Genomic DNA, 57,671 nt, shown 5'->3' with positions numbered 1-57,671 from the left:
GACGGTTTTTGTATCACGTCTTGCATCGGTGGTCTGTGCGTCCTGTCCCTCAATGCAGTTCACCACTTCCAGTAAGCTAATCTTCCAGGGTTCTCGTGCTAGCACATAACCGCCCTTCGCTCCCCGCTGGCTCCGCACCAGCCCCCCACGCCTCAGCGTGGCCAGCAGTTGCTCTAGATAGCGGTCTGGAATGTTTTGCTCTGCGGCAATTTGGCGAATTTGCAGCGGCTCTCCACTGCTGTAGTGATTCGTCAATTCCAGCAGTGCCAGCAGGGCATACTCAGTTTTACAGGAAAGTTCCACGAGCTAATCAAGAATCAGTATTCCCTTCAGTATACCCCGGTTCTCCACCGGGGTTTTGGCTTTTCCAGATTCAATTACGCAAAATAAAAGGCTCCACCAAGGTGGAACCTTTCAGATAGTTATACAAGCGATGTATCAGAGATTACTCTCTGATGAAGCTCAGACTCTAGAATCGGAAGGAAGTCCGCAGCACTGGAATGACGGCATCATCACCAGTGTCAGCGATGTTGCTGACAAAAATCACACCAGGAGTCAGAGAGATGTTGTCAGATACCGGGAAGCGATAGAACACCTCAGCATGGAACGAGGTGCCAGTATTGAAGGGAGAGAAGTTACCCAAGGTAGAATTGCCGAAAGAACCCTGGTAAGGAGGCACGCCAGCAATGATACCCAGCAAGCTACCCTCTACACCCAAATCGCCAACGCCCAAGGTCAGAGCATAGGACCAAGCTTCACCATCCCCTCGGAAAGCTAGAGGGCCAGCAAAGGTGCGAGTATCGACGTACATACCCCAGCCGCCGATGGTGAAGGTATCCGACAGACCAAACTCAAAGCTAATGCCATAGCCGTTATAAACAGAGGGCGAGAAATCACCCAGGCTATTCGGCTCAGAGATGTAGCTGTTGACGTAGGTCAGCGCCACCGTCAGGTCGCCAGGCGAGAAGGTCAACTGACCGAAAGCGGTGTAATCGCCATTGAATAAACCAGCACCATTCGAGGGGTTGTTTCCTTCGCCTGTCAGGTACCCCAGACCCAGTTGGAAGGCATCGCTCAAGTCAAAGGTCAAGCCAAAACCGATGTTCTGAGCGGCACCACCCAGGTCATAAATCGGGTTGTAGCCAAAGTAGGACAGCGAACCCTGCTCACCATCATCAAAAGAACTGACCGAGGTCACGATGTCAGAAATGCCTTGGTTACGGGCACCCAGATAGACAGTCGCAGGGCCAAGTGGGAAGTAGTACTCCAAGCGATTGACGGACACAGCAAAGTTACCGCCACTGTCAAAAGAGAAGTCAGTCTGCTCGGTAAAGTCTTGGCTAACCGGAGAAATCTGAGCAGAAGGAACTGCGTTAAAGTCAACAAAGTTTCCACCTTGAAGACGAGTTCTCAGACGATCTCTGCCCGTAAAGCTAGTGTCAAAGTTCAAACGAACGCGGCTTTGGAATACCGTGTTGTTTGCGTCTTCAATCGAGCTGCTGCCAAAGATGTCCGAGAAGGCAAAAACTGCTCGACCGTTCAAGCGGGTGGTGGTGGAGAACTGGTTGGCTTGCAGTTCTTCGACCGCTGCTTCCAGGGCATCCACGCGACCGCGCAGCACTGCTAGCTCAGCCGCAAACTCACGCTGAAGCGCTTCAATCCGGGCCAGCGCTTCCGGGTCGAGGCTTTCCAGACGACCCACCACTGCATCCAAACAGGAGGCCAGACCCGCAGCGAACTCAAAACGGGTCATTGCCCGACCACCGCGATAGGTGCCATCGGGGTACCCTTCCAAGCAGTCCAGACCACCTTGCGCTTCGGAGTTCGCTAGGTAGGCTAGCGCTTCATAGGCCCAATCTCCAGGGCTGACATCAGAAAACTCGGTCACCGAGGTCACCTGGGCCAGAGAGCCACTGCTGCGACCTTCGTTGCTGTACTGCATCACTTGATCGAGGGTTGCCACGGAAGGCTCAGACTGAACCTGAGCGCTGGCAGGGGCGATCGAAGAGACCAGTGCAGCTCCCAAAACTGCTGGAGTAACCAGCAAAGAGTTCCAAAGAACCTTTGACAGCATTGCTTGTGTCCTCACACCTAAAATAAAGAACTCGCAATCAATAATCGTTATAACATCGACTGCTCAAGACTTCTACCCGAACAACACGGAGAAATCTGCGTAGCCAGTGAGAAATCTTTTACAACGACAATTGCTAACCTTACAGATTGCACTCACTCAAACACCATTCAGTGTAGCAGGTCATCTCCGGTTTGGCTTGGGTAGATGGGTTAAGGAACGATGAAGGTGAACGACTAGAACGAGGGCTGTGGTTCTGAAGGGCTTATGCGAGGAAGATGTTGGGGTTTGGATTTCGGAGTTAGAGGTTGGCGATTTGTGTGGCGAGGTCAAAGTCTTTTTGAGTCAGTCCGCCCGCGTCGTGGGTGGTGAGGGTGACGATGACACGGTTATAGGAAATGGCAATGTCAGGGTGGTGGCCAGCGGCTTCGGCGGGTTCGACCAATTTATTCACGAAGGCGATCGCTTCTACGAAATCTTTGAACCGATAGGTGCGTTGGAGGCGATCGCCCTCCAATGTCCAGTCGGGCACTTGCGCCAGTTGCGTCTGAATCTCAGCGTCGGTTAGTTTTTGGGACATGGTGAACTTCCTCCAGAGGTGCGCTTGTCGGGTTGACTCAACATGTTTAACTAAGTGTCTTAAAAAACTATCCGCCCCTGCTGGGCAGTGCCTTCGGTCGAAACCAAAACACCAGTAGCAAGGGCGGTCTAGCGGGTCTTCAAATTGACCTAGACTGCCGGGAGGAACTCTGAACAAACTCAGACTCTCCCAGAAAACTTGATTCTGATTGAAGCTGGGTCAAGCTACAAGAGAACAGCCCCGGCGCACAGCCAGTACATCTCAACCTGACGACCCATACGTTTACTGCTGTCCTGCATGGGCAACACCTCCTGTTCTTTCAATAGTATTGACTGCATTAGCGCCGCATTTGAAAAGCCAGGCTTTTCCCTGTGGCTTACCTCAGAATATAGCACAGCCAACGGCTGAGCATCTGAGATAGCAGGGACTTCAGAAGATTTTCCTAAAGAAGTACAGGACTTACGCATTTGCGATAAATTCCCTGGATTTTGGACAATTTCTCGCGGGCGCAGCCCGCGAGAAATTGCCCAACTGCGTAAGTCCTAAAGTAGTTGAGCATCAGGTTCAAAAAAACGCCCCCACAAAACTGTGAAGGCGTGAAGAATAGTCATGGAATTGTCAAAAAATCAGCTAAAGATTGAAATCTTCGCTGAAATCCCCTACAGCGCATTACCGCGAGGCAGTACCTCTTCAGGGAACACAAAGTTTTCGTGAGGCTGGTCTTGCGGAGCCATCCAGGCGCGGATGCCCTCGTTCAGCAGAATGTTCTTGGTGTAGAACGTCTCAAACTCCGGGTCTTCCGCCGCGCGAATCTCCTGCGACACAAAGTCATACGCCCGCAGGTTCAGCGCCAAGCCCGCAATCCCAATGCTCGCCATCCACAGACCCGTGACCGGCACAAACAGCATGAAGAAGTGCAGCCAGCGCTTGTTGGAAAACGCAATCCCGAAAATCTGAGACCAGAAGCGGTTGGCGGTCACCATCGAGTAGGTCTCTTCTGCCTGTGTCGGGTTGAAGGCGCGGAAGGTGTTCGCCTTGTCGCCGTCTTCGTACAGGGTGTTCTCCACGGTCGCTCCGTGGATGGCGCACAACAGCGCACCCCCCAGGATGCCGGCCACGCCCATCATGTGGAACGGGTTCAGGGTGAAGTTGTGGAAGCCTTGCACGAATAGGATGAATCGGAAGATGGCGGCAACGCCAAAGCTGGGGGCAAAGAACCAGCCCGATTGTCCTAGCGGGTACAGCAGAAATACGCTGACAAACACGGCGATGGGACCGGAGAATGCCAGGGCGTTGTACGGACGGATGCCCACTAGACGGGCAATCTCAAACTGTCGCAGCATGAAGCCGATCAGTCCGAATGCGCCGTGCAGAGCGACAAAGGTCCACAAGCCGCCTAGTTGACACCAGCGGGTGAAGTTCCACTGGGCTTCGGGGCCCCACAAAAACAACAGGCTGTGTCCCAGGCTGTTGGGCGGGGTGGATACGGCGGCGGTCAAAAAGTTGCAGCCCTCTAGGTAGGAACTGGCGATGCCGTGGGTGTACCAGGAGGTGACGAAGGTGGTGCCGGTCAGCCAGCCTCCCAGCGCCAGGTAGGCGCAGGGGAATAGCAGAATGCCTGACCATCCTACGAAGACAAATCGGTCGCGCTTTAGCCAGTCGTCGAGAACGTCAAACCATCCTCGCTGGGCTTGCGCTCTTCCCATTGCTATGGTCATAGCGCGGATCTCCAATGAATTAAGTACGAGTACTGAAAGGCTCTGCCTATACCTGTGAGCGATCGTGCAACAAAGCTGCACAAATCGACAACGGAGTATGAGCAGAGTTTACGTTTCTTTACTTTCCCCCTCATTATACAGATAGTTTTTGGGAAAGCTATCGGTGAGATCGGATTAGCTTAAGGATTGGTGAGGAGGAGTTGGATTTTGGATTTTGGGGATTTAGGCGTGAGACGGCTTTGTGTCCTTTCCCCTGAAATCAGGTCTGTCTGAGATACTGAAGAGGTAGCGTTTGTTTCTGTGCGTAAAGGTCTGGATTTAGATGTTTATTGTTGACATTGTGCTGAAAAATACGCCGTCGATGCTGTCGATTCAGCGGAAGACCGCAGAAGATGCGGAGGCGGTGTATCAAGAGATTTTGAACGCGGTTCGGTCGGGCAATCCAGTGGCGCTGGAGCTGACCTGTGAGAAGCAGCCGGACAAGAAGTTGGGCGTGCTGGTGAGCGAGATTTCGGCGGTGCAGGTGTCGGAGAAAGCTGGAGCCAGCGGCACGGCTCGTCCGCCGGGATTTTTTGCACTGACGGAGCCGTCCTGACAGTAGGCAGGCGGATTTTCTGAATGCTCTCGGGGGCTGCTCCTGTGATTGAAGGTGGATTAGATGAGTGAGTGGGCGATCGCCATTGAGTCTGTGAGCTTTTCCTGGTCGGCGCAATCGCCAGTGTTGCAGAACTGTTCGCTGCATGTCCCCAAGGGGCAATTTTGGATGCTGTTGGGGACGAACGGCAGCGGCAAGTCTACGCTGCTAAAGCTGATGACAGGGTTACTGGCTCCCCAGTCGGGGCAGGTCAACCTCGTGCAGCCCGTCGGGTTTGTATTTCAGAATCCCGATCATCAACTAGTGATGCCGACCGTGGGGGCAGATGTGGCCTTTGGGCTGGTGGCAGAAAACTTGTCTACGGCTGAAACTCGACAGCGGGTGCAAGAGGCGCTCGCGGCGGTGAACCTGCTGCATTTGCAGCGACGGCCCATTTACGCGCTGAGCGGCGGACAAAAGCAGCGGGTGGCCATTGCAGGGGCGATCGCCCGCCATTGTGAGGTGCTGCTGCTAGATGAACCCACTGCCCTGCTCGACCCCGACAGCCAGCTTGATCTGGTCGATCAAGTCCGGCAACTGGTGAAAACACGCGGCATGACGGCGCTCTGGGTGACGCATCGCCTAGACGAACTGAACTACGCCGACGGAGCCTTTTTTATGGAGGCAGGTCGGATTGTGGAGTCGGGCGATCCGCAGCGGTTAAAGCAGCGCATGATGGCCGGCGCAGTGAGGGGTTAGGAACCCAGAAATTGCAGAAGCTTGGGTTGCTCAGACTTCCTTCATGGTGTTGAAAAAGTCGAAATGGGCGATCGCCTCCACAATGCCCAGCGCGTGGGCCTGCTTGGCGTAGTAAATGCGCTCCCCATCCATCAGGTGCGACAGTTCCTCATGGTGACGATTAGCCACCACGACTGCCAGCGGATTGCCACGCATCATGTCTTCATCGGCTCCAGAACCGCCCGCCACCAGGATATGCTCTAGCGGAATGCCCCAGCGATCGGCAACGTAGCGCAACGCCTGCCCCTTGGAGGCGCGGATGGGCAAGATGTCGAGATACTGCCCAAAGGAGAAGATCACATTCACTGCCAAATCTTCTTGATAGAGCAGGCTCTTGATTTCTTGAATCGCGGGCGCGACCTCCGCATCATAGAAGTAGCTGATTTTAAACTGGCTCTGATGGATGCTGGGCTGCAACTCCAGACCTGGCAGATCGGCTAAAACACGCCGCACCTCCCCAGGTGTCCAGCGGTGGTCGATATGCCGCTTCCACCAGGTATCTTCTGTAAAATCTGGACGATAGTGAATCACCGTGCCGCTGCTGCTGATTAGCACATCGGGTTCGGGAATGTGATACTGGCGCATCACCTTCAGGGCAGACTCTAGTGTCCGCCCGGTGGCCACAGCGAACGCCGTGGATTTGCGATTCTCGCGCAGCACTTCGATAAAGTAGGGAATATCAATCGGGTTGCCCAGCAGGTTTTGATCAAGGCTGGTGACGATCGCCCGATCGTTGTAGACCATAGCACGGCGTGACAGCGGCACTCGCTCCACTACCTGGGTCTTGTCGAGCAGCGGTCGAATCACCTCCAGGTAGCTGGATGCGTGGGCTTCCCAGGAATAGTGTTCGCGCACGCCCCGCAGCCCGTTTTCAACAGCAAGCTGCCGTTTTTCTGGGTGTTCTAGCAGCGTCAGCAACGCGGCAACGATTGTATCACTGTCTAGCGGATCGATCAGGATGCCGTTGTTGCAGTTGCCGATGATGTCGCGCGGGCCGCCGTCTTCCGTTGCCACAATCGGCAAACCGCTGGCCGCTGCCTCGATGAGCGTCAGCCCAAAGGGTTCTGTCAGGGCTGGATTGACAAACACACCGCCAGATAGGGCCGCCAGTCGGTAAATATAGGGCACTTCGTCGGCTTTGTGGCGCTTGGGATAGGCAACGCGACCGTAGAGGTCATAATAATCAAACGCCAGGAATAGCTCTGTCAGCACTTCCTGAGCGCCTGCGTCCATATCTTTAACATTGTTCCGGCTGCCCGCCACGATCAGCAGGTTGGCCAATTCCTGGAGGCGGGGGGAATTGCCATAGGCCTCCACTAGTGCCCCAATGTTTTTTCGGGCATCGGGACGAGACAGCGCCAGGATCAGCGGCTTTTGGGGTTCGCGCAAAAAGCGGCAAATATCCTGGGCGATCGCCGTTTCCCACTCATCCCCCTGGGGCGGGTAGAACAGTGTCAGGTCTGTGCCAGGGGGAATCACGCGCATCCGCTCCGGCTGGTAGCAGTCGTACAGTTCGTACTGTTCTTCCACCTCCTGGCGCGTGCTGGTGATAATTAACTCAGCGCTTGCCAGGGTTAGCTCTTCTGCCTCGATCCGGCGCAGCATGTTGTAGCGCTGGTCAATATCCTGCGACGACAGCCCGTTGGCCAAGAGCCGCGTCCGCTTGACCCGCCCCAGCGAGTGCCCAGTATGCACCAGCGGCACATTTAGGAAGTTTGCTAGGCGACTGCCCACATAGCCCGCATCGGCATAGTGGCTATGGATCAGGTCTGGCACGCGATCGCTCGTGCGAAAAAACGCCAGCATATTGTCCACAAAGCTGTCCAGGTGATCCCACAGTTGCTCCTTGGGGATGTATTCCTCTGGCGGGCCCGCCACAATTCGCACAATCCGGGCCTTGCCGCCCAGCGGCTCAATGTCCTCGCCATAGTCTTGATCCACATCAGGCGAAGCAATCAGCCGGGTAAACAAATCGACCGCTGCCACGCCGGGTTGCTGGGCCAGGGCGCGGGCCAACTCCACCACGTACTTCACCTGGCCGCCTGTGTCAGAATCGCGCCCTAGCTCCATATTCTGACCCCGAATCAAGCCATGCACACTGATCAGCGCAATATACAGACCGTTGTGACTGTGGTTGGGCATATTTTTTTGGGAAGAGGGGGTTAGGGTCTTGGCGGAATGGGGATTGGCTTAATGGGACTGACGTAATAGGGATTAGCGTAATGAGCGGTCTAGCTGATGTGTAACTTACTGCAATCTGAGGATGCTGCGACACTCTCTTTCGGCTAGTATTTCGTCACCTTATCACTCCTAAACCGGTTTGGCGGCAATCGCCCTTACCCTCATCTCCCCCCAATCCGCCAAGGACTTGAGCAACCACGTTAAGATCATCGCAACTCATCGCAACTTGCCATACACTTGCACGATGTCATGCTGGAAACGCCACGACCCAGTTTGATTAAATATCCCGAAACCGACGGCCAGCCTATGACCGAGAGTGATGCAACTCGTGCCTACCTGATTTATTGCATCAGCGCGTTGCGGCTGTTTTTTCAGAGCCGCCCCCAGGTATACGTTTCTGGAAATCTGTTTATCTACTACGAAGAGGGAAAGCCACAAAAGAGTATCTCGCCGGATGTGTTCGTCATTTTTGGCGTAAACAAGCGAGAACGACGCAGCTATAAAACCTGGCAGGAAGGCGGCAAACTGCCGTCTTTTGTGCTAGAGATCACCTCCCTTTCCACTCAGAAACAAGACGAGGAAATCAAGCCTAAACTCTACGCCAGCCTGGAAATTCCAGAATATTTTCAATATGACCCCACCGGCGACTATCTGCCCTCGCAGCTAAAGGGACAGCGCTTGGTCAATGGGCAATATGAGCCGATCGCCCCTGAAACCCTGGCAGATGGAAGCCTGTCGCTGCATAGCCAGAAGCTGGGGTTAGACCTGCGCCTGTTGCCCCCTCAGGCCCCACTCGCGATTGCCCATCTGCTGCCTATTGCCCGTGAACTGCGCCTGTTTGATCCCCAGTCGGGCGCACAACTGCTGACCTATGAGGAAGCGGAGCAGGCTCGACTAAACGCAGAACAAAAGATTGCCGATTTGCAAACCCAGTCCGCAGAGGCACAGGCTCAGCAGAAAGCGGCCGAGCAGCAGCTTGCAGAGTTGCGAGACAAGCTGCGATCGCACGGCATCGACCCAGATACGCTCTAGGCGTTTCCTGCGTCTCACTTGAGGCTTGAAGAGTTCTGCGTGAATTTCCTGCCCGAAAGCATTGTGGCCAAGCTGCCTCTGGCAGAATCGTACTTTGTAAAAAACGCCTGACATTTTCCAACCCGCGCCAGCATTCACAGTAGGCTGAAGTGAGCTACATTCAGCTAAAACGTCCTGAACGGTCAAGCATTTGGGGTAGGCATGAAACTGGCAGCACGGGTAGAGAACGTATCACCGTCGATGACGCTGATTATTGACGCAAAGGCCAAAGCCATGAAGGCGGACGGCATTGACGTATGCAGCTTTAGCGCTGGAGAGCCAGATTTCAACACGCCCAAGCACATTGTGGAAGCTGCTAAAGCCGCGCTAGAGGAGGGCAAGACGCGCTATGGCCCGGCCGCGGGGGAACCCCGACTGCGAGAGGCGATCGCCCAAAAGCTCCAGCGCGACAACGGGCTGTGCTATAGCGCAGAGAACGTTCTGGTCACCAACGGCGGCAAGCAGTCGATCTTTAACCTGATGCTGGCGATGATTGAACCGGGGGATGAGGTGATTATCCCTGCGCCCTTTTGGGTCAGTTATCCCGAAATGGTGAAGCTGGCCGAGGGCACACCCGTCATCCTGCCCACGACGGTCGAAACCCAGTTCAAAGTCTCGCCAGAGCAGATCCGGCAGGCGATTACGCCCAAGACCAGGCTACTGGTTTTGAACACGCCTTCCAACCCAACGGGCATGGTCTACACGCCAGACGAAGTGAGGGCGATCGCCCAAGTGGCCGTCGAGGCCGACCTTTGGATACTGTCGGACGAAATCTACGAAAAAATTCTTTACGACGGCGCTCAGCATCTCAGCATTGGCGCAGCTAGCCCAGAAGCCTACGAACGCTCCGTCGTGTGCAGCGGATTTGCCAAGACCTACGCCATGACGGGCTGGCGCGTTGGCTTCTTGGCAGGGCCAGTGCCCCTGGTAAAAGCGGCAACCAAAATCCAGGGCCACAGCACCTCCAATGTCTGTACCTTTGCCCAATATGGGGCGATCGCCGCCTACGAAAGTCCCCAAGACTGCGTGCAGGAAATGCTAGCCGCCTTTGCCGAGCGCCGCCGCTATATGCTGGATGCCCTAAACGCCATGCCAGGGCTAGAGTGTCCCAAACCCGATGGCGCATTCTATATGTTCCCCAGCATTGCCAAAACGGGACGGTCTTCCCTCGATTTTTGCAGCGAACTGCTAGATCAGCATCAGGTTGCCACAGTCCCAGGCGCGGCTTTTGGCGCAGACGACTGCATCCGGCTGTCCTATGCCACCGATCTAGACACCATCAAGCGCGGCATGGAGCGGCTAGAAAAATTCCTACACGGAATTCTATAGGCGACCCAATCGACTCAAGCGATCCCCACAACGCGCTGAGTGCCCAAATGTAACTCACTATTAAGACTCTGGCTGCTGAAGCAGACGAGTTCGCTGTGGTAAGATTTCCATTGACATTGAAGGCGAAGGACTTATTAGGCATGTCAGCAGCCGCACAAGTTACAGATTCCACTTTTAAGCAAGAAGTTCTTGATAGCGATGTCCCCGTTCTGGTAGATTTCTGGGCCCCTTGGTGTGGCCCCTGCCGGATGGTTGCTCCTGTAGTCGATGAGATTGCCGAGCAATACGCGGGACAGGTAAAGGTCGTAAAAGTGAATACCGACGAGAACCCCAGCGTTGCCACTCAGTATGGCATCCGCAGCATCCCCACGCTGATGATTTTCAAGGGCGGTCAGCGTGTAGACATGGTGGTCGGCGCGGTTCCCAAGACGACCCTCGCCAGCACGCTTGAAAAGCATCTGTAGCTTTCAAAAGCCGGCCAGTCACAAAATACTTTGACTGCTAGCGTATGGCGGTATTTTTTAGTTAGTAATTTTCCTGGAATTCAGTTTTCTGAGGTTCAGTCGTCCCTACCTTATCCACAGGTGGGGATTTTGCGCTTGCTAGAGGGCGGGTCTTTTTGTTAGCACTGTAGCATTCGACCAGCTTCCTCCAAGGCTGGATGACAAGCTCTACAGAGGCAAACAAAACAAGCAGTATGTCAGGAACTTTAGTTTGGACTAACTGGCATCACAATAATGCTCAACAGGATGCCATAAAGAATCTGCTCAACCGTTCATAACAGTTGAACTTAAGGAATTGGATACAATCCTGCTCGCAGTTAAGCTGCTGTTGCAACCGGACTGTTCAGGGATTGTTCGGATGTCTTGCGTTTCGAGGCTCGTTTTTTGACCATCGGATAGCAGGGACGAGGAGTTGGCTTGTGCCCCTTGCCTCGTCCTGGCGATTTACCACGAGGTTTAGGCGCAGGAGCAGGGGTGCCAATCGCTGCCAAAATGCCTGCAAACGCTTGTGCGACCCGACCCGGAGTCAACGTTTCTTGCGGTGCCTGCCAGGGCAAGGGGTGGTCAGTACAGTCCTTTCGCGCTAACCACAACTGCCAACTGAGCAACGGCATCAGGCTGCTCCACTGTTCGGTTGCCGATACAGAACTGAACTGGGGATGTGTCCAATATAGCCTCTGCTTGGCAAAGCGATACCAGTGTTCAATGGCAAAGCGACGGAGGTAGTGCAACCACAGGGTTTCTAACGGAGGCATCTGCTCACCCAGCCAAACTAACCACAAAGGAGCCAAGCGTCGCGTGCTGCTCTGTGTCTCCAGCACCTCCACGCGCAACACTTCCATTGCCCGTTTGGGGGATTTGCGGAAATGGTATGCACTCCAACGACTGACCCGCACTCGTCCCCAGTTGGGATCATCGACTTCAACGGTTTCGACCGGGACACTCCAAGTGTCAGGGTCATTGAGTTTCATCTTATGTCCATGCTTGGCAGGTGCGCCTCGCCCTCGATACGCTGGGGGCGCGCCATAGACACATCGATTGGATGTAACCCGCAGCAGCAAGTCTGCCTCAATCCCTGCCGTTTGGTTGACAAAACTGGCATTGCCGTACCCTCGGTCGTAGATCGCCAACGGACGCACCGCTAACTGCCGAGTCACTTGTTTGAGTTGGAATGCCGCTTTACTGGCGGGTGTTTCAAAGCTGGTGATGCGCTCATGCCGCAATGGTAATGCCCAACTGCCCCTGTCTTCAGCAATCCAGGCTAAGGTACTGTAGTTTTGTCCGGCTATCGGGGCATGTCCTGTTCTGCCTGATAAGGTGCGGTCTTTCAAACGCCTGGCAGCAGGACGGTTCCACCGACTCGCATCACCTGCCAACAACGGTTGCTGCTGAGTCGGTATCTGCTGCACCAACAGCTTCAGCACCTTTGATCGGGGTAGGCGGCTATCGCGCAACGCTTCATAGGTGCTCGACCACTGGCGACGAAAGACAGGACTCTGCGATAGCCTCACAAACGACACGATGCACGCACTCACTAACACGGCATCCATCAGATCAAACAGGGCATCTCTGGCGTTTCCCAAGCTGGCATACAACGTTTGGCGAAATTGCTGAAGTTCGTTGAAAATCATGGGGTCAATGTTGGTTGTACTTCATTGACCTTACGGCAGTCGGTGCTTCTCATTGACTGCCTTCCTCTTCACCATTAGTCCAAACTAAAGTTGATTAACAAGGCTTTCAGGCTCCTTTACAAATTAGCTCTAAGCGGCCAGAGGCTAGGGCAAAATCCAAAACCCAAGATCTCTTAGTCCATACAAGTCCCCTAGTCCATACAATAGCGATTGCGCCCCTGGGCTTTAGCCCGATACAACGCCCGGTCGGACTGGTCGAGCAGCTTTAGCGGCGAACTGAGGGACGACGGAATGACGCTGACGATGCCAAAGCTGAGGGTGGACGGGGTGCGAGTGACGGGGGAGGGCGGTAGGCTCGTGAGGTTTCGGAGTTCCTTCTGAATCCGCTGCACCACGCGCACCGCGCCCAAACGGTTTGTGTTGGGCAGCACGATGGCAAATTCTTCGCCGCCATAGCGAGCCACAAAATCTGCCGGACGGTGCAAGGCCCGCCCAATCGCAGTGGCAATCTCCATCAGACACTCATCCCCTGCTAAATGTCCGTGGGTGTCGTTGTATTGCTTGAAATAATCCACATCACACAGCACCAGCGACAGCGGCGTGCCCTCACGGGCGGCCCGGTTCCACTCCTGCTGGAGATAGTCGTCGAGATAGCGGCGATTGGCAACGCGAGTAAGCTGATCGTGGGTTGCCAAGTAGGCTAGCTCCTGGTTGGCATACTGCAACTGGCGATATAGCTCCGACTGCTGGATCGCAATGCCCACCTGGGAAGCAAGCTGCTGGATCAGGTCGATTTCGGCACGTTCCCAGGTGCGCGGCTGATGGCACTGCTGCACCGAAAGCAGCCCCCAGAGGCGATCGCCCTGCAATAGCCCCACCGTCAGCGCTGCCTGCACCTGAAATTGCCGCCAGTAGGCGATCGCCTCCGCAGAGAGGTTTGCTCGCTCCAGACAATCAATCGCTTTGGCATGACCCCGAACATAAAACTTGAGCCAATCTTCCCCTGGCTCCGGAGTGATGTTAGCGCCTAGCATTGGGGAACGTCCTGGCTCAACGGACTCGACCGCGATGCCGCAGCGCCAGTCTTCACCAAACTGCCCAATTAGCACCCGGTCAACTTGAAAGAACTGCCGGACTTCATGAACCGTTGTGCTGAGAATCGCATCTAAATCCAGCGATTGGCGGATGCGCTGGGTCATAGAGGCCAGGAGTCGCTGCTGCTGCACCTGCGATCGCAGCAATTGCTCAAGCTGTTTTTGCTCGGTAATGTCTTGGGCCGTGCCAAATAGCTTGGTCACGGTGCCATCTGAGGACTGTCGGGCCCGGCCGCGGGCTTCGATATGACGAATTGAGCCGTCGGGCCGGATAATGCGGGCCTGAAACCGAAAGGGCTGCCCAGTAGCGATCGCCTTTGACAAAATCCGCCGTAGCCGGGGCCGATCTTCTGGGTGATATTGCTGCTCATTTTCTGCCAAGGTCGGAGCGGGCTGCGTGGGATCAAGCCCAAAAACGTGAAACACTTCGGTAGACCAAGTGACGGTCTGAGTCGCTACATCTAGTTCCCAGCTACCCATGTGCGTGAGCGCCTGGGCTTCTCTGAGCAAGGCCTCGCTGCTGGCGAGGGCATCGGTCAGCGCTTGTCGCCGCCGAATTTCCTGGTGCAATGCGTCGTTCTTTTGGGTGACGGTCGATTGCAGCGCCCGAATCACCTCGCACAGTTCCAGCGGATCGAGCATGTGAACAACGCTGGTTTGCGTCAAAATCCCCACCAGTTCTCCCCGGCTACCCACCACCACCAGCCGCCGAATCCGGTTCTCCTGCATTTGCTGATAGGCGCTCCACAGGGATTGCTGCGGGCTGGTTTGCAGCAGGGGTGTACTCATCACTTCCCCCGCGTAGGTCTGGGCAAGGTTCAGTCCGTCTGCCTGGAATCGCACAATGTCTTGCTCTGTCACAATGCCCAGGGGAGCGACATCGCCCTGGGAACCGTCGGTCAGATCGGATTTGGCAGCCTGGTTTTCGGGTGCGTCGGGCAATTGGGGCAAGGTCGGCACAATCACCACACAACTCACCCGATGCTGCGTCATTTGGTGGGCCAGATCTGTGACGGAGGTGCTGGGCAGAGCCGAGACCACGCGGCTAACCATGACATCCGACACCTGGCGAAATTTCAGCAGGTCGCTGGGCTGGAGCAGATTGCGAATCGAATTCGGGGTCATGACTCCTAGCACTTCGCCCTGGCTGCCAAGAATGGGCAAGTGGCGAATTTGGTGTTGCCGAAAGATTTGCAGCACTGCTAGCAAGTCATCCAGGTCTGTTTCAGCCAGCGTGATTACGGGAGACACCATCACAGTGGCGATCGCCTCGGCGGGCTGGAGCGAACCCCTGGCGATCGCCCGCACCACATCTCGTTCGGTAAAGATTCCTACTAGTTGCCCTGCCCGAAGCACCAGCGCAAAGCTGCTGCGGGTTTCGCTCATGGTGCGGATGACTTGGGCGATCGCCGTGTCAGATTCTACGCTGAGAAACTGGTGGAGAACCCCCTCTGCAAAAAGCTGCTGTCGAGAAATTTGAACCTGAGCCACCTTGCCCTTGAATCTTTTTCAGATGGAACGTTCAGACGAAACGCCAACAGAAACACCAAAACACCCAAAAAAGCCGCTAAGCGCGATTTTATCCGTTTTCGTAAATATGAAGAACCGGGCAAGACGAAATTTACTCATCTCACCCTAAAAGTTCTCTAAAGTTTTTGGTGACGGGCTTGGATTGCCCCGGCTGCCTTCTCGAAGAAGCTTGAAGAAGCCCGTAGAGCTATTGGAGCCACTCAAAGAATCTGGCGCTGACCGACCGCTAGTAGGCGACTAGGCGACAGTCAGCGCAGGCAGCCTACTCATTGACCGACGTTTTGGAGCGCTTGATGGGCTTCGGCTTGGGCCCGCTGCTATAGTCGCTGCGAGGACGACTCTCTTCCACGGGCAAGTCGTCGGAGTAGGCATGGTCGCCACGCATCCAAGCGGGGCGCGTCTGGTCGTAGGCCATCTGCAAGGCCGCAGCGGCGATCGCCCGCATGTCGTACTCCTCACTCAATTGCGTCACAATCGGCAGGAAGGAGGCGAGGCGATCGCCCACCAGCGCTTCCCGCAGTTGCCCCTGGAGCTTCTCCAGATAGCGGGCTTCGATCTGGGCGCGGGTCGGGATTGTGCCCGCTTGCAACTGCTGGCGGATGTGCCGCTCAATGTCCCGCAGCTTGCGCTTGTCTAGCGGCTGAATCAGCGTAATCGCCGTGCCCTCTTTGCCCGCACGACCCGTGCGACCAATCCGGTGGACGTAGCTTTCCACGCTGTCGGGCAGGTCGTAGTTGATCACATGGCTCAAATCGTCCACATGCAGACCGCGAGCGGCAATGTCTGTCGCCACTACCCAGCGCACCTGACGCTGCCGGAAGCGCAGTAGCAGCCGTTCCCGCTGAGACTGGCTGAGGTCGCCATGATACTCATCGACGCTGTGCCCGGCGGCTTGCAGTTGGCGGGTCAGGTCTGCGGCGGCTTTGCGCGTGCGGACGAAGATCAGTGCCGATTCGGGATCTTCCAGTTCCAAAATGGGCTGGAGGGCGCGGGCTTTCGTCCAACCCCGCGGCACCATGTACACCACCTGATTAATCCGCGTCGGGGCGGCCTTGGGCTGCTCGATGCTGACGGTGACGGGCGATCGCAAAAACTTGGCCGCCAGTTCGCGAATCGACGGATCCATCGTGGCAGAGAAAAACGCGGTCTGCCGCTCTGGAGGCGACTGGCTCAGGATTTTTTCCACGTCTTGAATAAAGCCCATGTTCAGCATCTCATCGGCTTCATCCAGCACCAGCCAGCCCAGCTTGTTCAACTTCAGGTCGCCTCGCTTCAGCAAGTCCAGCACGCGACCGGGCGTGCCCACGATAATTTGCACGCCCCGCTGGAGGCGGTTGATTTGCAGATCGATGGACTGTCCGCCGTAGGTCGGCAAAATTTTCAGGCGGCGATCGTCCGTCAGTGTCCGAATCGACTGATAGACCTGGATCGCTAGCTCGCGGGTCGGCGTTAGGATGAGCGCCTGCACCGCGTTGTTGTTGACATCAATTTGTTCCAAAATGGGCAGCGAAAAGGCCGCCGTTTTGCCCGTTCCTGTCTGGGCCAGACCCACCACGTCGCGCCCCGACAGCAGATGGGGAATTGCCTGCGCCTGAATCGGTGTTGGTGCGGTAAATCCAGCTTTTTCTAGATGGCGCGCCCGCGCCTCAGACAAACCCAGACTAGTGAATGAAAGCGTCATTAGTTCTCCTTAAAGAGTTCAGTTTGCTGAGACACGGCTGAGCGCGCCTCTGAGTTGGGTGCGGGCATCGGCAATCTGCCCGTAGAGGTCATACACGTCGGCTCCGGTGATTTCTACCGTGGCCATTGATCCCAGCCGAGCATCGCCTTGGACATAGACCAGCCCGTCCACTTCGGGAGAGAAGCGGGCCGATCGCCCTACCAGTTCGTTTGTTTCGGGATTTTCCTGTTCGATGAGAACGTCTACCACACGCCCTACCTGAGCCTGGTTGCGCCGCAGGGAAATCGGCTGCTGCACCTGCATGAGGCGATCGCGCCGGTCATCCATCACGGCTTGCGGCAGTTGGTTAGGCAGGTTAAAGGCGGGGGTTCCCTCTTCAGCAGAAAAGGTAAACACCCCCACATGGTCAAACTCGTGCCGCTGCACAAACGCCAGCAGGTGCTGAAAATGCTCCTCCGTTTCGCCAGGGAAGCCGACGATAAACGTGGTTCGCAGCACGGCATCGGGGATTGCGGTTTTAATCCGCTCGATGATGCCGTCGTTGACCTGACCCTGCCAGGGACGATTCATCGCCCGCAGCACCTCCGGATGGGAATGCTGCAACGGCAAATCTAGATAGGGCAGCACGTTGGGCGTTTCTTGAATCGCCGCGATCACCTTGGGGGTCAGCCCTGTCGGGTAGGCGTAGTGCATCCGAATCCAGGGCACTTCCACCTCACCCAGCGCCCGCAGCAGTTCCGCCAGCCGGGGTTCGCCGTACAGATCCACGCCATAGTTGGTGGTGATCTGGGAAATCAGGATAATTTCCTGAACGCCCTCAACCGCGAGCTGTTTCGCTTCGGCGACGATGGACTCGATCGAGCGCGATCGCTGGTTGCCGCGCAGGTGAGGAATAATGCAAAACGCACAGCGATAGTCGCAGCCCTCGGCGATGCGGAGATAGGCTACGCCTTCAGTGGTTGTGCGATAGCGGGGCGTGGTTTCATCTGCGATGTAAACTGGCTCCGCAGACACTTCCTGAACCCGCTCACCCGCCTCCGCTCGCTGAATCACCTCCACAATCTTGTGGTAGTCCCCAGTGCCCACCACTGCTACCGCTTCGGGGATCTCGTCCAGCAGTTCTTTCTGGAAGTGCTGCGCCATGCAGCCTGTAATTACAATCTTCTTGTTAGCCTCAGCTAGCTCGACCAGAGTTCGCACCGACTCTTCGCGGGCCGCCTGGATAAAGCTACAGGTGTTGACGATGACGTAATCGGCTAACTCTTCGTTGGAATCAACCTGATAGCCAGACTGCACTAGCAGCCCCAGCATATGCTCCGTGTCGATTCGATTCTTCTCACAGCCTAGGTGAGAAACTGCAATAACTGGCTTAATGCTCATTCAAAACTTGGGTAATGTGCGGGTTGAACGGAAGTTAAGCGGTAAACAGAACGAATATGCAGCGATCGCCCGTTACAGTGAAATCCTCACCGCCTTCATCCCCAGCCCTTTCAAGCTACGCAGCCTCGTAACATAATTGAGGTGTGGGGAATACCGTTAAACGCAATCGCACTAATCTAAACTGATCCCTACTATAGCCTAAAACATTACATAACTATACATTTCAGGCACGCTTCATCAAAATACCTATCAAAAGATAGAGTCAGACGACATCTTGTGGTAATGCCAGACACATTAGCCAGATCTACTGAACCAGACCCACGAGTCTCTGTCGGAAGGCTATCGGAACTCTGGGGCTGAATCTATGCTGAACCTGACTTGCTGAACCTGACTTGCTAAACCTGACTTCGATCTCGTACTTGGCGGAGGATGGTCATCTGCAACTGCGTACTGATCAGCTTCCAGTGTAGACAATTCTCAGCGGCCTTGGGGTTGCCGTCATCGTGCCCTTGTTGCTGTAAAGTTGAACGTATGCGGGTGGACTGTGTGCAGTTCGCTCGTTGCTCAGCAGGTTCGCCAACTCGTAGATTAGTCAGGGATTTAAGCGACTTTTCTATCGCCAACCCATAGCGAACGTTTTAGAACTGGCTTCGTCAATTATCTAGCCGCGTGGACTTAACGCAGATTTTCAAAACAAAGCATCCGGTGATTGGGGTTGTGCATCTGTTGCCACTGCCCACATCGCCACGTTGGGGAAACAGCCTCAAAGCCGTCATTGCGCGGGCCGAGCAGGAAGCAACCGCGCTGGCATCCGGCGGCGTGGATGGGCTAATCGTTGAAAACTTTTTTGATGCGCCCTTTACAAAGGACTCTGTTGATCCCGCAGTGGTCAGCGCCATGAGCCTAGTGGTGCAACGGCTGATGAACCTGGTGACGCTGCCGATCGGCGTGAACGTGCTGCGGAACGACGCTCGAAGCGCAATGGCGATCGCCACCTGCACCCGCGCCCACTTTATCCGGGTCAACGTGCTGACGGGCGTGATGGCGACCGATCAGGGATTAATCGAAGGTCGCGCCCACGAGCTATTGCGCTATCGCCGCGAACTGGGCAGCGAGGTCAAGATTTTTGCCGACGTGCTGGTGAAACACGCCCGCCCGCTAGGGTCGCCCAACCTAACGACTGCTGTGCAGGAAACGATCGAGCGGGGATTGGCGGATGCGGTGATTCTGTCTGGTTGGGCCACAGGCAGCCCGCCCAGCCTGGAAGACTTGGAACTGGCCAGCGCCGCAGCAGGCGACACGCCCGTATTCATCGGCAGCGGAGCCAGTTGGGAAAATATTCCTCGCCTGATCCAGGCAGCAGATGGTGTGATCGTGTCCAGTTCGCTGAAGCGCCACGGACAGATCGAGCAGCCTATCGACCCGATCCGCGTCAGTCAGTTTGTGGAAGCGATGCAGCGTAGCCTCTCGGAGAAAGCAGAAAAAGCAGCCAATCTGCCGACTCAATCCGCAGCGCCGGAACGACTGGCAGCCCGCGAAGGGTAGGAAGCGTGGGTAATGCGGCGGCTGTGCAGAGCAGAAATTTTCTGGAGCATAGTGGGCGATCACTATGATACGCTAGAGAAGTTGTCTAAATTCGCACATCCGGGCTTTCGGGTGTTCTGAAGACCCAGGTATCAAGGCTTTCAAAGAATTCGCAGCAGGTTTAGTGTTGCGCTGCGCTTCTCCCTGATCACCTGTTCAGGATGCTCCCGGATGAAGGAATAACCCGAAAGGAGATTAAATTCATGCCAGTTGTTTCATTGGCTCAGTTGCTTGAGTCAGGGGTTCACTTTGGGCACCAAACTCGCCGCTGGAACCCCAAGATGTCGCCCTACATCTACACCTCGCGCAACGGGGTACACATCATTGACCTGGTGCAGACTGCCCAGTACATGGATGAAGCTTACAGCTACGTCCGTACCGAAGCCGAAAAGGGCAGCAAGTTTTTGTTCATTGGAACCAAGCGTCAGGCTGCGGGCATTGTGGCTCAAGAAGCGCTGCGCTGCGGCTCCTACTTCGTAAACCAGCGCTGGCTGGGCGGCATGTTGACGAACTGGGCCACGATTAAAACCCGCGTCGATCGCCTGAAGGAACTGGAGCGTCGCCAAGAGACGGGGCAGCTTGACCTGCTTCCCAAGAAGGAAGCCGCGATGCTGCGCCGCGAACTAGAGAAACTCCAGAAATATCTGGGCGGCATCAAAGCAATGCGGAAGATTCCCGATGTTGTGGTGATTGTTGACCAGCGCCGGGAATATAACGCCGTGCAGGAGTGCCAAAAGCTCGGTATTCCCATCGTTTCGCTGCTGGATACCAACTGTGATCCCGACCTGGTAGACGTGCCGATTCCTGCCAACGACGATGCGATTCGCTCAATCAAACTCATCGTCGGTCGTCTAGCGGATGCCATCTACGAGGGTCGCCACGGCCAGTTGGATGCAGAAGAAGAGTACGACTACGAGGGCGCTGAAGAAGAGTACGACTACGAAGATGCCGAATTCGCAGACGATGAAGAAGGCGAAGAAAACTAGGCATTAGGGGTGAAGGGAGCAGGAGTCAGCAGGTCGGGTTCGGGCTTGAGCAAGCACCTGACACCTGGCCCCTGATCCCTGTAACCTAAGACCTGGATAGCAACAGTTCAACCACTTGCACACGGGGACTCAACGAACATGGCGGAGATTTCGGCAAAGCTCGTCAAGGAACTGCGCGACAAGACTGGCGCAGGGATGCTGGATTGCAAAAAAGCCCTTGCAGAATCCGATGGCGACATTGAAAAAGCGGTGGAATGGCTGCGGAAGCGAGGCATCACCAAAGCGGAAAAAGCGCTGAGCAAGACGACGGCAGAGGGCCTAGTTGGAAGTTATATTCATACGGGCGGCCGGGTTGGTGTGCTGGTTGAGGTCAACTGCCAGACTGACTTTGTGGCGCGGAACGAATCGTTCCAGCAGTTGGTGCGCGATGTGGCGATGCAGATTGCGGCTAGCCCCAACGTAGAATACGTGAAGGTGGCTGATATTCCTGAGGATGTGATTGCGAAGGAAAAGGAAATTGAGGCGGGCAAGGATGACCTGTCCAACAAGCCGGAAGCCGTCCGCGCCAAGATTGTGGAAGGCCGCATTGAGAAGCGCCTGAAGGAACTGTCGCTGCTGGATCAGTCCTACATCAAAGACCAGAGCATTACCGTTGAGGAGCATATCAAGAATGTGATTGCCAACCTGGGCGAAAACATTCAGGTACGCCGCTTTGTGCGGTTTGTGATGGGTGAAGGCATTGAGAAGGAGGAGACCGACTTCGCCGCAGAAGTGGCTGCCCAAACTGGCGCTAAGGAAGAACCCAAGGCTGAAGCTCAAAAGGAAGAACCCAAGGCTGAAGCTCAAAAGGAAGAACCCAAGGCTGAGCCTAAGGCTGCGCCCAAGGCTGAGGTGAAAGAAGAGAAGAAGAAAAAGAAGAAGTAGGATCAGAGCAGGGCTGGATTTTGAGAGCTTGAGTTCAGTTTCTCGGATTCCAGCGCTTTGTCTGTTCGTCTAATCGATTCGGGCGAGAGGCTTTGTCAAGAGGCTTTGTCGAACGCTGAAAGAGGCTAGGGTGTGAAAGCAGCAGGCTGAAAGGTCTGAGTTGCTTTTATGCTCTAGTCTTTTGGCATTGCATGAGGGACGGCTATGGCAAAAACGGTTGAGCAAATTGAGCAAGATTTGGCGGCGCTGGTGGGGGCGATCGCCAAATTGCAGCAAGAATTTGAGCAGGTCTATCGCGGCTATCTGACGGAGCTAGGAACGACGACCCGCCAGCAGTTGATCATGGCCAGCTACCACCTCTGCACGCAGGGCTATCCCGACGCATTTCTGAGCCTTTCGATGAGCCAGCGCGAGGCATTGCAGCGATCGCTCCGTCAGGTCGCCCAGGCGGCCCAAGATCGCCTGTTGCGGGCGCTGGACGAAGATGAGTGCTGGGACTCTGATGCAGAGCCAGCACCCGGTGCGCCGGAGGAGTCTAGGGGGCTGATCCTGTCGCAAGCTGAGGCGGAAGAACTGAGAGCCGCGTTAAACGAGAAGGTTGGACTGACAGAAGTGGAGTTCGACGATGACTCCTATGAGGATTCGTATTTTGACGAGCCACCGGAGAACCTGGGCGAGGATTCGGAATCTAACAGGGAAGGCGTGGCGGCGGGCGATTTGGGAAGCGATCCCTACGGGAGTCGCCCCCAGGATGCCCCTAATTCTTCAACTCAGGAGCTTGCCATCACAGATGCGCTGAATGCTTCTCCGGAAGACCTGCTCGAAGCGGCCGCAGCGTCTCTCTCGCGGGCAGCCTCCGAGGCAGCCGCCAAAGCCAAGGCTAAAGGCGCTTCCAGTTCCAATCGAGCGCCGTCGCCGATAGATAGTCTGGTGCGGTGGCAAGCGAAAATTGAGCGACGGATTGCCGCAGTGCTGCGCGACCAGTCCCAGGCGGCGAATCGCCTGCTGCACCAGGTCAACATTTTGCCCAACCAGATCCCGGCACCGATTATGGAAGTGGCGGCCAAGGCGGGTGCATCTGACTCGACGCTCGGCCTGCCCAACCTGTTGAACTTGATGATCGAAGCGCAGGGCGACAAGCCAGATCAGGTATCGATTACTCGAATCGTGGCAATTCGCCTGCGGCTGTCGGAGCTAGAGTTTGGGTCGCCGCTGTTGGCCAACTGGCGCTCAAAGCTGCGCGGGTTAAACGCCCGCCTCAAGCAGCTTGGCCAAGAATATGAGAAAAAGTCTCGCGAACGGGCGATCGCCCAGGCAGAGCAGGCGTGGCGTTCGACATGGCACGAAGATTGAGGCTGGCCAAACCCAATAATTCACTTTAGAATTCCAGCATGGACTGGCTGCGACTGCAAAAGGCACTGGCAATCGAGGCGGAGCGGGGTTTCAATGACCTGGAGGGCAACCAGCACCGCTTTAGCGAGTTTTTGGCGCTAACGCTGCGAGAGCCGCCGACCGAGTTGCCGATTGTGGAACAGGAACGGCTGCGGGCGATCGCCCGTGAGTTTTCTCGCTATTCTGACCTCACCTTTGCCCAGCGGCAGCATCTCGTCGCTGATACGCGCCGAGTGCTGTACCAGACGAAACGCTCAGCAGAAGATCGGGCGCAAGCGGAGGAATCTGAAGGGGCGTTAGCGAAGGTTTCTGAAGGAATCGCCCAAGATTCAGACAACACCGCCGCGACGGCTGCAACCCCGACCCGCACCGCCCCAAAAACGAAAGTTCCCAAAGCCATTCCTCTGGTTGAAAAAAGCAGTCGGTTGACGCTTGACCAGTCCGTGACCTATCTCCCTGGGGTGGGCGCAAAAAACGCCGAACGTCTGGCCAAACTTGGGCTACACACGGTTCGCGACCTGCTTTACTACTACCCCCGCGACCACATCGACTACGCCCGCCAGGTGAATATCCGCGACCTAGAGCCAGGGGAAACCGTGACGCTGATTGGCACAGTAAAAAACTGCACCGTCTTCAACAGTCCGCGCAACCCCAAGCTGGCCATTTTTGAGATGACCGTGCGCGACCACACCGGGCAAATTAAGCTCAGCCGATTTTACGCCGGGGCGCGGTTTCGCAGTCGCGGCTGGCAAGAGCAGCAAAAGCGGCTGTATCCGCCAGGGGCAGTGGTGGCTGCGTCGGGACTGGTGAAACAGGGCAAAGCAGGCAAAACGCTGGATGACCCGCAGATCGAGGTGATCGACCATATTGGCGGGTCGATCGAGTCGATGAAGGTGGGGCGCGTGGTGCCGGTGTATCCGCTGACGGAGGGCGTGCAGGCAGACGTGGTGCGAAAAGCAGTGCTGGGGGCGCTGCCTGCTGTGAGCCAGTTGCAGGAGGCGTTGCCCAACGGCCTGCGCGAAAAGTATGGACTGGTGGGCATTCAGGAGGCGATCGCCCACATTCACTTTCCACCAGAGGGCGAATCCCTCGCCGCCGCCCGTCGCCGCCTGGTGTTTGACGAATTTTTCTACCTGCAACTGGGCCTGCTCAAGCGCCGCCAGACCCAGCGCCAGGAACAGACCAGCGCCGTCCTCGCGCCGACGGGCAAGCTCATCGACGAGTTCTACAACATCCTGCCATTCCAACTGACAAACGCCCAGCAGCGCGTCGTCAACGACATTCTCAACGACCTGCAACAGACCGCACCAATGAATCGCCTGGTGCAGGGCGACGTGGGTTCTGGGAAAACGGTGGTGGCCGTGGTGGCAATTTTGGCGGCGATCCAGGCGGGCTTTCAGGCGGCGCTGATGGCTCCCACCGAAGTTCTAGCCGAGCAACACTATCGCAAACTGGTGGGCTGGTTCAACCCGCTGCACCTTTCTGTAGAACTGCTGACCGGATCGACCAAAGCTGCCAAGCGTCGCCAAATTCACGACGACCTGGCCACGGGCGCACTGCCGCTGCTGGTGGGCACTCATGCGCTGATCGAAGATCCGGTGCAGTTCTCGCGCCTGGGGCTGGTGGTGATCGACGAGCAGCATCGCTTTGGAGTGCAGCAGCGGGCGCGGCTCCAGCAAAAAGGCGACCATCCCCATGTGCTGACCATGACCGCCACGCCGATTCCCCGGACGCTGGCGCTGACGCTGCACGGCGATCTGGACGTGAGCCAGATTGACGAACTGCCGCCGGGTCGCAAGGCGATTCAGACCAATGTGCTGACGGCCAAAGAGCGATCGCACGCCTACGACCTCATGCGCCGCGAAATCGCCCAGGGTCGGCAGGTCTATATCGTGCTGCCGCTGGTGGAGGAGTCGGAAAAGCTGGATCTCAAATCAGCGATTGAGGAGTATCAGCGGCTCCGAGATGTGATCTTTCCCGAATTTCAAATCGGCCTGCTGCACGGGCGCATGACCTCCGCCGAAAAAGACGAGGCCATTTCTCAATTTCGTGAGGGGCAAACCCAAATTCTGGTTTCAACGACGGTGGTGGAGGTCGGCGTGGATGTGCCCAACGCCACGGTCATGCTGATCGAACACGCGGAACGGTTTGGCCTGTCGCAGCTTCATCAGCTCCGGGGGCGGGTCGGACGGGGCGCGGCTCAGTCCTTTTGCCTGCTAATGAGCAGCACCAAGTCGGAAACTGCCCGCCAGCGGCTGAAAGTGCTGGAGCAGTCCCAAGACGGCTTTTTCATTTCAGAAATGGACATGCGCTTTCGCGGGCCGGGCGAAGTGCTGGGGACACGCCAATCGGGATTGCCCGACTTTGCCCTGGCCAGCTTGGTGGAAGATCAGGACGTGCTGAACCTAGCCCGCGAGGCTGCTGAAACCGCCATGACCAAAGACCCCACGCTCGATCGCTGGCCGCTGATGAAGTCTGAACTGACCTATCGCTATCGCAAGCTCATGGGCGGCACGATTCTAACGTAATCCGAGTTTGGAGAATCGGAGGTGGGTCAGCAGGCGGGAGAAAGCCCCCCGTTTCGACTCCCAACCCCGGCCCCGCATTGCTGTAAAGTGACAATATGTACGACAATGACGACCTTTCTGTGCTGGCGGCGGAGCTAGATCTTGACCTGGAAAGTCCGCTAGACAAGCTCGACGAGTCCGACAGCGAGACAGAAGCCCCCAAGCCTGATCCCGATGAAATGTTGGCGCTGCTGGAGTCGCCCCAACCTCAGCAGCGAATGCTGGCTGCACGTGCGTTTTGCGAATTGGAAGATGCGCGGGCCGTGCCGCATCTGATTCGGCTTCTGAGTGAAGCTTGTCCGCTGGTGCGGGTGAGTGCGGCCTATGCGCTGGGACGAAACCCCAGCAGCGAGGCCGTGGAGCCACTGATCGCGCAGTTTCAAAAAGACTGGAACGGCTACGTGCGAAAGGGTATCGTGTGGGCGCTGGGGAATAGCCGCGATCGCCGCGTGTTGGAGCCTCTGTTAGTGGCGCTAAAAACCGACATTCCGGCAGTCCGCCTGTGGGCCGCTAGCGCCCTGGCGCAAATGTCCTCTGTGGGATACGACGAAATCATCGCCGCCATTCCGCCGCTGATCGAAGCGCTGCGCCGCGACCCGATCGCCGCCGTGCGGAGCAACTGTGCCTGGTCGGTGGGTCAGCTTTGCCGCGAGTTGCCGTCGAATGTGGTCTATGCCACAGCGATTGATGCGCTGATCGAGGCGTTTGCCGAAGACGAAGAAATGGGTGTTCGCGAAGATGCCAAACTGTCGATGCTGAAGCTGGGCGATCCGCGTGGGCTTCAGGTGATTGAAGAACTGGAGCAGGAAGGGTTTTAGGCAGGGTGTATCCCACTTTTGTAGCCCTCACCCTAAATCCCTCTCCCAAAGCGGGAGAGGGACTTCCAATCCGGCTCCCCTTCTCTCTTTTTGGGAGAAGGGGCTGGGGGATGAAGGCAAACTTGCAGAACTGGGATGCGCCCTTTAGGCAGGACTGATGCACTTGTAGAGTAACGGATTGGCAATTCAAAATCGGCAATCCAAAATCCAAAATCCTGCTCATTATCCAAAACCCTACTCCCCATAAAACTCATCGATGCGCTCCACATAATCCAACTGCGCCAAGTTTAGGAGCGTCTCGCGCCAGTTTGGGCTGTGGGTTTCACCCATGCAGAGGATTTGTGCTGCGCTGCACCGGATGCGCCCCGGACTGTGGGGATAGAACTCAATCGCCGGGTTGAGAGCTTGGACTTCTGCCTGATGCTTGGCGCCGCTGCGCTGGGCAATATGGCAGGCGGCGCGGTTAACGTTGAGAGCTTGGACTTCTGCCTGATGCTTGGCGCTGCGGGGAATGCAAAACTCGTAGCGGAGCGATCGCCCTCCATCCGCTGGCCCCACCAATCCCTCCGGCGAAACCTGAGACAGGTCAAAGCTGATTTTGCTCAGGCTGGCTAGCGCAGGTGAACAGGACAAAAGGGCGATCGCTCCTACTCCGAAAATCCCCACAACCCGCATTAGGCGGAGTTTTTTACCCATCGCCGCAAATCCAAACTCGCACATCCAAAATCAAGCACCCACGCAAGAATCAAGCACCCACTCAAGCAGCCCAACTTCGAGGCACAGGGTGCGTAAAAATTGGGCTGCGGCTAGAACCCTACAGCAGTTCGATGTTCGACAGGGTAAACTCCGTCGTGGTCTGCGTATCGCCCTGGGTCGAGTGAATCACCTGGCGCGTCAGCAGATAATAGCCGCCGAAGTTTTCGTAGGTGCTGTCTACGCGGTTCTCGCGCACAACTTCACCCGTTTCGGCGTTGCGGAAGGTCACGTCGTAGCCCGTCGAGATGTAGCCCGCGCCCGTGTCGAGGCTGCTGTGGTGGTTAATCACAAAGGCGTTACCCCCCATGACGCGGCTCACCTGGCAGATCTCGTTGTTCCGCAGCTTGTAGTTTGACCCCATCGCGTCGCCGCTGACGAGGATTTCAACCGCACCCGTCTCATCGGTGTTGCCCAGCGAGAAGCGGTTTTTGCCGTGGGCCTGCTCAAAGCTGCTGCGCTTGCGGTGGGTCACGATTTCCCAGAGCATTCCCTGGAGCGACTCGCGCACTGCCTCATCCGACAGTTCGACGACCTCATAGCTCAGGTCAGCGTTTACCCGCACCTTGCCTGTATAGGTTTCGCCGCCCTGAGTCAGGGTCACGTCAGCCGTAAAGCCTGGAAAATGCTCATCCCAGGTATAGCGATTCTCGTAGGCCGCCCGAAAAAGCGATTGAGCGTCTAGCGTGGTTTGCGTCATGAGGAAAGCTCCTAAGCCGTTTCATTTAGGATCTTAGCGGCTGCGGCCACGCCTGCGCCGGGGGTTACGCCGTCGTACCCCAACTCAATCAGCGTGGCTTCTAGCGCACCCACGGCCGTCAAAATGTCGCGATCGCACACAAAGCCCAAGTGCCCCACGCGGAAAATCTTGCCCTTCAGGTCGTCCTGTCCGCCAGCCAGCGCAATGTCGAATTTCTTCTTCATTACCGAGCGGATTTTCTCGGACTCTACGCCCACCGGAGCCACGGCAGTAATCGCAGGGCTGGACGTGCCATCGGCGGCAAACAGCGGCAGCCCCAAGGCTTTCATGGCAGCGCGGGTGGCGTTCATCTGGCGATGGTGTCGCGCAAAGATATTTTCCAGCCCCTCTGCCTGCATCATTTTCAGCGCCACTTGCAGCGCAAAGAACATATTCACAGGTGGCGTGAAGGGCGTGGTGTTTTTTGCCGCGTCTTTGCGATATTTGCCCAGATCAAGGTAAAAGCGGGGAATCTTGGCCGTGGCGTAGGCTTCCCAGGCTTTGGGGCCAACCGCAACAAAGCCCAATCCTGGCGGCAGCATGAAGCCCTTTTGGGAACCCGACGCAACCACATCCAGCCCCCATTCGTCGATGGGCACGTTGGTTGCGCCCAGGCTGGTGACAGCATCTACGATAATCAGCGCCCCGTGGGCCTTGACGTGCCGATTGATGGTTTCCAGGTCGTTCAGCACGCCCGTCGAGGTTTCGCTGTGGGTGACGATGACAGCCTTGATGTCTTTGGCAGTGTCGGCTTCTAGGCGGGTGCGAAAGTCTTCGGGGTCTAGTGCTTTGCCCCATTCGGCGGTGACGCGCTCCACGTTTAGCCCAAAGCCCTCCGCAAGCTGGGCCCAGCGATCGCCAAATTTGCCGTTTGTGCCCACCAACACGCGATCGCCCGGACTCAAAAAGTTAATGATCCCCGCTTCCATTGCGCCCGTGCCGCTGGCCGTCAGGATCAGCACGTCGTTCTCGGTCTGGTGCAGCCACTTTAGCCCCGCAGTCACCTCCGCCATGATCGTGCCAAACTCGCCGCTGCGGTGGCCAATCGGGTGCTTTGCCAGCGCCAACAGCACCGACTCCGGCACAGGTGTCGGGCCGGGAATCATCAACATCAGCTTATTGTCCATTGCTCTGTCCTGCCTCTGAACTCAGGGGAATTTAGATTTTGCGTCGATCTAATATTTTGGGGCATTTTTGGAGTATCTATCAGAATGCCACATTCTGGAGAGCGCAGGCGTTGGGATGGAAAGACCCAAGGTTGGGCCTTCTGCACGTTAGATTCGTTAGATTTTGGATTGGGAATCGAGGAATTTGGGACTGAGAATTTTGGATTTTGGATTGACAGACTAAGAGCTAATTTATGAAGCAAATCTTAAGAAGCCTGAAACTCTTGGCATGTGTGGCTTTGAGGTCATGCTTGCCCAGGAAAAGCGGTTTCTCGGAAATCCTTGATTAACAAGGCTTTCAGGCTCCTTTACAAATTAGCTCTAAGCCGCCAAAATCCAAAACCCAAAACCCAAAATCGCCCTTATCTGTTCTTACTCGTTTGCGCTAGGGTTGCTGCGGATTTCACGGTGGAGGTAGCGCAGCACTTCGCCGGGGCGACCGTCGAGGACGATGCCGTGGGGTGGGAAATCCAGGGCGTTTGTCCACTCGAAGCGTTCGGCGTAGCGGAGCAGGTGCAGACGGTCAATCGCCATCTGCGCGTCTTCGGGGAGGCCGATGATGTAGTGGCGCAGGCGGCGACGGTGGGGCAATTCGCAGGTGAGCGGGGGCAGCGAAAACTGGGTCGCCTCCGAGATTGGGGACGACCAGGTGTATTGAATTGTCAGCATTTGGGGTTTCCTCCAGGAAACGAGGGGGTAGGAAACCCCGAAATGTTGGCCGCCCACGGACGTGAAGCGCTGGGACAGGGCGGCCTACAATGGACGCAGCCCTGAGACAGGCGGTGACTGTCGAGGGGTCAGGCGTTGGTGGGTGCTGCTAACACCTGCCAATGCCGTAGATGACTAAACGACCAAAATTTCGGGGGGAAAGTGGGCTGCGTCGAAGGGAACCAACGAGCAGCTTGATGGACGATTGTACTGGATGCGTTTCACTGACGCAAGAGAATTTTAGATAGGACTTACGCAGTTAGACAATTTCTCGCGGGCGCAGCCCGCGAGAAATTGTCCAAAACCCAAAGAGATGATCGCGAGTGCGTCAGTCCTGTTGGATTTTGGATTGGGGCGGGACGGGGCTGGCAGCGGGGGCATGGAGGGCGATCGCCCTTCGTCAACGCCAGAGTTTCCCCAACCAGAGTTACCTAAATAAGCTTCCCCAACCAGAGTTATCCCAGCTAGAGTTTCCCAAACGAGCTTCCCATGCAAGCTTCCCTAACAAGACGCTCTCCCGGTGCTGCAATAGGCTGTCGAGAGAGCGTCTTGTGGAGGCGCAAATTCGGCGGGATGCCAGCGCTATGCCGCTACTTCCTGAGCGTCTTCCTCCATCTCTATCGGGACGACCTCAGCCGCCACACTGGCGATGAGTTGCAGATAGAGTTGCCCCAGGCGCGATGCAACGCTGTCCCAGCTAAAGCCGAGTTCTACGCGCTGGCGACCCGCATGGCCCAGCTTGTCTCGCCAAGCAGGGTTTTTGAGGATGCGGGCGATCGCCCTGGCAAAGGCCTCAGCATCTTTGGGCGGCACCAGCAGCCCTGTGACTTCGGGGACAACGGTATATTGCAGCCCACCCACATTGCTGGCCACTACAGGCGTATGGCTGGCCATTGCCTCAATGGGCACCAGGCCAAAGGGTTCATAGTGGCTGGGCACCACGCACACATCCGCCGCCGCGTAATAGAGATGCAAGTTGGTGTCACCCAGGCGGCCGGGGAATTGGGTTATGGCGGTCAACCCCAGCGCTTGCACAATGCCTTCAATGCGATCGCGCTCCAGTCCATCACTTTTGCCGGGGCGACTGCCGCCGCCAATCACCAGCTTCAGATTGGGCAGATGCCGCAAATCAGACTCTCCTACAGCCCGAACCAGCGTTTCGATGCCCTTGCGCGGGTCAAATCGCCCCACATACAGCACGATCTTATCTTCGGGAGCAAAGCCGAGCTGCTGGCGGGCTTCGGCGCGGGTGACTTGGCCAAAGCGGCTAATGTCCGTGCCGCAGGGAATCATGTCGATGCGCCCCTGGGTGGAGACGAGCGATCGCATGTGTTCTCGCTCTTGGGGACTGGTCGCCACCACCGAATCCACCGTTTCCAGGCAGTCTTTTTCGACCATCAGGCGTTTCGCGCCAATCGGCGGCAAATCGCCCAGTGTGCGATACTTCACTGCGCCCAGCGAGTGGTAGGTATGCACCTGCACCAGCGACGGCATCTGACGCTTTAGCCGCATCCCCACCCACGACGAGAGCCAGTAGTGGGTGTGAACGAGCGAATACTCAACCCCTTCCTGCGTTTGAAAGGCGAGAAACTGCTCAACAAACTCCGGCAAATAGTCGAACAGCACATCGCGGCTCATAAACTCTGCCGGGCCAGCCACCAGCCGAATCGTCCGGCAATGGGGCTGGTGTTCCACGATCATCGGCTGCTCTGGGTCGCTGCGGCGCGTAAACATATCTACCTGCCAACCCTGCGCGGCCAGTGTTTCACCAACCTGGCGCACGTAGACATTTTGCCCGCCTGCCTCTTCCTGTCCAATCTCAGCCGCCGGATCTCCGTCCACCGAAATCAGAGCAACACGATGCTTCTGCTTCAGAAACATGCTTTTCACCTCATGGTTAACGCCTGCCAGCTCGCGAACCAGAGGTGCTCTCTTAGAAGTAAAAGATTCCCTCAGCGATCGCGGGCCAGCACATCTCAGCAATCGATACGTACTAGCGATGAACACCGACGAGAATCAGGACACACCAACCAAGCCAGCCGCTCCGTCACTTAGGGCGTGCTTTAAAACCTTTTGATCCCCCCTTTAGCCCCCCTTGAGCAAGATCAGGGGGATTCAAGGGGGATCGACTCAGGGCAATCAACGACCTAGAAGGTTTTAAGACACTGCCCACACAAACCGTTATCGGCTCGGAAGTCGTGAGGGTAGAAATCCCCTTTAGGTCAGCTCTCAATCCAGACTCAGCCACTTAGCTGATACAAGATTCAAAAGCTACCGCAGACTTGCTGAACTTTTGTTTGTCTAGGCTCCAGTGCTTTCTAAATCACTAATGATCTTGGAAGCACTAAATTAGGCTGGCTTATCATTTAACTGAGAAGATATCTCATTTCAAATTGTTTCGTCAACGTTGTACGCTGCCAAATCTTCACGCTAGGGTCTAGTCGTGGTAAGGCTTTTGACTGCTCAGAAAAGCAGCTTGTAAATTGTAAGCTTGGCTACAAAACGCTACAAAACTGTGATCTGAACTGTAGTCTGAACAAAAGACTCTGAAGACTTTCCCTGCTTTTCTGCCTGGAAATGTGGGAGATGAGATGATAAGACTTAAGATACTAATAGGGCTTAATTCCTATCGGGATACCGGAAATATTCGCCGAGGGCATCTCATCTAGCGTTAAGCTCTCAACTGTGCGTCGAAATTCCTTGGCGATCGCGCCGATCCTTATTTACCCGCCATTCTCCAGCCAGTCTATGTCTCCTACTTCCACACCCGCCGCTCCCAAAGTTTCCAAGGTCGAAGGCATCAAAGAGCGCAGCCACGGGCTGAGGGAACCCGTCGCCACCGAGCTGCGGCAAGACACCACCCACTTCACCGAAGATGCGGTGCAGATCCTCAAGTTTCACGGCTCCTATCAGCAAGACAACCGCGACAACCGGGTCAAAGGCCAGGAGAAAGACTATCAGTTTATGCTGCGGACGCGCAGCCCCGGCGGCATGATTCCTGCCCAGCTTTATCTGGCGCTGGACACGCTCTCGGAGCAATATGGCAACCACACGCTGCGGGCGACAACGCGGCAAGGCTTCCAGATTCACGGCATCCTCAAAAAGAACCTGAAAACGGTGATGGCCACTATCGTCCGCAATCTGGGGTCTACGCTTGGGGCTTGCGGCGATCTGAATCGCAACGTTATGGCCCCACCCGCCCCGTTCAAGGATCGCCCCGAATATGCGCTGGCGTGGGAGTATGCAAACAACATCGCTGACCTGCTCACGCCGCAGACGGGAGCCTATTATGAAATTTGGCTGGATGGCGAAAAGGTAATTTCTGCTGAGGAGCATCCCGACGTGGTGGCGGCCCGCCAGCGCAACGGCAACCGCACCATCTTTCACGACCACGAAGAGCCGATCTACGGTACGCAGTACATGCCCCGCAAGTTCAAGGCCTGCGTGACCGTTCCTGGCGACAACTCAGTTGATCTGTTTTCCCAAGATCTGGGGCTGGTGGTGATTACTGACGACCAGGGTAATCTGGAGGGCTTCAACATTTACGCGGGCGGCGGGCTAGGGCGGACGCACAACAAGGAGGAAACCTTTGCGCGGGTGGCTGACCCGATTGGCTATGTCGATAAAGCCGATATTTACGATGCGGTGAAGGCGATCGTGGCGACGCAGCGGGACTATGGCGATCGCGCTGAGCGCCGCCATGCCCGTATGAAGTATCTGATTCACGACTGGGGCGTGGATAAGTTTCGCAGCATGGTGGAGAGCTATCTGGGCAAGCCGCTGCAACCGCTGAGGCCCCTGCCGCCGTTTGAGTATAAGGATTTTCTGGGCTGGCATGAGCAGGGCGATGGCAAACTGTTTTTGGGTATTTCGGTGGAAAATGGCCGCGTCAAGGATGAGGGCGCGTTTCAGCTTAAAACTGCTCTGCGCGAGATTGAGCAAACCTTCGCGCTGCCCATGCGCCTGACCCCGCATCAGAACATTCTGCTGCACGACATCGCACCGGGCGATCGCCCAAAAATTCAAGCCATCCTGACCCGCTGCGGCATCCAGGCAGAAACCGACATCGATACGCTGGTGCGCTATTCCATGGCCTGTCCGGCGTTGCCCACCTGCGGGCTGGCGATCGCCGAATCTGAACGCGCCCTGCCCACCGTGCTGGAGCGGATTCGCGCCCTGCTGGATCGCGTAGGTTTGCCCGATGAGCATTTCGTCGTGCGGATGACGGGCTGCCCCAATGGCTGCGCTCGCCCCTACCTGGCGGAAATTGGCTTCGTTGGCCAAGCGCCCGATGCCTATCAGCTTTGGCTGGGAGCCGATCCGCACCAGACTCGTCTTGGCCTGGTCTACATGGACAAGATGCCGATTCAAGATCTGGAAAAAACGCTAGAGCCGCTGTTCGTCTTTTTCAAACAAAAGCGCAACGCCAACGAGAGCTTTGGGGATTTTGCCCACCGCGTTGGTCTGGAGGCTTTGCGTCAGTTTGCAGCGACGTACAAGCCTGGCCAGGTCGCCAAACCCGCCCGCCCCGGCAAGGCCCGCTACCGCATCGGCATCCGCGATGAGGTGTATGAAAAGCTGAAGGCGATCGCCACTGACAAGGGCCTCTCCATGACCGACATCACTACCCAGGCGCTAGAGGAATACCTGAAGCAGTTTGGCCGCTAGCCGCAGGTCAAGCGCTCTGGCCAAGCGCTCTGGCCAAGCACTCTGGGCAAGCACTCTGGGCAAGTTAGACCGAATCTTTGGGACAGTTGCCATGACCCAAGCTCTACAGCCTTCCATCGAGCAGCGATTCGTCCAGACGGGCGTAAGCTAGAGGCTGCGGCTCTGCTTTGCGTCGGCTTACGATGTATTTCTTGATGATGTATTTCTTGATGAGGTCAGCACCGTTGATTGCGATTTCAGCGAGTCCGTCTACCCGCTATCCTGCTTGGTGACTGAGGACAGTTCACTGACGGTTTGCTGACGGTTTGCTGACGATTTACTGACGGTTTACTGACGGTTTACTGTTACTGACGGCTTACCAAGGACAAAAGGCGGCGCAGGATTCATAAATTTTATGTGAGGAGATAAAGTCCATGCAACGGCTCTACCATTTGCCTGTGATGTCGCTGAGCGTGCTGACAAAGATCGCAGGAACGATCAGCGTGGTGTTGATGTCTGCGCTGTCTGTCCAGGCAACTCCAGAACTCTTAAAAACTCATCAGGATACGCTTCATCTCCAGCAGGACGGAGCCGATGTTGCAGGACTTGCACTGCTGGCCCAGGCAAGGCAACTGCCCGAATCGCTGGAGCAGCTTGAAGCAGAGGCGACGCGCAGCCAGGGGCGGGGTCTGTCTGGTGTTCAGCCGTCTGCGCCGGAGCCAGAAACCGTCGTCGCGCCCACGCCAGACGCTTCGACCCGCGCTGAGGATTTGTGGGTCGAAGAGACGCTGGAGGTCGAGCCGACGTTTTCCCCCCAAAATGCACCGGATGGGGGTGAAGCGCCCGTCCTTGTGCCCGCTCAGCAGCAATCCTCTCTGACCGCGCTAGATTCGGAGGCGATCGCCCAAATTCCCGCCCTATACGACTTTGAGCAGGGCAATGTGCTCCGCTTTCAGCTTGCAAGTGATCTGCCCGATCCCACGGCGCTGCAAAGTCCCCTGCGACGGCGCGTGGTGCGGACGACGATCCAAAGCACGGGGCTGTCAGCGGTGGCCAGCCTGCGACAACCCCTCAGCGCAGACAGCTACATTCACCTGGCGGTGGTGGGCGGCACTACGGCGCTGGGAGCCGACCTGGGCGCGGTGTTTGGCAACTTTGGCGCGAATGTGTTTAGCCAGCGATCGCACTTGGGCGCGTTCAAAGGGGGCGATCGCGACGTAGACCTGCCCACAGGCGATACGCCCTGGATTCACCGACTGGGCGGCGGCGTGGAATATACCTTTTCCATTGGCAATGAAATCGAGTCGGCGCTAGGCGTGACCTATCAGCGAGTGTCGGTGCGCGACGATTTCTTTTCAGACAATATTTTCCCCAGAGACGAAGACGGCAATCGCTTCACCGTAGAAAATAATGGGATTGACGATCTAGTCAGCGTGGACTTTGTGGCAGCGGTCGATCGCCGCAACGATGGAGCCTATTCTACTGAAGGCTCTCTGCTGCGGTTTGGGGCAAGCCAGGGCTTTCTAATCGACACGGACGATGCCTTTACCCGGTTCACTGGCTCCTATACCCACTACCTGCCATTGAACCTGTTCGGCTTTGATCGGGGGCCTCGGACGCTGGTGTTAAACGTGCAGGCGGGCACAACCCTGGGCGATGTGCCGCCCTATATTGGCTTTAACCTGGGCGGCAACAACTCGGTGCGGGGCTTTTCGGGCGGCGGCATCAGCACCAGCAGCAGCTTTATCCAAGCCACTGCGGAATATCGCTTTCCGGTTGCCCGGTTGAACCTGTTTAACCGCGATATCGACCTGCGCGGCATCCTGTTCATCGACTACGCCAATGACCTGGGCACGGCCGATGACGTGATCGGCGAACCCGCCATCGCCCGCGACAAACCCGGCGAGGGTTTTGGCTTTGGGGCAGGGTTGCAAGCCCGCACGCCGCTGGGCTTTGGTCGGCTAGAGTTTGGCTTTACCGACACGGGCGAGAGCAGGCTGATTGCCACCTTTGGCGATCGCTTCTAGCCCATGACGGGAGAAGAGAGGAAAAAGAAAGAACGAAGAAGTTTCGTTCTTCCTTCTTCCTTCTTCCCTCTTCCCTCAATGCTGCCACACCCGCACCGTATTGTCTGAACTGCCGCTGGCGAGATAGCGACCATTGCCGCTGAGGGCGATCGCATTCACGCTATCGCCATGCCCCACCAGGGTATCGATCAGCCGCCCGCTGGCCACGTCCCACAGCTTGATCGTGGCATCGCTGCTGCCGCTAAAGAGAATCTTGCCGTCGGGACTGAACGCCAGGGCATTCACCTCGCGGGTGTGGTCGGTGAGGTTGTGCAGCAGTTCGCTGGTTTGCAGATTCCAGATCTTGACGCTCTTGTCGCGGCTGCCGCTGGCCAGCGTCAGGCTGTCGGGATGGAAGGCGAGGGCATTCACCGCGCTGACGTGGCCTGAGAGCAGGCGAAGCTGTTCGCCCGTTTGCAGGCTCCAGATCCGCACCTTGTTGTCTAGCCCGCCGCTGGCAAAGGTGCGCCCATCGCGACCGATGGCGATCGCCTTGATCATGCTCAACACCCCCGGCAGCACCTTGACCACCGCGCCATTGGCCAGGCTCCACAGGCGAATCGTCCGGTCTTCGCCGCCGCTGATTAGCAGCTGCCCATCGGGGCTAATGGCCAGGGCATTCACATCGCGGCTGTGGCCGGATAAGTTTCGCAGGGGCGCACCCGTGGGCAAATACCAGGCTTTAATCAAACAGTCATCGCCCGCGCTCAGCAAGGTGCGCCCGTCGGGGCTGACGGCTACGGCGTTGACATCGCGGCTATGGCCCGCCAGGTTAAACAGCAGGTTGCCCTGGGTTAGGTTCCACACCTTTACCGTGTCGTCTAGGCTGCCGCTGACCACGACCGACCCCGCTTCGTCCACTGCCACGCTCGTGACCCAGGAGCCATGCCCTACCAGAGTATGAATACAGCGCCAGCCAGAGATTTGCGGCACCGTTGGGCGCACCAGCGGCGGGCGCGAGGTGGGCGGCGCAGAGGTGGGTGGGTTGGACGGGCGGGCAGGCGAGGCGACCGGAGATGCGGCTCGCTGAGGGGCGGCGGCCTGGGGTGAAGCTGCTGCACGGGGTGATGGAGCGGCAGAGGGCTCGGCAGAGGGCTGAGGAGCGGGCGATCGCCCCGGTCGGCTCGTCGGCAGGAAATAGTCAGCATTCAAATCGCGCATCACCTCATCGGCCGACTGGTAGCGCTCCGACACCAGATCCTTCAGCATTTGGTTGAGCATGTGCGCCAGTTGCTCGCTGACCAGCGTGCCCTTTTCTGCTAGATATTCTCGCCAGGTCCAGCGGCCCTCCAGCGGGTCATAGAGATTATCTGGCCGCACCTGCGTCATCAGATGAATACAGGTCGCCCCTAGGCTGTAGAGGTCGCTGGCGGGGTAGGCGCGACCGCTGCGAAACTGCTCGATCGGCGCATAGCCCTCTGTGCCGATTCGGGTTCCCGTGGCGACGGGCGCATCGCCAAGCTGCTTGGCTACGCCGAAGTCGATTAGCACCAGACGGCGATCGCCCTGTCGCCGCAGGATATTGGTCGGCGTAATGTCACGGTGGATCACCTGGCGCTGATGCACAAACCGCAGCACCGGCAGAATATCCGCCAGCACCTCTCGAATCTGGCGCTCTCCAAACGCCCCGGTCTGCCTCATTTCCTGGAGTAGGCTTTGTCCCTCGACAAACTGCTGCACCAGATAGAGGTAGCTGTCCTGCTCAAAATAGGCCAGCAGCGTGGGAATTTGTGGATGCTCGCCCAGTTCATCCAGCCGCACCGCCTCCTGGTTGAACAGCCGCACCGCCTTTTCCAGCGACTTTGTGCCCTGCACCTGCGGCGAAAACTGCTTCACCACGCAGCGCGTCCCCAATCGATCCTCATCCAGTGCCAGATAGGTGCGCCCAAATCCACCCTGTCCGATGGGGTGCTGGGGTCGATATCGTCCCCGCAGGAGTGGCGTTAGCGTGGCTCCACAACTCTGACACACCTTTGCATCGTCAGGGTTCTGGGGGCTTTTACACTTGGGATTTAGGCAACAAGTCATGGTGGTAGCGCACTGAGGCTCGTATGGTTCATTGTCCCCCGGATCGGAACGGAGCGAACAAGACAACGACTCCGCTGCCTCCAGAGATTTCCTCGATTCCCTGACCCGGCTGGTATTGCTGGCTGGAAACCCCACCGTCAAAAAGCTCGTCAAACAGCTTTAGATGCTTTAGACATTAAAGCTTTTAGACATAAAGCCTTTAGACATAGCCTTTAGACATAGAGCTTAGGCATGGGCAGCAATACCCGCGCCTTCCTGCTCAAGATAGATCGTTTGGTTCCGTTTGGTTTAGTGCGGCGGCAAAAAGCAGTCTGGCGATCGCGCTCCGTTCACGCTTCAAAGCAACACCCTTCGCTAATGCTAACCCCAAGCCCGCCGAACGGAAAAATTTGGTTAGGATTTCGGGACGTGGGCTGAGGAATCTTGCCCCAGATCGGGCGATCGCCGCTGCACAATGCCCTGTCGAAAGCCCAACACCACCAGCACATTCGCCAGGGTCAAAAATGCCTCTGCGCTGCCGTGTAGCCAGTCCACATTAGCCAGCGACTCACCCACCACCCGCTCCGCATAAATCCCCGCCGGAATCGTCACCGCCACAAACACCAGCGTCATATAAAACCCCACCAGCGCCAGTCGGGGCGTATTGCCTGCCTTCGTCAAAAACCACAAAAAGCCGAGGTAGGGAAAGAGAGAGAGGGCAAAGAGGGTTTCTTTGGAAAACATTGCAGAGAGCAGGGTGGGAGTTTTGCAAACTAGACTGGAGATCGGGAAGAGGAGGCGACGGCGGTTGCGGATGTTGAGGAGTTGCAGTTGCGGCTCTGGTGGCATCTGAGGAAAGTCCGGGCTCCCGAAAGACCAGACCTGCTTGGTAACGCCAAGTGCGCGTGAGCGTGAGGATAGTGCCACAGAAACATACCGCCCAGGCGATTTGAGATTGGCGATTGGCGATTTTGGAGGCAGTCCTAAGTCCTAAATCCAAAATCTAAAATCAAGATCCCAACCCTGGGTAAGGGTGCAAAGGTGCGGTAAGAGCGCACCAGCAGCGTCGAGAGGCGCTGGCTCGGTAAACCCCGGTCGGGAGCAAGGTCGAAGGAGCAACGGTTGGTCTTTTACCGGCTCCGAGGTGCAGTATATGCTGCATCTGCCAATCCGCTAGAGGTGTCTGGCGACAGACATCCCAGATAGATAACTGCCCTCGGCTGGCTTGCCAGTGCGAGAACAGAACCCGGCTTATGTCCGCCTCTTCCCTCCCATTTTCTCTAACAGGGCTTACACACTTGCGGTCAGTTTTCTGGACTTCGAAGGGTTTCTCGTGAGATGCGCCGCAAAAAAATCCTTCAACTGCGTAAGTCCTATCTGATTCACCTGCGTAACTTCTATCTAAATTGTGGGGGCGATCGCCCGTTTGACTGCCAGACTCGCAGGAAGACTCGCAGGAAGACCCGCAGTTTGCCAGGTCTTGCAGACCACTAGAAGAGCGATCGCCCCCTAAATCGTCGCTTCAGCCGCGACAGACACTCGCGACACACTCACCGTCGCAATCGCTGCACGGTCATTGGCTCAGACTTAAATCAGCAGCACGGTGCCGTTTTCGTCAACCGACAGGTTAATGGTGCCCGAATCGTCCGAAAGCTGTTCGCTGACAATCACCTGAATCACGTTACCTTCCACCAGCACGTCTACGCTCAGCCCGATGTTTGTGCCCAGCGGATAGACCAGCAGATTAATCGGCAGCGGCAGAAAGCTGGTTGTCGTGGTGCCAAAGGCGGTCTGGCTGTTGGGGGCGATTTGTCGCTCGGCGGAGGCGGGCTGCGTCAGGGCGGCGGCAATGGTAGCCCGACCGCCGTTGATGATTTCAATCCGAATGGGACGCGCCGGGTTGACGCGGCCGACCCGCTCTTCGCTGATTTGGGCAATTCGCGAAGCGCTGCCTACGGGAATCGCCTTTGGTGCGAGGGACGTTGCCGTCTGGGCCTGGGCCGGGGCATCCAGCGGCAGCCCAATCGCTCCAACGAGGGCGATCGCGCTTCCCAGCATTAATTTCAAGGTTTGGTTCAAGGTCGTGCTCAAGGTCATGTTCAAGCTTGGGTTTGCGTTCCGGCTCTGGGTCGAGGTCATGCTCAATTTCATAGAGTTTTGAAGTCCTGATTAAAAATTTAATTCTGCTAGTTTCTGCTAGCTTCTGCTGGGTTTTGCTGAAGTTTGTGAACTCAGCGTTTCAGGCTGAAGCAGGCGATTCAACGGCGGCCCTCCATTCTGAGCAACGTAGCATCTGCCCAGATTTTTTGAGGATTTTCGGCGCTACATCGGATTTTTGGTAAACCATGCAATAATGCTAATTGATTGAAGGGGAGTAGCTACCCGGCGCGTTCCGGGAACCTGAATCAACACACTGGGGATGACCCTGGTTCAGGTGATGCACCTGGCATTTGCGGAAAGCGCCTGCCAAGCATTCAGTGAGACCTTCACTAAGTCCACACGTTGAGTGGGCTTGGTGGAGTGCGCTGCCTCTCATCGAGTCCACTCAGGTTTTGCTGCTGATCCTGAGGAGAGACAAGAACATGAGCGGAGCGGGTTTTTTACATCAGCTATATCAGCCCAGTTTGTTTGAAGCGTTTGTGGCAGGGCTGCTGCTGATTACGGTTTCAGAACTGGGCGACAAGACGTTTTTCATTGGCGTGATCTTGGCAACGCGACATCGGCGATCGCTCGTTTTCATTGGCGTAGTGAGTGCGCTGGCGGCGATGACGCTGATTTCGGTGATGATGGGGCGCGTGGTGTCGCTGTTTTCCCCTACTGTTGTGCATTACGCTGAAATTGCACTGTTACTGGCGTTTGGCAGCCAGCTTTTGCTCAAGGGCTGGCGCATGGCCGACGAACCCTGCGCCGAGGCCTGCGAAGAGGCGATGGAAACCATCACGCAGTCGGAACAGGTGCTCATCAAGCGGCCGACCAATCTGGCAGTGGTTTTGCAGGCCTTTGGGCTGACATTTTTGGCAGAATGGGGCGATCGCACGCAAATTGCCACCATCGGTCTGGCGGCAGCCAAAAATCCCATCGGAGTATCGGTAGGCGCAATTTTGGGGCACGCCATCTGCGCGGCGATCGCCGTCATTGGGGGCAGGCTGATCGCAGGTCGCCTGTCGGAAAAAACGCTGACTCTGCTCGGTGGTGCGCTGTTTCTGGTCTTCGCGGCGACCGCTACGGCAAACGGCGTGTAGCCCCTGCCCCGCTCTGAATCCCCGATTTCTGCATGAAGCTCACCACTCGCGGACACTACAGCGTCAAAGCCTTGCTGGATCTGGCCCTGCAACCTGGCGGCGGGCCGGCCTCGGTGCGGGCGATCGCCACTCGGCAACAGCTTCCCGCGCCCTATTTGGAAAAGCTGCTAATCGAGCTGCGTCAGGCGGGATTGGTGAAATCTGTGCGCGGTGTACAGGGCGGCTATCAACTGGCGCGGCCGCCCGCCCAAATTTCGCTGGGGCAAATTCTGGAAGCCGTCGGCGAACAGGTCGATCCGCTGCCGCGCCATAGCCCCGACGCAGACCAGGCAGAAGACTGGGTGACGCTGACGCTGTGGCATCGCCTGCACGACAAACTGCGCGATGCCCTGCACAGCATCTCCCTCGAAGACCTGTATTTCGATGCCAAGAGCCGCCAAGCGACACAGGGGGAAACGCCCCACTTTATCGTCTAAAAACTGCTGAAAAACCGCCAAAAACCGTTGGAAAACCTTACGATTCCTCTTCGTCCTTGGGGCCGACGGCCATTTGCACGACGAAGGGGACACCGCCCTCTCTGTGGTAGCGATCGCCCCATTCCCGTAGCACCTGATCCAGATCGGTTAGCGCGTCTTCAATGCGGTCTTCAGGAATGTCCAACTCTTCCAACACTCGCAATACGCGGGGCTGATACTCGGCCCAGTCGCGCATCAGGCGGAAGTAGCGGGCAGTGTCTTCCACCATGATGTAGGTGCGCTCTTCGCGGTCGGCCGGCGAATAGAAGGCGCGAGTGAGCGCGTAGAACGGCATTCCCCACGGCGAATCTACCCGCGTCACCGTACCGGAGTAGAGCAGGCGGCGCTTGATATGCTCAGACAGCGCTTCGCTCATAGGCAGGCGGCGGTCTTCGGGCAGGTCTTCCTGCGATCGCTCGTGCAGAAACTCGATGATGTCCATGAACTGGAACGAGTTGATCAACTGCGCGTCGGGCAGGTTGGGCGGCAGTTTCTCTTCGATCTGGCGCTTTTCTTCCATCGTCAGGCTGCTGCCCGCAATGCGCGATCGCCCTGGCTGCCAGGGAAACTGCTCCATCCACACGTAGGGCAACTGGATCAAGTAGCGCGGCTCCTGAGAACCCAGCATCTTCAGCAGCTTGCCTTCGGTGAGGGCCTGACGCACCTCTTCGACAATAACCTTCACCCGCTTGGGTTCGATGTGGTGCAAATGCCCCGTCATCCGCAGGTTTTGATCCTGCTCTAAGTAGGTCATATAAATCGCGCACTTGGCGGCGGTGGCCGCTGCGTCTAGAAATGCACCGTGGCGATGTCCGCCCGTCCGCATTGCGCTAAATGCCAGGTAGAGCATGATCTGATCCATCGCACTCGGACTCAGGCGCTTGATCAGATCCAAATCAGTAGTCATCTTGTTAGGAAGAGCCGTTGCAATAAGTGGGTATCAGAATGATTGCAGACTGTACGATTGGCAACGTACAATCCTTCCGAAAATACCCCTAGCTTAAACCATATCGCCAAATTCTGAACAGAGCTTTAGCGGGTCTAAGGCTGGAGGCTGCAAGGTTTGCAAGTCGTGCAGGCAATCTTGCAAACGGGTGGCGATCGCCGCTCCACAGGTTCCCCTGCGAACAGCCGATTCGTCAATCAGACAGGTGAAATCAGACAGATGGAATCAGACAGGTGGCAGATCTCCTTTCAAACGGTCTGGTCAAACGGTCGGGCGATCGCCCAATCCCGGCTGAGCCTGGGTCAAAATTTTGGGGCAAATCGGCGAACTTTCGCTTCGTAAACTTGGAAACCGTAGTTTCAGGGCTTATAGACGGTTGCTAATCGGAATGTTTTGTACAGGAGAATGATTTCTGCTGATTTGACAAACTACTGATTTGACAAACTGCGTTTGGGCGAACAAACCTGGTTTTGTTATACCAGGCGTTTCCTGAGCGATTCACCGGGCATTTGCCGGATATTTGCCGGATATTTGCCGAGTTTTGGCGGAATTTTTGCCACGAGCCGTCCGGAAATTGGCTGGGGCGCTGGTTAGAGGCTGGTGCGCTAGAGGTTGGCAGGGAGTGATGCGATATCGCTATATTCAGATATTTAGTTTTCGGGCAATTCAGTGTTCAGGATTTCGTTTTCGGGCGATTCGGTTGCTTAAACGGTTGCATGAGCAGGTGAGGCTTCTCAAGGTTCTAGCGGCAAGCAAGGCAGGGCTGATCAGGAGCAAGTCGTCGTGCAACGTCCGCTGCCTCGGTGGAACTGATCGCCAGCAGGGGGCGTAGTGCTCGTTGCCACTTGGCCATAAACCGACCGAGAGAAGGAAGTCGAGGTTAGATTTGCATCAGCCAGAGTGCTAACGAGCGCTGGCAGCGCAACAAACAGGATTAATAAGTTGGCAGTCAGCATGAGAGCATCCGTGTAAAGGTTTCTACTCTCTGTTACGGAGACTCCTCAAACTGATCAGGAAAACTCGTTAAAAGAGTTACGTTTTCTGCTAGAAACCAGCCGCCTGAGCAATTCACTTTCCCCGAAAGACTTGCCCACTGTGGTGTCTGGAGTTGCCGAAGCTGCGCGTCTATATCTGCATCTAGTGTCACTAATGTTAACGACACGGCAGCGGAGGGAGTGCCGCGTGGGGCTTGGGCCGGCCGCAGGCAGGCGATCGCCCCTTCCGTGAGCATCAGTGTGTAGGACTGCGGCGCGACAGGATGAATTAGCCCCCGCACGGCGGACGAGTCGGGCAAACTGGACTGGGGCGATCGCGGTTCTGCACCCACCACGGGCGATCGCCCTGGCACATTGCCATCGGCCGGATACTGGTCGGGATGATCCAGGTAATGGCGCTGCCAGTGCAGCCAGTCGGGATGATCTGGCGGCAGGTTAAACAGCGGCACCACGGCAGCCGGCGCCGTAGGATCGGTCAGCAGCGCCTCTTGCAACTCGCGCACGGGCAGGTTGTGGGGGGAGCAGCCTCGCTCGATGCACAGCGCGGCCGCCATGCCCGCTGCCTGTCCCAGCCCCAGAACGACGGGCTGTAGCCGGGTTGCGCCATTGGCAATGTGCGATACGGAGATATTCTTCTCGCACACCAAAAACCCTTCAACCGTTTCTGGCACCAGGCAATCGTAGGGCAGGGAAAACAGCGTCCCTGTCCAGCGACCGCCCCAGCGCAGCGACTTCGGATGCAGCGGAAACTCGTAGCCGGGATAGTGGTGATCGTTGGGATAGTTGCCGAGGGCGATCGCCGCTGGTTCGCCCTGCGCATTCACGGGCAGCGCGGCCACCTGTCCCCCTGGCAGCGGCAGAATCTCTGGCTCCGTGACGAGCGATCGCCCCCGGAGCCGCCGACTCTCGCGGTAGTAGGGATGCAGCGCAAAGGCACTGCTGCCCATGCTGCGCGGAGCTGCCGGAAAAGTCTTGCTTGCCAGCCCATAGCGTCGCCCCAGTTCGGTCTGGATAAAGCGGGCAAAGCCTTGGGCGTGGTTGCGGGCTGCCTGAGTAAACTCGCGCCGCGTCTCCGCAGACTGCACCAAGCGGTTCAAGTTGTGCCCATAGTCATTGCCGTGATGGGGCCAGTTGATCATGAAGCGATCGCCCGGCAGTCGCCCATAGTTGAGAAATTTCTCCGGCCCATAGCCATCCCACGCGCCCTCAAAACAGGTCGGGTCATAGTCTGGTGGGGGCGGAATTTCGGGAGCCTCCGCTTCGCCAAAATCTTGCAGCACTACGACCCAGGTGGGTGCTTGCACAGGATATTGCTCCGTCATCGGGGTCGGCTGAACCGGAGCGCTCGGCTCGTTCCACGCTGGCTGAAACTCCCAGCCCCAGCGGTGAGGCACGTCGCCCAGCGCCAGCAAGTCGCCGAGTTCCGTGCCGTCGAGGGTAATCTGCGCGTGGATAGTGAACGCCTGAAAGCGCACGCCCGCAATGCGATCGCCCTCGCGAAGCACTGCCAGCGGCGTTTGCCCTGTGATCCAGCGCAGATTGGGGAGCGCCTGCACCCACTCGGCAAAAATGGCCGCCCCAACGCCTGGATCATAGGTAAAGAAGCTGACCCAGGCGTGATCCAGTCCACCGGGCTGACGCGCCGAGAGCGATCTCAAAAATGCGCCCCAGAGTCCAGTCTGGAGCGATCGCAGTTCATTGCCATCGGGAGCGCTAACGCCCGCACTCGTGAGCATTCCCCCCAGCCAAGAGAACTCACTCACCAGCACCACTGACGCACCGCGCCGCGCCGCCTGGATCGCTGCTGCTGTGCCGCCTGTGCCACCGCCAACGACTAAAACATCTGTGGTCAGACTATCCAGACTGCTATTCCTCGTCTTCTAGCTCGTCATAGTCTTCATCGTCCGCATCCGGCGGCGCAACCGAGTTCGCAGACACGACCGCACCCATCTCCAGCTTTTGCCGCACGAGCTGATCCACCTCTTTGGCAAAGTCGGGATTTTCCTCCATGTATTTGATGGCGTTGTCGCGGCCCTGGCTAATATTCTCGCCGTTGTAGCTGTACCACGCCCCTTTGCGAGTCACCACGCCAGTCTCCTCCGCCAGATCCATCAAACAGCCGTAGGTGGAAATGCCCTGCCCAAAAATCACGTCAAACTCCGCTACGCGAAACGGCGGCGCGACCTTGTTTTTGGCGACCTTGACCTTGGCGCGGATGCCGTATTCTTCGGTTCCTTTTTTCAGCGTTTGAATCCGGCGAATGTCCAGTCGCACTGAGGCGTAGAACTTCAGCGCGTTGCCGCCCGTGGTGGTTTCGGGGTTGCCGTAGGAGATGCCGATTTTTTGCCGGAGCTGGTTCAAGAAAATGACGCTACAGCCTGTTTTGCCAATGTTCCCCGTAATTTTGCGAAGCGCCTGACTCATCAGCCGCGCCTGCAAGCCGACATGAGTATCGCCCATTTCGCCCTCGATTTCCGCGCGGGGCACCAGCGCCGCCACCGAGTCCACCACGACCAAATCGATGGCGGTGGAGCGCACTAGTTGATCCACAATTTCGAGCGCCGCCTCACCTGTGTCGGGCTGGGATACCAGCAGATTGTCGATATCTACGCCCAGGTTTGCTGAATAGGTCGGATCAAGCGCGTGTTCGGCATCTACAAAGGCAGCCGTGCCGCCAGATTTCTGCACTTCGGCGATCGCATGGAGCGCCAGCGTGGTTTTCCCAGAACTCTCTGGCCCGTAAATTTCAATCACCCGTCCCTTGGGCAGCCCGCCGCCCAGCGCCAGATCGAGCGTCAACGCGCCCGTGGGAATGGTTTCCACCTTCATGCGGCTGGCATCCCCCAGTCGCATAATCGTGCCTTTGCCAAAGTTGCGGTCGATTTGGGACATCACCATGTCCAGCGCTTTCCGCTTTTCGGCGCTTTCTTTGGATTCTTTGGGTTCCGATACTTTGCTATTGTCAGTCGCCTTAGCCATTAGGGCCTCTTCTAGATGCAGGAGGGGTACAGATGCGGGAGGAGTGAGCAAGAGGAGTGAATTGTTTGTGAAAGCAAATTTATGAAAGCAAACAGCCTAGAAGGCCAAGTAGTCTGTAAAGGGGGCACCTTGTTCCAAAGCCAGAGATGAATGAATCAATCTCAGCGATGAATCTAATGAACTTTTAGTTTAAATCTCTCGTTGGATTCGGAAACGCCACTTTTGAGTCTAAATCTGATCCTGTCTCAATTTGATTTCTTGATTGATTGTGATTCGATGTTTCGATTTATTGTGGTTCAATTTGCGATCGCCCTCTGAGGACGCTTTAGAAGCGTAATGCGCTGGGCGCATCCTAGTTCTGCAAGTTTGCCCTCATTCCCCCGCCCCTTCTCCCAAAGCGGGAGAAGGGGAGCCGGATTGGAAGTCCCTCTCCCAAAGCGGGAGAAGGATTCAGGGTGAGGGCTACAAAAGTGGGATGCATCCAATGCGCTAATCTTGAAGATTCAGATACGTCTGTACTATTCTAGTACAAGAACTTTGTCCCTGCTAGTCGGCCAAGTCGCTGATCGTCGCTGATCGTGAAGTTTATTGCTGAGTCAGCGTTTAGACCCAAGTGTGCCCAGTTTTGAACCTTAGCCCCCAAGCCTCATTGTGTCTTCTTCTCTGCGCTATCCCAATACAGCCCTGTCGGTAGGGGGGCTGACCCACTACATCCAGTCCTTACTGGAAGACGATGAGCAGCTTCAGCAGGTGTGGGTGACGGGCGAAGTATCGAGCGTGAATCCTCACCGCAGCGGCTTATTTTTGACGCTGCAAGACCCGGATGAGCAGGCGGCCATCAACGCGGTGGTGTGGAATAGTCAGCTTGATCGGCTGGCGGTGATGCCCGTTCGGGGAGAACAGGTGATTGTGCTGGGGCAAATCAAGGTGTATCCAGCGCGGGGCAGCTATCAACTGACGATCTGGCAGGTGCTGCCTGCGGGTGAAGGGCTGCGATCGCTCCGTCATCGGCAACTGCGGAATCGGCTGGAGGCGGAGGGACTGTTTGACCCAGACCGCAAGCGCCCGCTTCCGCCCCATCCCCGCGTGGTGGCCGTGGTTACTTCGCCGCAAGCCGCTGCTTGGGGCGATATCCAGCGCACCCTATCTCATCGCTATTCGGGGCTGCGGGTGTTGCTGTCGCCTGCGATGGTGCAGGGAGAACTGGCTCCCTCGTCGATTGCTCAGGCGATTCGTCGGGTTGAGCAGGACGGGCGGGCAGACGTGCTGATCCTGTCGCGGGGCGGCGGCGCAGCGGAAGATTTGGACTGTTTCAATGACGAGCGCGTGGTGCGGGCTGTGGCGGAATGTTCTATTCCGGTAATCACGGGCATTGGGCATCAGCGGGATGAGTCGCTGGCTGACTTGGCGGCCGACCTGTGCGCCCACACGCCAACGGCGGCAGCTGAGGCGGTGGTTCCCATTTTGGATGATCTGGTGGAAGAGCATCAGCAGCGGTGTTTGGCGCTCTACCGCGTTGCCGCCGAGCGGGTTGAGCAGGAGCAGCGGCATGTTGCACGACTGCGCGATCGCCTTTCCCGACTGCGGCTCGATCGCCAGGTGCATCAGCGCATCCAGGTCGTTGCGTCCCTGCGCCAGCGGCTCATCCGCAGCACTCAGCAGCGGCTCCAGCAGACCCAGCAGCATACGCTTTACCTGCGCCAAACCCTGCAAACCCTCGACCCGGCCCTTGTTCTCCGGCGGGGCTATGCGGTGGTGCGCCAGGAAGATGGGGCGATCGCCCGCTCTGCTGGAACTCTCCGCCCCGGCGACAGGTTGACCATTACCTTGGCTCAGGGCGAACTGGTTGCCGAAGTGAAAAGCATCCCATAAACCACAATATGTACCTATGCAAAGAATAATAAATGCCTGCCTCTTGCCCCAAAATTTGGAGCGACAATAGGAGTATCAATATTAATACTCAACTAGCAAGGGCTAGGAGAGGTCGATACATGAATACTCAGGAAGCGGAGGAATCCTCATTATCTCCATCAGAAGGATTATCTCCATCAGAAGGGTTTACTCGAGTTGCGCTCTTGACCAGCTACCCCCTCTACTGGCGCACGAATGACAGGGATGCAACCGACCACGCACGAGCAGTTCACAAACTGATTCAAGTGTTCTTAGACATACCAGCGGCAAGCTTGGGCGTATCTGGGGAGGGCAAATCTTGGAATTGGCTGGATCCTCAGGCGGCTCAGCAGTGGAACGATGAAATGCAAAGAGAGTTTGAAGATCACGCTGTTCAACTTCAAACTGCGTCGTCCGAGTCTCGGTTTCTAGGCGCTTTTAACAAACGCCAGTGCATGTTTTTTGCGCCGCTTTATCCCCAAAACTTTTTGGCAGCCCTAAAAAAACACTTAGATGAAACACTTCGCGGGGAACAACTTTGTCTCGACATTGAGCAAATCCTAAGTTCTATCGATTGGTCTTCTTGCTCTATCTTCTGGTCACTTTCATTCTTCTGGTCACTTTCATTAGTTGAATTCGCTGACAGCCAAAGTTGCATAATCTACAAACCGATATTGGCTTTGTGGAGCAGCTACCCGACAGGTGGCTATTGGGCCCCGCCACCGTCCAATGATCTGCAATCTCAACCCGCTGCCGTTCCCAATTTGTCTGTGGATGAGGCAAGCTTCTTGCTGCAAGACGTGATGTGGGACAAGTTGGAAAGAGTCTTTGCCAAGATCAGATCTTTCTGCGGCTTGGGCATAGCACAGCCAGAATTTGCAAAAGACCGAAAAGCAATATCCCCTGTTTTTTACTTTGCTCAATATGTGAATCCACCCTCCTGCCCAGAAGAGTTAGCAGCTAAGAAATCGGATAGCTTGTATCCCCTAGTCAAAACCTGTCTTGGGTCGGACGATCCCTTTGCAAAAGAAGTAAGCGGGGGTGTATTAGAAGGAGACTTCTTGACACTGCGGCATGCCCAAATTGGCAGAGGTGTCTATTATCCCCGATACTTGATTTTTCCACTTCGTAAAGGGAAAATGTTCACTGAACAAGAATTAGAAAGAGATTTATATTTTATTGCTAATCAACTCAGCTACCTGGAGTTTTCAATCGCGCATGAATCACGCCTGATTTCTACTGATTATGAGCCTTTGTCATCTCGACAGCCTAGGTGGGGTGGAACTCTGGATGGGTTGAGTGAGTTGGTTAACAATGCCATCAGTTTTTTGCCAACTATCAGCGGCGGGCTTTTGAAAAAAGTTTACCTGGAGATGGAAAAACTCTCACTTACATTGCGACAAGTTCAATCTTCACTAGAGAAAGTAAGTAGTGATGTCGCTCAATTAAAGCGGCAATTCGGCGGCTATCAAGATGGAATAGAAGACTTTTGGGATCGAAAGTTGACTTATTCCTCTTGCCCTAATACTCAGCTAAGTGATTTGCGAGAAGCACTGCTAGATGCCTACCCTTATCACTACTGGAAACAGCCTCTGCGAACTTTGAAGGAATGGGATGAACAATTATTAGGGAGTGTTGGACGCTCCGTAGAAACCGTGAATTCGATGCTACAACAAGCCGACCGAATGACGCAGGAAAGCTTGGAGGTATGGACTCGTCGCCTTGGCATTATTGCAGCACTTGCAGCTCCCGTTTTAGCACTTCCCAATTTCATTGATCTAAAGCTCGATTCAGCGAGCCTTCCACAGACCTTATTTGGCAAGGTCTTTCACGAAGTGCAAGATTTGCAGACAGTAGTAGGCTACCTACTAAGTCTTGCTTTGGCAGCCCTCTTTGTTTCATCGGCAGCATTTCTCGTTTCCTTGCTTTGGGGCTTGGTTTCCAAGAAGAAATCAGAACAGTTTGTGACTGGTATTCGCTCCTTTAGAGATTTGGTAGAACGGTCAAATTTTCCTCTCGACGACCATAGAAAACTAGATCAACTGGATACAGAAGCCTGTCAAATTCTCTCTTCGCTGTGGACTGAGGCACACGGGTTGCAGGCCTTCGGTAATCAGCGTAGCTTTGCGGACTGGCTCCTAAACGCCGAAAATGCTCTTAAAAAGCGGTTGAGAATTGTGAAGCTTAGAAGCAGGCGGTCAGGACGCCCTTTGCATTGGCTTGCGGTTAAGGGTCTGAGTATTTGGCTCTGGTGTCTGATGAAGGTGGAGCATTGCCTTGAGCAATCCGAGTCGCGGGAGATTTATGACTGGCTCCGTCAAAGCCGACGCTTTCGATATCTCGTTTATCTTTTTGACCTCATGCCAACCTGCATTCCCCTACCCCGCGCCCTTTGCATCTATCGTTACAAAGCCCATGACTTGATTTCCAGAACAACAATTTCTGATTGGGATTTTGAGAGATCCCTCAGAATCGCGGGTTGCCCTTTAGATATGATTCCTTCTTTGGAAAAATGGCTTCAAGGGCTATATGATGCAGGCGAGCTTGGAGCATTAATCAGCATTGATCGCTTTGTGGCTTGCCTGGAGGAGCGAGGGGTGCGAGCTTATCCTGATCCAAAGGCCGTTGAGAAGTGGCAAGGTTCCCTGAGTTGACGCAAAAACGTCCGATCCCCAGAACTATTGCCTAAAACGGTTTGTCCAATTCCTTGACTGCTAAAGCCTAGCTTCTAAACTGGTATGCCCCCTAAGAAAACTCCCGATTGGCACTACGAAACGGCGATCGCCCAGGTTGAAGACATCATCGAACAGATTGAGACGGGCGATCTGGATCTGGCGGCGGTGTTCAGTCAGTTTGCGATCGCCGTTGAGCAATTGAACCAGTGTGATGCGTTTTTGGCACAGCAGCAGGCGCAGATGTCGCTGCTGATCGAAACGCTGACGGACGATCGAGCCGGAGACGAAGAAGATGAGGATTTTAAGAAACATCCAAAATCGACTACCGTCTAACGTAGGACACCAGCGACACGCCCAAAATCACCAGCGCCACACCCGCGATACGAGTTGGGTTGGCGGCATAGCGAGTGAGGCCGAGTGCCCCATAGTGATCCAGAAACAGCGCAGCAATCAGTTGACCTGCGATAGTCAGCGAAAGCGCCAGCGCTGCCCCAATTCGGGGTGTGGTGAAAATCGTAGACCAGACGTAGAGCGTGCCCAAGCAGCCGCCCACCCACATCCACCAAGACGTTTGCGCCAGCGAGGTCGCCGCAGGGAGGGGGTAGCGGGCCACCAGACAAATCGCCAGCGAAGCCAGCGTCCCCGCCAGGTAGGAAATGAACGTCACCTGCATTGGCTCCCCTACATATCGACGCAGCAGCGTGTTAATTGCGACTTGAACAGGCAAAATTGCGCCCCCAGCAAGGGCGGCCAATAGAAAAATCGTGCGTCCATTCATATTTGCAGCTCCCTGGTAATTTATCTCGATACCAAGATACTTGACATCAAGAATATAGTAATTATCTTAATATCAAGATTGTTGACATCGTCATAAAATAATGCAGGCAACTGGAGTCTGTGCTGGGCAGGGCAGCCGTGCCGCCTCTCTGGCAACAGCGGCACCGCAACAGATCGACATAATTCTGGTGCAATTCTGGTGCAGTGCGGGCGATATGCTAGGTTTCAGCCAATCCTGAAAAAGGAAAAAGCCATGAGCATTGACCCTTCACAAGTCCCGCCTCCTATTACTCCTATTAATGGAGCGTTGGGCCGTTTGCCGGAGCATTCCTCGGATCACCCCGACGTTCAGGTAGACACGTCCGTTTTGAATCCTGCTCTGTTTCCAAGCCTGCGATCGCCCGTCAACACCACCCTCTATTCCGGCAGCACCCCACCCGCGCCGCCCCCAGTCAATACCTCAATCCTGGGCAGTGATGTCATTTCCTCTGTGGCAACCCCCCGCGTTTCGGTGCTGCCTGGTCACACGCTCTCCAGCGTTCCCACGCCCACGCAATCGCTGCTGAAAGACGGTGTGCTGCCCTCCATCCCGCCGCCCAAAATGCCGAATCTGGTAGGGTCACAAACCCTGAAGAAAAAATAGGAGTTGGGTGTCCAAGCCCACTCCAAAATCCAAGCTCTACAGGACTTACGCAATTGCGATAAGCTCTCTGGATTTTGAGCGATTTTTCGCAGGCTTAGCCCGCGAAAAATCGCTCAACTGCGTAAGTCTTAACTCCAAAACCCAAAATTTCCAACCAGACTGGTGTCGAGCAATCCTCCTAGATCGCCTACTCCCACGTAGACACTGCCCGGAGCGGATCGGGAATCGGGGTGTTTGGCGGAAACTCTAGCAGGGTTTCGCGCAGACCCAAATAGCCCGACTCGGCAAAGGACAGCAAGAGGCGTTGCAGAGCGACCCACACCTCCGGGTCAAATTCCCAATCGCGGGCATAGGGGGCATGGGCGGCGATCGCCTTTAGCGCCCAAAAGTAAGTATTTCGCACCTGCGACCCCGTTTTCTTGTAAGGTGGCACATCGTCGCAGTGGAGGAAGAGGAGGTTGTTTTCTAGTCGGGCACGCATGATGGAAAGTAGTTCATTTGAACTATGCTAGCGCCCTAGCTAGAAATTTTGCAAGCCTCAGCGACAGCCGAGACTGTCTCGCGTAGCCACGCCCGTCACCGGGTTTATGCCCTCAGCGCGATCGCACAGCTTGGAAATTTCGTAGCGGTCGAGGATGGCGTTGGTAAAGTCTGCTCCCGTCACGGTCACGTCTTCAAAACTGGTGCGGGTCATGGTGGCATCTTCCAAAATGGCGTTGGTTAGGTCTGCGCCCACCAGAAAGACCCGATCCACCAGCGCGGCGGTCAGGTTGGCATCCCGCAGGTTAGCCCGCAGCATCACTGCTTTGGTAAGAATAGCGTTGCTCAGGTCAGAGCCTTCCAGGTTGATGTCGCGCATCTCTGCAGAGACAAACGCCTTGCCAGATAGATCTGTGTGCGAAAAGTCCTGCCCTTTCAGGTCGGCGTTGTTGTAGTTCACCGTATCCACAGCGGCGATCGCCGGAACTGCGCTCAGCATCACCCATAAGCAGGCCAACCCCACAGCTAGGAGCAACCCCAGCCCGCGTGCCACAACCGATTTCACAGGATGCTTGACCATCTCACCGAACCCAAACGCATCGCAGCAGCGTCGTTGTTTCACATTGTTTCACGGTTTCACAGTTTCACGGTTTCACGGTTTTACACCGTCCGTCATCGTCGCTTGCCAATGTGTTGGTCAACAGATCTGCCAACGTTATTTTCTCATGGTTCCTCTTCTCATGGTTCCTTCGGAACCGCATCCGCCCTTGCTGGAGGGTTGACTGGTGCGGGTTGGCTGAGCAACAGGGCAAAACGGGGTAAGCACTTAGTTCACAACATGCTCCTGACTGCTAGCGGCTCGCTCCACCCAGTCGGTGCCGATCCGGATCGTCAGGTCAGATTCCAGATCGCCAATAGAGGCCGACACCACCTCGCCCACGCCGAGCGATCGCTGCACGATTGCTGCCCCCTCTAGGTCGCCTCGCTGAGCAATCACCTGGGTTTCGCCTTCCCAGACCGACCAATCTGGAATGACGTAAACGTTGTAGAACCCCTGCTCGCGCAGATAGCGCACCAACCGGAGCGTTGCTCGCCCGTCGCCGCTGGCATTTTGCACGGCAATGCGGAGGGAACTGGGGTCGGCGCTGCGGGCTAGCTGTACATCCATCCCTGGCACCTGGAAATAGTCCCGCATGATGCGATCGCGCTCACGACGGTTTAAGATCCAGTAGCTAGCGATCGACTCGTCGGGCCGGCTAAACCGACCGGGCAGCATCACCATCCGCAGGTCACTCCGCTCCATCGTCAGCGCAAAGTTGCCCAGCGCCAGCATTTCCTCTAGTGTCAGGTTGGTATCGACATACTCCTGCATCAGCGCGATAATTTGCGGCAGTTTGGTTACGGTTGCCGGGCTGGCCAATCGATCCTTGAGCGCTCTCAAAAGCTGCTGCTGGCGCTGCACCCGCCCAATATCCCCCTGCCCATCGTTGCGGTAGCGGGCAAATTGCTCTGCTTGGTCGCCGTTTAGCCATTGATGGCCTTCTTCTAGGTCAATTTTTAGCTTTTGGGTTACATCTTCGTATTCCATTCGGAAGGGAACGTAGACCTCAATGCCGCCCAGCAAATCGACCAGTGCCCGAAATGAATCGGTGCTGACGCGCACGTAGCGATCGATCGGCACACCGTCCAGGTTGTAGCTGACGGTCTGGGCGGCAAGGGCTGCGCCCCCTTCCTGGTTTGCGTGATTAATTTTGGCAACACCATAGCCTGGAATTTCCACCCGTGTATCGCGAGGGATGGACAGGATGCTGGCGGTAGTGGTGGCTGGATCGACGCGCACCAGCAGCATGACATCGCTGCGTCCGCCCAGCACGATGTCTTCGGCATCTTCGGGAGCATCTACAAAGTGATCGACCCCCATGACCAGAATGTTGACCGGGCGCGTCACTCGATAGCCAAAACTGTTGGCCATTACCGTGCCTACGCGCTGCCGCAGGTCGCTCTGCGAGTCGCGATCACCCCTTTCTGGCATCAAAATCGTCAGCGCTGCCCCCAGCGTTGCGGAAACCGTCGCCGTAGAAACAAAGGCCAGAACCCACAGAAACTTGTTCAAAACGCTGCGTCCCTTTGGCGGGGCGGTTGGAGCGATCGCCCGCTTTGAGAAACTAGGGGAAACCCCAGCCGCAGAGGCTCGCGGAGAAGACGAGTTTACGGGGACTTGACCAGGCTGTTCGGGTTTAGAAAGCTCAATTTCAGACTCAGGATTGGACTGTCTCACTCGGACTCACACCTCGTAACTGCGTTGTCGGACTCACACCTCGTAACTGCGTTGGCTGCAACTCGTATCCAAACTCTTTGCTGCTTCCGAAATGCCCCCTGTGAAATTCTTAGCAGCAGTTCTAGCCCTCCACCAGTTTATCCAAATGTGTCGTTTTGTATATGATCCCCTTGGATCACTCGACAAGACGACCCGCTCTCCCGCTGGACATAACTCTACCAAACCCCAAGCGATCGCATCGTAGGCTGCGTGACGGTTTTGCAAAGCGACCTTAGAGCTAATTTATGAAGCAAATCTTAAGAAGCCTGAAACTCTTGGCATGTGTGGCTTTGAGGTCATGTTTGCCCAGGAAAAGCGGTTTCTCGGAAATCCTTGATTAACAAGGCTTTCAGGCTCCTTTACAAATTAGCTCTTAACCTAAAGCCGCTGCAACCTTAACCTAAAGCTGCTCTCAGCAGTCTCCTGACTTTCTAGATTCATGACTTCCGCACTTGCGATCATCTCTTTGAACTTTGGACAGAATTTTGAACGATTTCTCGCGAGCGCAGCCCGCGAGAAATTGTCCAGCTACGTAAGTCCTGTAGATAAAAATCCGGTAAAGTCGGCCGTTTTGGGAACCCTAGGCAGGAGAAAAGTTTTGTACGATAGGGCGGGATTGGGTAAACGCAGCGGCATAAACGTGGAGGGGCAAGCAGCATGATTCCAGTGATTCTGGCAGGCGGCAAGGGCGAACGGTTTTGGCCCCTCAGCCGCAAGGCGCGTCCCAAGCAGTTTCTCAGTCTCGACGGCAGCGGCAGAAGTTTGCTCCAGGCGACGGGCGATCGCCTCCTCGACCTTGCGGGCGGATGGGACGGGCTGTGGGTGATCACAGCAGCGCACCTGGCCGATGGCGTGCGAGAGCAGATGCCCGATCTGCCAGACGCGAACCTCTTGGTGGAAAGCGAGGGACGAGACACGGCTCCAGCGGTGGCCTGGGCGACGCTAGAAATTGCCCGCCGCTATGGAGAGGAAGCAATCGTCGGCTTTTTCCCGGCAGATCACTGGATTGGCGACCTGCCCACCTTTCACAAGACGCTGCGGGCTGCGGCAGATCTGGCGCGAGAACAGGGGGCGATCGCCACGCTGGGCATTGCGCCGAGCTTCCCCTCCACGGGCTATGGCTACATCGAGCAGGGCGACCCCGCAGGCACGTATCTCGACTGCGCCGCTTACCGGGTCAGCCGCTTTACCGAAAAGCCCGACCGCGCCACGGCGGAGGCATTCCTCGCCAGCGGCCGCTTTAGTTGGAACAGCGGTATGTTCATCTTTCAGGCGGGGGTCATGCTGGCGGAACTGGAAACCCACGCGCCTTACGTGATGCAGCCACTGATGAAAGACGGCCCAGCGGCCTATCCCAAGCTGCCCAAGCAGAGCATTGACTATGCCGTGATGGAAAAGACCGACCGCGCCTACGTGCTGCCTGTCGCCTTTAGCTGGGATGACCTGGGCGACTGGAACGCGATTGAGCGGCTGCTAAAGGGCGACAATCCCAACGTAGAACTGGCGCGTCATGTCGGGCTGGACACCCAGGGCGCACTGTTTTATGCCACCGACGACGAAGATCTGATTGTCACCATCGGACTAGAAGATACGGTGATCGTGCGCGACCACAAAGTGACGCTGGTGGTGAAAAAAGACCGCACCCAGGAAATCAAGCAAGTCCTCAAGGCGCTGCAAGACGATCCGCAGTACCACCATTTGCTGTAGACCCGTA

At 56.3% G+C, this 57,671-nt stretch carries 46 protein-coding genes and 1 other RNA gene (1 of these 47 only partly in view); 23 read left to right on the top strand and 24 right to left on the bottom strand.

Annotated elements, in window-relative coordinates; all coding sequences use genetic code 11:
- From HPC62_RS22465 to psbD, 4 genes are all read right to left on the bottom strand, one after another.
- On the bottom strand, positions 1–303 hold the 5' portion of the coding sequence (locus HPC62_RS22465; protein WP_172358605.1) for an Rrf2 family transcriptional regulator. 135 nt of this gene lie to the left of the window's left edge; the window shows 303 of its 438 coding nt (coding positions 1–303); the start codon lies at positions 301–303; the stop codon falls past the left edge of the window.
- Between the two features lie 166 nt (positions 304–469).
- Complete coding sequence (locus HPC62_RS22460) at positions 470–2,026, bottom strand: iron uptake porin (protein ID WP_205370907.1); 1,557 nt, start codon at positions 2,024–2,026, stop codon at positions 470–472.
- 346 nt (positions 2,027–2,372) lie between these two features.
- Positions 2,373–2,651 (bottom strand): 4a-hydroxytetrahydrobiopterin dehydratase, encoded by a 279-nt coding sequence (locus HPC62_RS22455; protein WP_172358604.1) that lies wholly within the window; start codon positions 2,649–2,651, stop codon positions 2,373–2,375.
- Positions 2,652–3,310: 659 nt separating this feature from the next.
- Entirely contained in the window at positions 3,311–4,369 is a 1,059-nt protein-coding gene (gene psbD / locus HPC62_RS22450; RefSeq protein WP_172358603.1) for a photosystem II D2 protein (photosystem q(a) protein), read from the bottom strand.
- 322 nt (positions 4,370–4,691) lie between these two features.
- Here psbD and HPC62_RS22445 point away from each other — a divergent pair, with 322 nt between their 5' ends.
- Together HPC62_RS22445 and HPC62_RS22440 are read left to right on the top strand one after the other, a co-directional pair.
- The gene (locus tag HPC62_RS22445) at positions 4,692–4,964 is read left to right on the top strand and encodes a hypothetical protein (protein ID WP_172358602.1); all 273 of its coding nucleotides are present in this window, start codon (positions 4,692–4,694) and stop codon (positions 4,962–4,964) included.
- A gap of 63 nt (positions 4,965–5,027) precedes the next feature.
- Positions 5,028–5,702 carry an energy-coupling factor ABC transporter ATP-binding protein gene (locus tag HPC62_RS22440; protein ID WP_172358601.1) on the top strand — a complete coding sequence of 225 codons (675 nt, stop codon included), beginning with the start codon at positions 5,028–5,030 and terminating at the stop codon, positions 5,700–5,702.
- A 30-nt stretch (positions 5,703–5,732) separates the two neighbouring features.
- On the opposite strand, the gene HPC62_RS22435 is transcribed toward HPC62_RS22440, so the two are convergent.
- A complete protein-coding gene (locus tag HPC62_RS22435) occupies positions 5,733–7,883 on the bottom strand; it encodes an HAD-IIB family hydrolase (RefSeq protein WP_172358600.1) in 2,151 nt (716 codons plus the stop codon).
- A 288-nt stretch (positions 7,884–8,171) separates the two neighbouring features.
- Here HPC62_RS22435 and HPC62_RS22430 point away from each other — a divergent pair, with 288 nt between their 5' ends.
- The 3 genes from HPC62_RS22430 to trxA all read left to right on the top strand — a co-directional run bounded on the left by HPC62_RS22430 (position 8,172) and on the right by trxA (position 10,786).
- Positions 8,172–8,954, top strand: coding sequence for a Uma2 family endonuclease (locus HPC62_RS22430; RefSeq protein WP_205370909.1), 783 nt, complete (start codon positions 8,172–8,174; stop codon positions 8,952–8,954).
- A 201-nt stretch (positions 8,955–9,155) separates the two neighbouring features.
- A complete protein-coding gene (locus HPC62_RS22425; protein ID WP_172358599.1) occupies positions 9,156–10,322 on the top strand; it encodes a pyridoxal phosphate-dependent aminotransferase in 1,167 nt (388 codons plus the stop codon).
- A gap of 140 nt (positions 10,323–10,462) precedes the next feature.
- Positions 10,463–10,786, top strand: a complete 324-nt coding sequence (trxA, locus tag HPC62_RS22420; RefSeq protein WP_068516004.1) for a thioredoxin — start codon at positions 10,463–10,465, stop codon at positions 10,784–10,786.
- Positions 10,787–11,142: 356 nt separating this feature from the next.
- Here trxA and HPC62_RS22415 read toward each other — a convergent pair whose 3' ends face one another.
- The 4 genes from HPC62_RS22415 to rimO all read right to left on the bottom strand — a co-directional run bounded on the left by HPC62_RS22415 (position 11,143) and on the right by rimO (position 18,141).
- Complete coding sequence (locus HPC62_RS22415) at positions 11,143–12,456, bottom strand: NF041680 family putative transposase (RefSeq protein WP_172353244.1); 1,314 nt, start codon at positions 12,454–12,456, stop codon at positions 11,143–11,145.
- 191 nt (positions 12,457–12,647) lie between these two features.
- Entirely contained in the window at positions 12,648–15,041 is a 2,394-nt protein-coding gene (locus HPC62_RS22410) for a diguanylate cyclase domain-containing protein (protein ID WP_172358598.1), read from the bottom strand.
- Between the two features lie 301 nt (positions 15,042–15,342).
- A complete protein-coding gene (locus HPC62_RS22405; RefSeq protein ID WP_172358597.1) occupies positions 15,343–16,761 on the bottom strand; it encodes a DEAD/DEAH box helicase in 1,419 nt (472 codons plus the stop codon).
- An 18-nt stretch (positions 16,762–16,779) separates the two neighbouring features.
- A complete protein-coding gene (rimO, locus tag HPC62_RS22400; RefSeq protein WP_172358596.1) occupies positions 16,780–18,141 on the bottom strand; it encodes a 30S ribosomal protein S12 methylthiotransferase RimO in 1,362 nt (453 codons plus the stop codon).
- 669 nt (positions 18,142–18,810) lie between these two features.
- On the opposite strand from rimO, the gene btpA reads away from it, so the two are divergent.
- From btpA to HPC62_RS22370, 6 genes are all read left to right on the top strand, one after another.
- The gene (gene btpA / locus HPC62_RS22395; RefSeq protein ID WP_172358595.1) at positions 18,811–19,686 is read left to right on the top strand and encodes a photosystem I biogenesis protein BtpA; all 876 of its coding nucleotides are present in this window, start codon (positions 18,811–18,813) and stop codon (positions 19,684–19,686) included.
- Positions 19,687–19,928: 242 nt separating this feature from the next.
- The gene (rpsB, locus tag HPC62_RS22390) at positions 19,929–20,711 is read left to right on the top strand and encodes a 30S ribosomal protein S2 (RefSeq protein ID WP_172358594.1); all 783 of its coding nucleotides are present in this window, start codon (positions 19,929–19,931) and stop codon (positions 20,709–20,711) included.
- Between the two features lie 138 nt (positions 20,712–20,849).
- Positions 20,850–21,635: a translation elongation factor Ts gene (gene tsf, locus HPC62_RS22385; protein ID WP_172358593.1), complete on the top strand. Its 786-nt coding sequence runs from the start codon at positions 20,850–20,852 to the stop codon at positions 21,633–21,635.
- Positions 21,636–21,839: 204 nt separating this feature from the next.
- Positions 21,840–22,988 carry a hypothetical protein gene (locus tag HPC62_RS22380; RefSeq protein WP_172358592.1) on the top strand — a complete coding sequence of 383 codons (1,149 nt, stop codon included), beginning with the start codon at positions 21,840–21,842 and terminating at the stop codon, positions 22,986–22,988.
- A 38-nt stretch (positions 22,989–23,026) separates the two neighbouring features.
- Positions 23,027–25,555 (top strand): ATP-dependent DNA helicase RecG, encoded by a 2,529-nt coding sequence (gene recG / locus HPC62_RS22375; protein ID WP_172358591.1) that lies wholly within the window; start codon positions 23,027–23,029, stop codon positions 25,553–25,555.
- A gap of 95 nt (positions 25,556–25,650) precedes the next feature.
- A complete protein-coding gene (locus HPC62_RS22370; protein WP_172358590.1) occupies positions 25,651–26,412 on the top strand; it encodes a HEAT repeat domain-containing protein in 762 nt (253 codons plus the stop codon).
- 234 nt (positions 26,413–26,646) lie between these two features.
- Here HPC62_RS22370 and HPC62_RS22365 read toward each other — a convergent pair whose 3' ends face one another.
- From HPC62_RS22365 to HPC62_RS22345, 5 genes are all read right to left on the bottom strand, one after another.
- Complete coding sequence (locus HPC62_RS22365; protein WP_172358589.1) at positions 26,647–27,108, bottom strand: hypothetical protein; 462 nt, start codon at positions 27,106–27,108, stop codon at positions 26,647–26,649.
- 118 nt (positions 27,109–27,226) lie between these two features.
- A complete protein-coding gene (locus HPC62_RS22360) occupies positions 27,227–27,865 on the bottom strand; it encodes a DUF3386 domain-containing protein (protein WP_172358588.1) in 639 nt (212 codons plus the stop codon).
- 11 nt (positions 27,866–27,876) lie between these two features.
- Positions 27,877–29,031, bottom strand: a complete 1,155-nt coding sequence (locus tag HPC62_RS22355; protein ID WP_172358587.1) for a pyridoxal-phosphate-dependent aminotransferase family protein — start codon at positions 29,029–29,031, stop codon at positions 27,877–27,879.
- Between the two features lie 411 nt (positions 29,032–29,442).
- A complete protein-coding gene (locus tag HPC62_RS22350) occupies positions 29,443–29,739 on the bottom strand; it encodes a hypothetical protein (RefSeq protein ID WP_225910587.1) in 297 nt (98 codons plus the stop codon).
- A gap of 621 nt (positions 29,740–30,360) precedes the next feature.
- On the bottom strand, positions 30,361–31,659 hold the full coding sequence (locus HPC62_RS22345) for a glycosyltransferase family 4 protein (RefSeq protein WP_172358586.1): 1,299 nt from the start codon (positions 31,657–31,659) through the stop codon (positions 30,361–30,363).
- Between the two features lie 867 nt (positions 31,660–32,526).
- Here HPC62_RS22345 and sir point away from each other — a divergent pair.
- On the top strand, positions 32,527–34,446 hold the full coding sequence (gene sir, locus HPC62_RS22340) for a sulfite reductase, ferredoxin dependent (RefSeq protein ID WP_172358585.1): 1,920 nt from the start codon (positions 32,527–32,529) through the stop codon (positions 34,444–34,446).
- A gap of 413 nt (positions 34,447–34,859) precedes the next feature.
- On the top strand, positions 34,860–36,452 hold the full coding sequence (locus HPC62_RS22335; protein ID WP_172358584.1) for a BamA/TamA family outer membrane protein: 1,593 nt from the start codon (positions 34,860–34,862) through the stop codon (positions 36,450–36,452).
- A gap of 75 nt (positions 36,453–36,527) precedes the next feature.
- Here the strand turns inward: HPC62_RS22335 and HPC62_RS22330 are convergent, their stop codons facing one another.
- Positions 36,528–38,519, bottom strand: a complete 1,992-nt coding sequence (locus HPC62_RS22330) for a serine/threonine-protein kinase (protein WP_172358583.1) — start codon at positions 38,517–38,519, stop codon at positions 36,528–36,530.
- Positions 38,520–38,550: 31 nt separating this feature from the next.
- On the opposite strand from HPC62_RS22330, the gene HPC62_RS24035 reads away from it, so the two are divergent.
- The gene (locus HPC62_RS24035; RefSeq protein ID WP_267313419.1) at positions 38,551–38,682 is read left to right on the top strand and encodes a hypothetical protein; all 132 of its coding nucleotides are present in this window, start codon (positions 38,551–38,553) and stop codon (positions 38,680–38,682) included.
- Between the two features lie 230 nt (positions 38,683–38,912).
- Here the strand turns inward: HPC62_RS24035 and HPC62_RS22325 are convergent, their stop codons facing one another.
- Positions 38,913–39,242: a DUF3593 domain-containing protein gene (locus HPC62_RS22325; RefSeq protein ID WP_172358582.1), complete on the bottom strand. Its 330-nt coding sequence runs from the start codon at positions 39,240–39,242 to the stop codon at positions 38,913–38,915.
- Between the two features lie 47 nt (positions 39,243–39,289).
- Between HPC62_RS22325 and rnpB the strand changes: the two genes are divergently transcribed.
- An RNA gene (gene rnpB, locus HPC62_RS22320) (RNase P RNA component class A) lies at positions 39,290–39,770 on the top strand.
- A gap of 315 nt (positions 39,771–40,085) precedes the next feature.
- Here the strand turns inward: rnpB and HPC62_RS22315 are convergent.
- Complete coding sequence (locus HPC62_RS22315; RefSeq protein ID WP_172358581.1) at positions 40,086–40,595, bottom strand: hypothetical protein; 510 nt, start codon at positions 40,593–40,595, stop codon at positions 40,086–40,088.
- A 527-nt stretch (positions 40,596–41,122) separates the two neighbouring features.
- Between HPC62_RS22315 and HPC62_RS22310 the strand changes: the two genes are divergently transcribed.
- Both HPC62_RS22310 and HPC62_RS22305 read left to right on the top strand, forming a co-directional pair.
- Positions 41,123–41,740 carry a TMEM165/GDT1 family protein gene (locus HPC62_RS22310; protein WP_172359122.1) on the top strand — a complete coding sequence of 206 codons (618 nt, stop codon included), beginning with the start codon at positions 41,123–41,125 and terminating at the stop codon, positions 41,738–41,740.
- Positions 41,741–41,772: 32 nt separating this feature from the next.
- Positions 41,773–42,216: an RrF2 family transcriptional regulator gene (locus HPC62_RS22305; protein WP_172358580.1), complete on the top strand. Its 444-nt coding sequence runs from the start codon at positions 41,773–41,775 to the stop codon at positions 42,214–42,216.
- 37 nt (positions 42,217–42,253) lie between these two features.
- On the opposite strand, the gene hetR is transcribed toward HPC62_RS22305, so the two are convergent.
- Positions 42,254–43,162: a heterocyst differentiation master regulator HetR gene (hetR, locus tag HPC62_RS22300; RefSeq protein WP_172358579.1), complete on the bottom strand. Its 909-nt coding sequence runs from the start codon at positions 43,160–43,162 to the stop codon at positions 42,254–42,256.
- 156 nt (positions 43,163–43,318) lie between these two features.
- On the opposite strand from hetR, the gene HPC62_RS22295 reads away from it, so the two are divergent.
- Positions 43,319–43,543, top strand: a complete 225-nt coding sequence (locus HPC62_RS22295) for a hypothetical protein (RefSeq protein ID WP_172358578.1) — start codon at positions 43,319–43,321, stop codon at positions 43,541–43,543.
- A 646-nt stretch (positions 43,544–44,189) separates the two neighbouring features.
- On the opposite strand, the gene HPC62_RS22290 is transcribed toward HPC62_RS22295, so the two are convergent.
- Complete coding sequence (locus tag HPC62_RS22290) at positions 44,190–46,058, bottom strand: FAD-dependent oxidoreductase (protein ID WP_172359121.1); 1,869 nt, start codon at positions 46,056–46,058, stop codon at positions 44,190–44,192.
- A gap of 4 nt (positions 46,059–46,062) precedes the next feature.
- Positions 46,063–47,175: a recombinase RecA gene (gene recA, locus HPC62_RS22285; RefSeq protein WP_172358577.1), complete on the bottom strand. Its 1,113-nt coding sequence runs from the start codon at positions 47,173–47,175 to the stop codon at positions 46,063–46,065.
- A gap of 651 nt (positions 47,176–47,826) precedes the next feature.
- On the opposite strand from recA, the gene xseA reads away from it, so the two are divergent.
- The 3 genes from xseA (at position 47,827) to xseB (ending at position 52,073) form a co-directional block, all read left to right on the top strand.
- Positions 47,827–49,047: an exodeoxyribonuclease VII large subunit gene (gene xseA, locus HPC62_RS22280; RefSeq protein WP_225910586.1), complete on the top strand. Its 1,221-nt coding sequence runs from the start codon at positions 47,827–47,829 to the stop codon at positions 49,045–49,047.
- Between the two features lie 119 nt (positions 49,048–49,166).
- Positions 49,167–51,719, top strand: coding sequence for a hypothetical protein (locus HPC62_RS22275; protein ID WP_172358576.1), 2,553 nt, complete (start codon positions 49,167–49,169; stop codon positions 51,717–51,719).
- 84 nt (positions 51,720–51,803) lie between these two features.
- A complete protein-coding gene (gene xseB, locus HPC62_RS22270; protein ID WP_172358575.1) occupies positions 51,804–52,073 on the top strand; it encodes an exodeoxyribonuclease VII small subunit in 270 nt (89 codons plus the stop codon).
- Here xseB and HPC62_RS22265 read toward each other — a convergent pair.
- Positions 52,063–52,518, bottom strand: coding sequence for a DMT family transporter (locus HPC62_RS22265; RefSeq protein WP_172358574.1), 456 nt, complete (start codon positions 52,516–52,518; stop codon positions 52,063–52,065). The genes xseB and HPC62_RS22265 overlap by 11 nt on opposite strands.
- A 252-nt stretch (positions 52,519–52,770) precedes the next feature.
- Here HPC62_RS22265 and HPC62_RS22260 point away from each other — a divergent pair, with 252 nt between their 5' ends.
- Positions 52,771–53,160 carry a hypothetical protein gene (locus HPC62_RS22260; protein ID WP_172358573.1) on the top strand — a complete coding sequence of 130 codons (390 nt, stop codon included), beginning with the start codon at positions 52,771–52,773 and terminating at the stop codon, positions 53,158–53,160.
- Between the two features lie 187 nt (positions 53,161–53,347).
- On the opposite strand, the gene HPC62_RS22255 is transcribed toward HPC62_RS22260, so the two are convergent.
- The 3 genes from HPC62_RS22255 to HPC62_RS22245 all read right to left on the bottom strand — a co-directional run bounded on the left by HPC62_RS22255 (position 53,348) and on the right by HPC62_RS22245 (position 55,918).
- On the bottom strand, positions 53,348–53,641 hold the full coding sequence (locus HPC62_RS22255) for a hypothetical protein (RefSeq protein ID WP_172358572.1): 294 nt from the start codon (positions 53,639–53,641) through the stop codon (positions 53,348–53,350).
- 57 nt (positions 53,642–53,698) lie between these two features.
- Entirely contained in the window at positions 53,699–54,220 is a 522-nt protein-coding gene (locus HPC62_RS22250; protein WP_172358571.1) for a pentapeptide repeat-containing protein, read from the bottom strand.
- 246 nt (positions 54,221–54,466) lie between these two features.
- Positions 54,467–55,918 (bottom strand): LCP family protein, encoded by a 1,452-nt coding sequence (locus HPC62_RS22245; protein ID WP_172358570.1) that lies wholly within the window; start codon positions 55,916–55,918, stop codon positions 54,467–54,469.
- 696 nt (positions 55,919–56,614) lie between these two features.
- On the opposite strand from HPC62_RS22245, the gene HPC62_RS22240 reads away from it, so the two are divergent.
- Complete coding sequence (locus HPC62_RS22240) at positions 56,615–57,664, top strand: mannose-1-phosphate guanylyltransferase (protein ID WP_172358569.1); 1,050 nt, start codon at positions 56,615–56,617, stop codon at positions 57,662–57,664.
- Positions 57,665–57,671: the final 7 nt, after the last annotated feature.

It is taken from the genome of Thermoleptolyngbya sichuanensis A183, from assembly GCF_013177315.1.
GTDB lineage: Bacteria > Cyanobacteriota > Cyanobacteriia > Elainellales > Elainellaceae > Thermoleptolyngbya > Thermoleptolyngbya sichuanensis.
This window is presented reverse-complemented; position numbering and strand designations above follow the sequence as displayed.

Excerpts from the sequence above, each read along its gene's own strand:
- HPC62_RS22455 (WP_172358604.1), bottom strand. The coding sequence starts at position 2,651 with ATGTCCCAAAAACTAACCGACGCTGAGATTCAGACGCAACTGGCGCAA.
- psbD (WP_172358603.1), bottom strand. The coding sequence starts at position 4,369 with ATGACCATAGCAATGGGAAGAGCGCAAGCCCAGCGAGGATGGTTTGAC.
- HPC62_RS22445 (WP_172358602.1), top strand. The coding sequence starts at position 4,692 with ATGTTTATTGTTGACATTGTGCTGAAAAATACGCCGTCGATGCTGTCG.
- HPC62_RS22440 (WP_172358601.1), top strand. The coding sequence starts at position 5,028 with ATGAGTGAGTGGGCGATCGCCATTGAGTCTGTGAGCTTTTCCTGGTCG.
- HPC62_RS22435 (WP_172358600.1), bottom strand. The coding sequence starts at position 7,883 with ATGCCCAACCACAGTCACAACGGTCTGTATATTGCGCTGATCAGTGTG.
- HPC62_RS22430 (WP_205370909.1), top strand. The coding sequence starts at position 8,172 with ATGCTGGAAACGCCACGACCCAGTTTGATTAAATATCCCGAAACCGAC.
- HPC62_RS22425 (WP_172358599.1), top strand. The coding sequence starts at position 9,156 with ATGAAACTGGCAGCACGGGTAGAGAACGTATCACCGTCGATGACGCTG.
- trxA (WP_068516004.1), top strand. The coding sequence starts at position 10,463 with ATGTCAGCAGCCGCACAAGTTACAGATTCCACTTTTAAGCAAGAAGTT.
- HPC62_RS22415 (WP_172353244.1), bottom strand. The coding sequence starts at position 12,456 with ATGATTTTCAACGAACTTCAGCAATTTCGCCAAACGTTGTATGCCAGC.
- HPC62_RS22405 (WP_172358597.1), bottom strand. The coding sequence starts at position 16,761 with ATGACGCTTTCATTCACTAGTCTGGGTTTGTCTGAGGCGCGGGCGCGC.
- rimO (WP_172358596.1), bottom strand. The coding sequence starts at position 18,141 with ATGAGCATTAAGCCAGTTATTGCAGTTTCTCACCTAGGCTGTGAGAAG.
- rpsB (WP_172358594.1), top strand. The coding sequence starts at position 19,929 with ATGCCAGTTGTTTCATTGGCTCAGTTGCTTGAGTCAGGGGTTCACTTT.
- tsf (WP_172358593.1), top strand. The coding sequence starts at position 20,850 with ATGGCGGAGATTTCGGCAAAGCTCGTCAAGGAACTGCGCGACAAGACT.
- HPC62_RS22380 (WP_172358592.1), top strand. The coding sequence starts at position 21,840 with ATGGCAAAAACGGTTGAGCAAATTGAGCAAGATTTGGCGGCGCTGGTG.
- recG (WP_172358591.1), top strand. The coding sequence starts at position 23,027 with ATGGACTGGCTGCGACTGCAAAAGGCACTGGCAATCGAGGCGGAGCGG.
- HPC62_RS22370 (WP_172358590.1), top strand. The coding sequence starts at position 25,651 with ATGTACGACAATGACGACCTTTCTGTGCTGGCGGCGGAGCTAGATCTT.
- HPC62_RS22365 (WP_172358589.1), bottom strand. The coding sequence starts at position 27,108 with ATGGGTAAAAAACTCCGCCTAATGCGGGTTGTGGGGATTTTCGGAGTA.
- HPC62_RS22360 (WP_172358588.1), bottom strand. The coding sequence starts at position 27,865 with ATGACGCAAACCACGCTAGACGCTCAATCGCTTTTTCGGGCGGCCTAC.
- HPC62_RS22355 (WP_172358587.1), bottom strand. The coding sequence starts at position 29,031 with ATGGACAATAAGCTGATGTTGATGATTCCCGGCCCGACACCTGTGCCG.
- HPC62_RS22350 (WP_225910587.1), bottom strand. The coding sequence starts at position 29,739 with ATGCTGACAATTCAATACACCTGGTCGTCCCCAATCTCGGAGGCGACC.
- HPC62_RS22345 (WP_172358586.1), bottom strand. The coding sequence starts at position 31,659 with ATGTTTCTGAAGCAGAAGCATCGTGTTGCTCTGATTTCGGTGGACGGA.
- sir (WP_172358585.1), top strand. The coding sequence starts at position 32,527 with ATGTCTCCTACTTCCACACCCGCCGCTCCCAAAGTTTCCAAGGTCGAA.
- HPC62_RS22335 (WP_172358584.1), top strand. The coding sequence starts at position 34,860 with ATGCAACGGCTCTACCATTTGCCTGTGATGTCGCTGAGCGTGCTGACA.
- HPC62_RS22330 (WP_172358583.1), bottom strand. The coding sequence starts at position 38,519 with ATGACTTGTTGCCTAAATCCCAAGTGTAAAAGCCCCCAGAACCCTGAC.
- HPC62_RS22325 (WP_172358582.1), bottom strand. The coding sequence starts at position 39,242 with ATGTTTTCCAAAGAAACCCTCTTTGCCCTCTCTCTCTTTCCCTACCTC.
- HPC62_RS22315 (WP_172358581.1), bottom strand. The coding sequence starts at position 40,595 with ATGACCTTGAGCACGACCTTGAACCAAACCTTGAAATTAATGCTGGGA.
- HPC62_RS22305 (WP_172358580.1), top strand. The coding sequence starts at position 41,773 with ATGAAGCTCACCACTCGCGGACACTACAGCGTCAAAGCCTTGCTGGAT.
- hetR (WP_172358579.1), bottom strand. The coding sequence starts at position 43,162 with ATGACTACTGATTTGGATCTGATCAAGCGCCTGAGTCCGAGTGCGATG.
- recA (WP_172358577.1), bottom strand. The coding sequence starts at position 47,175 with ATGGCTAAGGCGACTGACAATAGCAAAGTATCGGAACCCAAAGAATCC.
- HPC62_RS22275 (WP_172358576.1), top strand. The coding sequence starts at position 49,167 with ATGAATACTCAGGAAGCGGAGGAATCCTCATTATCTCCATCAGAAGGA.
- xseB (WP_172358575.1), top strand. The coding sequence starts at position 51,804 with ATGCCCCCTAAGAAAACTCCCGATTGGCACTACGAAACGGCGATCGCC.
- HPC62_RS22265 (WP_172358574.1), bottom strand. The coding sequence starts at position 52,518 with ATGAATGGACGCACGATTTTTCTATTGGCCGCCCTTGCTGGGGGCGCA.
- HPC62_RS22260 (WP_172358573.1), top strand. The coding sequence starts at position 52,771 with ATGAGCATTGACCCTTCACAAGTCCCGCCTCCTATTACTCCTATTAAT.
- HPC62_RS22255 (WP_172358572.1), bottom strand. The coding sequence starts at position 53,641 with ATGCGTGCCCGACTAGAAAACAACCTCCTCTTCCTCCACTGCGACGAT.
- HPC62_RS22250 (WP_172358571.1), bottom strand. The coding sequence starts at position 54,220 with ATGGTCAAGCATCCTGTGAAATCGGTTGTGGCACGCGGGCTGGGGTTG.
- HPC62_RS22240 (WP_172358569.1), top strand. The coding sequence starts at position 56,615 with ATGATTCCAGTGATTCTGGCAGGCGGCAAGGGCGAACGGTTTTGGCCC.